The 45484-nt window shown below is 60.8% G+C and carries 47 protein-coding genes (1 of these 47 only partly in view); 27 read left to right on the top strand and 20 right to left on the bottom strand.

Annotated features, from left to right (window positions below; translation table 11 throughout):
- Positions 1-28 precede the first annotated feature (28 nt).
- From ACKLNA_RS24780 to ACKLNA_RS24765, 4 genes are read right to left on the bottom strand one after another with little or no spacing between them, the layout of a single operon-like run.
- The gene (locus tag ACKLNA_RS24780) at positions 29-547 is read right to left on the bottom strand and encodes a DUF3299 domain-containing protein (protein ID WP_085712361.1); all 519 of its coding nucleotides are present in this window, start codon (positions 545-547) and stop codon (positions 29-31) included.
- 11 nt (positions 548-558) lie between these two features.
- The gene (locus tag ACKLNA_RS24775; protein ID WP_408987387.1) at positions 559-1824 is read right to left on the bottom strand and encodes an ABC transporter permease; all 1266 of its coding nucleotides are present in this window, start codon (positions 1822-1824) and stop codon (positions 559-561) included.
- Position 1825: 1 nt separating this feature from the next.
- Positions 1826-2536, bottom strand: coding sequence for an ABC transporter ATP-binding protein (locus ACKLNA_RS24770; protein WP_119428933.1), 711 nt, complete (start codon positions 2534-2536; stop codon positions 1826-1828).
- Positions 2537-2551: 15 nt separating this feature from the next.
- Positions 2552-3142, bottom strand: coding sequence for a DUF2796 domain-containing protein (locus ACKLNA_RS24765; protein WP_408987386.1), 591 nt, complete (start codon positions 3140-3142; stop codon positions 2552-2554).
- 134 nt (positions 3143-3276) lie between these two features.
- Here ACKLNA_RS24765 and ACKLNA_RS24760 point away from each other — a divergent pair, with 134 nt between their 5' ends.
- On the top strand, positions 3277-3633 hold the full coding sequence (locus ACKLNA_RS24760; RefSeq protein ID WP_408987385.1) for a hypothetical protein: 357 nt from the start codon (positions 3277-3279) through the stop codon (positions 3631-3633).
- A 4-nt stretch (positions 3634-3637) separates the two neighbouring features.
- Here ACKLNA_RS24760 and trxA read toward each other — a convergent pair whose 3' ends face one another.
- From trxA to ACKLNA_RS24745, 3 genes are read right to left on the bottom strand one after another with little or no spacing between them, the layout of a single operon-like run.
- Positions 3638-4510 (bottom strand): thioredoxin, encoded by an 873-nt coding sequence (gene trxA, locus ACKLNA_RS24755; protein ID WP_102620873.1) that lies wholly within the window; start codon positions 4508-4510, stop codon positions 3638-3640.
- Positions 4511-4549: 39 nt separating this feature from the next.
- Positions 4550-5206: a class I SAM-dependent methyltransferase gene (locus ACKLNA_RS24750; RefSeq protein ID WP_408987384.1), complete on the bottom strand. Its 657-nt coding sequence runs from the start codon at positions 5204-5206 to the stop codon at positions 4550-4552.
- Positions 5203-5667, bottom strand: coding sequence for a hypothetical protein (locus tag ACKLNA_RS24745; protein WP_305835673.1), 465 nt, complete (start codon positions 5665-5667; stop codon positions 5203-5205). The genes ACKLNA_RS24750 and ACKLNA_RS24745 overlap by 4 nt, the downstream gene beginning before the upstream one ends.
- Before the next feature lie 128 nt (positions 5668-5795).
- On the opposite strand from ACKLNA_RS24745, the gene nrdR reads away from it, so the two are divergent.
- The 12 genes from nrdR (at position 5796) to ACKLNA_RS24685 (ending at position 14491) form a co-directional block, all read left to right on the top strand.
- A complete protein-coding gene (gene nrdR / locus ACKLNA_RS24740; protein ID WP_003228656.1) occupies positions 5796-6260 on the top strand; it encodes a transcriptional regulator NrdR in 465 nt (154 codons plus the stop codon).
- Entirely contained in the window at positions 6257-7390 is a 1134-nt protein-coding gene (ribD, locus tag ACKLNA_RS24735; RefSeq protein WP_408987383.1) for a bifunctional diaminohydroxyphosphoribosylaminopyrimidine deaminase/5-amino-6-(5-phosphoribosylamino)uracil reductase RibD, read from the top strand. The genes nrdR and ribD overlap by 4 nt, the downstream gene beginning before the upstream one ends.
- 47 nt (positions 7391-7437) lie before the next feature.
- Positions 7438-8115 (top strand): riboflavin synthase, encoded by a 678-nt coding sequence (locus ACKLNA_RS24730; protein WP_114885799.1) that lies wholly within the window; start codon positions 7438-7440, stop codon positions 8113-8115.
- 16 nt (positions 8116-8131) lie between these two features.
- Positions 8132-9223 carry a bifunctional 3,4-dihydroxy-2-butanone-4-phosphate synthase/GTP cyclohydrolase II gene (gene ribBA / locus ACKLNA_RS24725; protein WP_065259547.1) on the top strand — a complete coding sequence of 364 codons (1092 nt, stop codon included), beginning with the start codon at positions 8132-8134 and terminating at the stop codon, positions 9221-9223.
- A gap of 91 nt (positions 9224-9314) precedes the next feature.
- Entirely contained in the window at positions 9315-9791 is a 477-nt protein-coding gene (ribE, locus tag ACKLNA_RS24720) for a 6,7-dimethyl-8-ribityllumazine synthase (RefSeq protein WP_003228649.1), read from the top strand.
- The gene (gene nusB, locus ACKLNA_RS24715) at positions 9788-10288 is read left to right on the top strand and encodes a transcription antitermination factor NusB (RefSeq protein WP_085712321.1); all 501 of its coding nucleotides are present in this window, start codon (positions 9788-9790) and stop codon (positions 10286-10288) included. The genes ribE and nusB overlap by 4 nt, the downstream gene beginning before the upstream one ends.
- Positions 10289-10305: 17 nt before the next feature.
- Positions 10306-11271, top strand: coding sequence for a thiamine-phosphate kinase (gene thiL, locus ACKLNA_RS24710; RefSeq protein WP_408987382.1), 966 nt, complete (start codon positions 10306-10308; stop codon positions 11269-11271).
- The gene (locus ACKLNA_RS24705) at positions 11268-11771 is read left to right on the top strand and encodes a phosphatidylglycerophosphatase A (RefSeq protein WP_169432100.1); all 504 of its coding nucleotides are present in this window, start codon (positions 11268-11270) and stop codon (positions 11769-11771) included. Before thiL ends, ACKLNA_RS24705 begins: the two co-directional genes overlap by 4 nt.
- Before the next feature lie 28 nt (positions 11772-11799).
- A complete protein-coding gene (locus ACKLNA_RS24700) occupies positions 11800-12534 on the top strand; it encodes an ABC transporter substrate-binding protein (protein ID WP_085712319.1) in 735 nt (244 codons plus the stop codon).
- A gap of 123 nt (positions 12535-12657) precedes the next feature.
- Positions 12658-13275: a GTP cyclohydrolase II gene (gene ribA, locus ACKLNA_RS24695; RefSeq protein ID WP_408987381.1), complete on the top strand. Its 618-nt coding sequence runs from the start codon at positions 12658-12660 to the stop codon at positions 13273-13275.
- Entirely contained in the window at positions 13272-13691 is a 420-nt protein-coding gene (locus ACKLNA_RS24690) for an MFS transporter (RefSeq protein WP_114885795.1), read from the top strand. Before ribA ends, ACKLNA_RS24690 begins: the two co-directional genes overlap by 4 nt.
- On the top strand, positions 13691-14491 hold the full coding sequence (locus ACKLNA_RS24685; protein ID WP_408987380.1) for a cobalamin-binding protein: 801 nt from the start codon (positions 13691-13693) through the stop codon (positions 14489-14491). The genes ACKLNA_RS24690 and ACKLNA_RS24685 overlap by 1 nt, the downstream gene beginning before the upstream one ends.
- A 3-nt stretch (positions 14492-14494) precedes the next feature.
- On the opposite strand, the gene ACKLNA_RS24680 is transcribed toward ACKLNA_RS24685, so the two are convergent.
- From ACKLNA_RS24680 to ACKLNA_RS24660, 5 genes are all read right to left on the bottom strand, one after another.
- The gene (locus ACKLNA_RS24680; RefSeq protein ID WP_408987379.1) at positions 14495-16378 is read right to left on the bottom strand and encodes a TonB-dependent receptor domain-containing protein; all 1884 of its coding nucleotides are present in this window, start codon (positions 16376-16378) and stop codon (positions 14495-14497) included.
- A gap of 164 nt (positions 16379-16542) precedes the next feature.
- The gene (gene dxs, locus ACKLNA_RS24675) at positions 16543-18441 is read right to left on the bottom strand and encodes a 1-deoxy-D-xylulose-5-phosphate synthase (protein ID WP_408987378.1); all 1899 of its coding nucleotides are present in this window, start codon (positions 18439-18441) and stop codon (positions 16543-16545) included.
- 91 nt (positions 18442-18532) lie between these two features.
- A complete protein-coding gene (gene ispA / locus ACKLNA_RS24670; RefSeq protein ID WP_408987377.1) occupies positions 18533-19420 on the bottom strand; it encodes a (2E,6E)-farnesyl diphosphate synthase in 888 nt (295 codons plus the stop codon).
- Complete coding sequence (locus ACKLNA_RS24665) at positions 19417-19659, bottom strand: exodeoxyribonuclease VII small subunit (RefSeq protein ID WP_007894317.1); 243 nt, start codon at positions 19657-19659, stop codon at positions 19417-19419. Before ACKLNA_RS24665 ends, ispA begins: the two co-directional genes overlap by 4 nt.
- An 88-nt stretch (positions 19660-19747) precedes the next feature.
- Positions 19748-20893, bottom strand: coding sequence for a Fic family protein (locus tag ACKLNA_RS24660; RefSeq protein WP_408987376.1), 1146 nt, complete (start codon positions 20891-20893; stop codon positions 19748-19750).
- 277 nt (positions 20894-21170) lie between these two features.
- Here ACKLNA_RS24660 and ACKLNA_RS24655 point away from each other — a divergent pair, with 277 nt between their 5' ends.
- The 14 genes from ACKLNA_RS24655 (at position 21171) to rffA (ending at position 38525) form a co-directional block, all read left to right on the top strand.
- Entirely contained in the window at positions 21171-21962 is a 792-nt protein-coding gene (locus tag ACKLNA_RS24655; protein WP_408987375.1) for a YfaP family protein, read from the top strand.
- Between the two features lie 51 nt (positions 21963-22013).
- Positions 22014-23726, top strand: a complete 1713-nt coding sequence (locus ACKLNA_RS24650) for a DUF2138 domain-containing protein (protein WP_408987374.1) — start codon at positions 22014-22016, stop codon at positions 23724-23726.
- Positions 23696-24361, top strand: a complete 666-nt coding sequence (locus ACKLNA_RS24645) for a DUF1175 domain-containing protein (protein ID WP_408987373.1) — start codon at positions 23696-23698, stop codon at positions 24359-24361. Before ACKLNA_RS24650 ends, ACKLNA_RS24645 begins: the two co-directional genes overlap by 31 nt.
- Positions 24358-28923: an alpha-2-macroglobulin family protein gene (locus tag ACKLNA_RS24640; protein WP_408987372.1), complete on the top strand. Its 4566-nt coding sequence runs from the start codon at positions 24358-24360 to the stop codon at positions 28921-28923. Before ACKLNA_RS24645 ends, ACKLNA_RS24640 begins: the two co-directional genes overlap by 4 nt.
- Position 28924: 1 nt before the next feature.
- Positions 28925-30544, top strand: a complete 1620-nt coding sequence (locus tag ACKLNA_RS24635; RefSeq protein WP_408987371.1) for a DUF2300 domain-containing protein — start codon at positions 28925-28927, stop codon at positions 30542-30544.
- Positions 30545-30547: 3 nt separating this feature from the next.
- Entirely contained in the window at positions 30548-31360 is an 813-nt protein-coding gene (locus tag ACKLNA_RS24630) for a YfaP family protein (RefSeq protein ID WP_408987370.1), read from the top strand.
- A gap of 60 nt (positions 31361-31420) precedes the next feature.
- On the top strand, positions 31421-33118 hold the full coding sequence (locus ACKLNA_RS24625; protein WP_408987369.1) for a hypothetical protein: 1698 nt from the start codon (positions 31421-31423) through the stop codon (positions 33116-33118).
- Positions 33115-33807 carry a WbqC family protein gene (locus ACKLNA_RS24620; RefSeq protein ID WP_408987368.1) on the top strand — a complete coding sequence of 231 codons (693 nt, stop codon included), beginning with the start codon at positions 33115-33117 and terminating at the stop codon, positions 33805-33807. The genes ACKLNA_RS24625 and ACKLNA_RS24620 overlap by 4 nt, the downstream gene beginning before the upstream one ends.
- On the top strand, positions 33804-34733 hold the full coding sequence (locus ACKLNA_RS24615; protein WP_408987367.1) for a glycosyltransferase family 2 protein: 930 nt from the start codon (positions 33804-33806) through the stop codon (positions 34731-34733). Before ACKLNA_RS24620 ends, ACKLNA_RS24615 begins: the two co-directional genes overlap by 4 nt.
- Positions 34714-35343, top strand: a complete 630-nt coding sequence (locus ACKLNA_RS24610) for a class I SAM-dependent methyltransferase (RefSeq protein WP_408987366.1) — start codon at positions 34714-34716, stop codon at positions 35341-35343. The genes ACKLNA_RS24615 and ACKLNA_RS24610 overlap by 20 nt, the downstream gene beginning before the upstream one ends.
- A gap of 1 nt (position 35344) precedes the next feature.
- A complete protein-coding gene (locus ACKLNA_RS24605; protein WP_408987365.1) occupies positions 35345-36010 on the top strand; it encodes an acetyltransferase in 666 nt (221 codons plus the stop codon).
- Positions 36007-36924, top strand: coding sequence for a hypothetical protein (locus tag ACKLNA_RS24600; protein WP_408987364.1), 918 nt, complete (start codon positions 36007-36009; stop codon positions 36922-36924). The genes ACKLNA_RS24605 and ACKLNA_RS24600 overlap by 4 nt, the downstream gene beginning before the upstream one ends.
- Positions 36921-37295, top strand: a complete 375-nt coding sequence (locus tag ACKLNA_RS24595; protein ID WP_408987363.1) for an EamA family transporter — start codon at positions 36921-36923, stop codon at positions 37293-37295. Before ACKLNA_RS24600 ends, ACKLNA_RS24595 begins: the two co-directional genes overlap by 4 nt.
- A gap of 78 nt (positions 37296-37373) precedes the next feature.
- A complete protein-coding gene (gene rffA / locus ACKLNA_RS24590) occupies positions 37374-38525 on the top strand; it encodes a dTDP-4-amino-4,6-dideoxygalactose transaminase (protein ID WP_408987362.1) in 1152 nt (383 codons plus the stop codon).
- Positions 38526-38921: 396 nt separating this feature from the next.
- Here the strand turns inward: rffA and ACKLNA_RS24585 are convergent, their stop codons facing one another.
- From ACKLNA_RS24585 to eat, 8 genes are all read right to left on the bottom strand, one after another.
- Positions 38922-39659, bottom strand: a complete 738-nt coding sequence (locus ACKLNA_RS24585) for a helix-turn-helix transcriptional regulator (protein WP_408987361.1) — start codon at positions 39657-39659, stop codon at positions 38922-38924.
- A gap of 221 nt (positions 39660-39880) precedes the next feature.
- A complete protein-coding gene (gene ppa / locus ACKLNA_RS24580) occupies positions 39881-40408 on the bottom strand; it encodes an inorganic diphosphatase (protein ID WP_007933577.1) in 528 nt (175 codons plus the stop codon).
- A 112-nt stretch (positions 40409-40520) separates the two neighbouring features.
- A complete protein-coding gene (locus ACKLNA_RS24575; RefSeq protein ID WP_408987360.1) occupies positions 40521-41333 on the bottom strand; it encodes a zinc-dependent peptidase in 813 nt (270 codons plus the stop codon).
- Positions 41334-41337: 4 nt separating this feature from the next.
- Positions 41338-41988, bottom strand: coding sequence for a DedA family protein (locus ACKLNA_RS24570; RefSeq protein ID WP_134828231.1), 651 nt, complete (start codon positions 41986-41988; stop codon positions 41338-41340).
- A 239-nt stretch (positions 41989-42227) separates the two neighbouring features.
- The gene (locus tag ACKLNA_RS24565; RefSeq protein ID WP_085712303.1) at positions 42228-42689 is read right to left on the bottom strand and encodes an N-acetyltransferase; all 462 of its coding nucleotides are present in this window, start codon (positions 42687-42689) and stop codon (positions 42228-42230) included.
- 115 nt (positions 42690-42804) lie between these two features.
- The gene (gene eutC, locus ACKLNA_RS24560; RefSeq protein WP_408987359.1) at positions 42805-43638 is read right to left on the bottom strand and encodes an ethanolamine ammonia-lyase subunit EutC; all 834 of its coding nucleotides are present in this window, start codon (positions 43636-43638) and stop codon (positions 42805-42807) included.
- Positions 43635-45029 (bottom strand): ethanolamine ammonia-lyase subunit EutB, encoded by a 1395-nt coding sequence (locus ACKLNA_RS24555; RefSeq protein ID WP_408987358.1) that lies wholly within the window; start codon positions 45027-45029, stop codon positions 43635-43637. Before ACKLNA_RS24555 ends, eutC begins: the two co-directional genes overlap by 4 nt.
- 71 nt (positions 45030-45100) lie before the next feature.
- Positions 45101-45484: the final stretch of an ethanolamine permease gene (eat, locus tag ACKLNA_RS24550; protein ID WP_119428909.1), read on the bottom strand. Its footprint extends 987 nt past the window's final position; only the last 384 of its 1371 coding nucleotides appear in the window; its start codon lies beyond the right edge, outside the window; the stop codon is at positions 45101-45103.

The raw sequence follows: 45484 nt of genomic DNA, 5'->3' as shown, positions 1-45484 counted from the left end.
TGGGCCAAACAGTACAGAATTACCGGACTTACTCCGGCAGCTCGTACACATAAATCTTGTCCGCATCCATCTGATAGCCCGCATCCGCCAGTTCGCTGGTGGACGGTTTGACCTGCAACGGCCCCTCGACCCAGTACGGCTGATACAGCTCGTCGAGCTTCACGCCGACTTCGCTTTTCACATGCACGATCTGGTTCGACGGCGGTGGCGGCACGTGGATGCAGGCGCCGAAATACGGCACCAGCAGGAAGTCTGTGGTACGTCCTTCCTCGCTCACTTCCAGTGGCACGATATAGCCCGGCAGGCGGATGTTCTGGCCGTCGAGGCTTTGCACCACCGGTGCGTTGGGCATGTCCTGTTTCGCCGCTGGCGCGGACTCGGCGGACAGCGCATCACTCATCTTCGACAGGTCATGCAGCGGCGTCATGTTCGGTACTTCGGGCGCCGCGTCCGGCGGGATCATCTCCGACCAGGTCAAGTCTTTCGGTGCCGCCGCCCACACAGGCAGGGCGACCAGCATCAGCAGCGCAAGGACAGCGCGGGGCATGGTGAACATCCTCATAAACGGATCGACAGGCCATCGGCCAATGATTGGCGATACGCGCGCCAGGCCGGCACACTGCCCATCAGCAGCGCGGCAGCCAGAATGCCACCGAGCAGCGTCCATTCATACTCGCTTGGCCATGCCAGCGGCAGATACAAGCCGTAATTGGCCTGCACATAACCCTGTGCTGCGGCGATGCCGATGTACAGCAGCGCCAGCCCGGCGATCACCCCGGTCAGCGCCAGGGCGAAGGCTTCCAGCACCAGCAAGCTCGCGATGTGCCACGGCCGCGCGCCCACCGAGCGCAGAATCGCCATTTCGCGACGACGTTCGTTGAGACTGGTGAGAATCGCCGTGAGCATGCCGATCAACCCGGTCAGTACCACGAACAGCGAGACCACGAACAACGCTTTTTCAGCGGTGCTCATCAGGCTCCACAGTTCCTGCAAGGCCACGCCCGGCAGGATCGCCAGCATCGGTTCGCCACGGAATTCATTGATTTCCCGTTGCTGCGCGAAGGTGGAAATCTTGCTGTTGAGGCCGAGCATGAACGCGGTGATCGCCTGCGGCGTCAGGTCCATGTTGCGCGCCTGATCGGCGCTGATCCGCCCGTTGCCACGGGCCGGCACACCGTTGTGCCAGTCAATGTGGATCGCCTCCATGCCGCCGAGGCTGATGTGCAACGTGCGGTCCACGGGTGTGCCGGTGCGCTTGAGAATGCCGACCACGGTGAACGGTTTGTCGTCATGCTTGACCAGACTGATCGCCGCCACGCCATGGGCGAGTACCAGTTTGTCGCCGAGTTTGTAATGCAGCGCCTCGGCCACTTCGGCCCCGAGCACCACTTCAAACGGATCGGTAGCGAAGGCGCGGCCGTCGGCCAGTTCCAGGTGCTGCTGGCGACCGTACTGGTAATGCTCGAAATAGGCTTCGGTGGTGCCCATCACCCGGTAGCCGCGATGGGAATCACCGAGGGACATCGGGATCGCCCACTTCACTTTCGGATTGCTGGCGAAGTGTTCGAAGCTGTCCCAGCGGATGTTGTTGGTGGCGTTGCCGATGCGGAACACCGAATACAGCAGCAGGTTCACCGAACCGGAACGGGCGCCGACGATCAGGTCGGTGCCGCTGATGGTGCTGGCGAAACTGGCCTTGGCTTCGGTGCGCACCCGCTCCACCGCCAGCAGCAGGCAGACGGAGAGGGCAATGGCGAACGCGGTGAGCAGGGCGGTGAAGCGGCGGTTGGCGAGGCTGGCCATGGCCAGACGGAACAGATACATCTCAGACCTCGGCAGACGTGGCGGCGCGATTGAGTTCGGCCAGGGACAGGTGACGGTCGAACAGCGGCGCCAGGCTCTGGTCGTGGCTGACGAACAACAGGCTCGAACCGGCTTCACGGCATTCGGCGAATAACAGGCGAATGAAGCTTTCCCGGGCGTCGTAATCCAGTGCCGAGGTCGGTTCGTCGGCGATCACCAGTTCCGGTTGCCCGATCAATGCACGCGCAGCGGCGACCCGTTGCTGCTGACCGATCGACAGCGAATCGGCGCGGCGTCCGAGAATGCCTTCGTCCTTCAGACCCAGGTGGGCGAGCAGGGTGGCGGCGGCCTGATCGACGCTGCCATGACGTTGCTTCGCACGGTCTGCCCGCAGCTTCGAAAAGTGGCAGGGCAGCTCGACGTTCTCACGCACCGAGAGAAATGGCAGCAGGTTGAACTGCTGGAAAATGTAGCCGGTGTGATCGACGCGAAAACGGTCGCGAGCGCCGGCACCCAGCTCGGTCAGTTCCTGGCCGAGCAGGCGAATGCTGCCGCGACCGGGCTTCTGCACCCCGCCGAGCAGGCCGAGCAGGGTGGTCTTGCCGCTGCCGCTGGGGCCCTTGAGGAACAGGGTTTCACCCGGTTCCAGACGAAACGCCGGGATGTCCAGCAGCGGTGGATGACCGGGCCAGTTGAAGCCCAGGTCGGACAGTTCGATGAGTGCTTGGGTCATGGTGCCGGTTCGTGATCAGAATTTCAGGGCGGCGGATTTGGCCGTCACTTCCGTGCCTTGCTGGCCGCTCGGTCCGATCAGTTGTACCTGAATTTTCTGGGTGGCCGGGAAGGTATTGAAAATATTGGCCAGATCCAGCGTATTCAACGCACCCGGTGCTGCGCAGGTGAACTGGTAGTGGGCGTGGATTTCGCTGTGGTCGTGGTGATGCGCTTCGCCGCCCTTGGCGTCTTCGTCGTGGTCATCGTCGGCATCCGGCTTGTCACCGAACAGCGGGCTTTCCAGTTTCTGACCGGCGACTTTGCAACCGGCAGCGGCCGGCAGGCTGAACAGCGCCAATGGCTTTTCCAGCTGTGCACGGGCGGCGGCGACCTTGGCCTTGTCGGCATCGCTGGTGGCGACGTGTTCAAAACCCACGAGGTTCATCGCCGGGCTTTCCAGCTCCAGCTCCAGGGTCTGGCCGTCGAGCGCCGCGTTCAGGCGACCGACGCCATGCTCGTGGGCACCGAGGCTGCCATGTTCGTGATCATGATCGTGCTCATCGGCGGCCTGGGCGATGGCCAGCGGCAACAGGGCAAACGGCAAAGCGAGCAGCAGACGACGCATGGCGAACTCCGGGAAGTAAAGTGAAGAGTTTGTTATGTAATCTTATAACGAAAGTGCGCAGAGTTTGCCCGCCCGCTTGGCGTTACACAAGTCCCATGGGAGCATGCAGGTCAGAAATGTGCGGGAGCGAAGTTATGTTGCGGATACGCGGAACCGTCGGTGAGTTGCCGGTGGATTTGACCCTAGAACTGGATGAAAGCGACTGGGCGCGGCTCGGTGCGCAGTTTGGCGTGCAGGTGCCGGCGGCCCAGCCGCAAGCCGCTGCAGCGCCTGTGACGAAACCGGTGAATCAGGATGACGCGGTGTGGCAGGTCGCCAGGGATTTGCTGCGCAAGGCCGGGCAACTCAGCGGGCCGGAGCTGCTGGATCAGCTCGAAGGACTGACCGGCAGCGCGGCGGCGGGCAAGCGCTTGCTGGTGCGCCTGCGGCATTCGTCTGATGTGAAAGTGGCGAGCGGCGGGGACACGCCGCTCTACAGCTGGATCGAGTAAGCGCTTAGTACAGCGCGGCAAACACCTTGCGCCGGTAAGCGGTCACCAGCGGGTGATCGTTGCCCAGCAGTTCGAACACTTGCAGCAAGGTCTTGTGCGGCAGGCCTTCGCCGTAGCTGCGGTTGCGGATGAACAGCTTGAGCAGTGCGTCCAGCGCCGCTTCGTATTGCTGGCGGGCCAGTTGCTGGATCGCCAGTTGATACACCGCTTCATCGTCCTGCGGGTTCTGCGCCAGACGGCTTTTCAGGTCGGCGGCATCCGGCAGGTCACGGGCCAGACCGAGGAACTTGATCTGCGCCTTGGCACCGGCCAGTGCAGCCTTGTGCTCGTCGCTCTTGACCGCGTCGAGCACGGTTTGCGCTTCGCCCAGCTCACCGCGTTCGGTCAGGCAGCGAGCGTAGAGAATCAGCGCCTTGGCGTTGGTGTTGTCTTCGTTGAGCATCACCACCAGTGCCGCTTCGGCATCGGCGTAACGGCCTTCGTCGAACAGCGCCTGGGCTTGCTCGAACGGATCAGCCGCTGCCGGCGGTGGCATTTTTACGTGAGGTTCAAGCAGGGCACGCACGGCGGATTCCGGCTGGGCCCCGGCAAAACCGTCCACCGGTTGACCGTCCTTGAACAGCACCACGGTCGGCAGGCTGCGGATACCGAAGCGGGCGACGATGTCCTGCTCGACGTCGCAATCGACCTTGGCCAGCAGCAACTCGCCCTGATAACTCTCGGCGATGCCTTGCAGCATTGGCATCAGCGCCTTGCACGGCGCACACCATTCGGCCCAGAAATCCACCAGCACCGGTTTTTGAAAAGAAGCCTCGATCACCGACTGGTCGAAGTCGGCCGTCGTGGCGTCGAAGATGTACGGCGTTTGCTGACTCATGGGGTATCTCGTAAAAGCGTGAATGGGGCAACTATACGGTCAGGCGCGGGCCGCGTGGTAGAGGCTGACATGGCGAAACTCTTCGGGCTCGGCCAGATCCGGCAGGGTCATGGCTTCGAGCATTTCGATGCGCCGGTACAGCGGGTGACGGAAATCCCTGACCCGCGAATCCGCCACCAAGGCTTCGCGGCCGCGACTGAGAAAGGCGTCGAGCAGCGGCAGGTTTTCCCGGTCGTACAGAACGTCGGCTACCAGGATCAGATCGAAGCGATCCGCCTCGGCGAAGAAATCCGTGGAATAGCTCATTTGCACATCATTGAGTTCGGCATTCGCCTGGCACGCGGCAATCGCCAGCGGATCGAGGTCGCAGGCCACCACTTCCAGCGCGCCGGCCTTCACGGCGGCAATCCCGGCGATCCCGGAACCGGCGCCGAAATCCAGTACGCGCTTGCCACGCACCCACTCGGGGAATTCCGCCAGATAACGCGCCACCGCCAGGCCGCTGGCCCAGCAGAAACTCCAGTACGGCGGCTCGTGCAGGATCCGCCGGGTTTCTTCGGGGCTGAATTCCCGGGCCATGTTGTCGCCGTCGATCAGCCACAGTTTCAGGTCAGTGTCCGGCAGCGGGCAGGCCACCAGTCGGGCATCACCGAGCAGTTCGCCCAGCGCCTGTTGCAGGTCCAGCGGTGCATTCATGGCGCTTTTACAAACTGCAGCTGGCCCAGGGCCTGAGTGGTCGGCTGGCTGATGGTCTGCGACGGCAGGTGCAGGATCAGCTGACCGGATTGGGTGGCGCGGCCACGCAGTTCGACCCGTGCGCCGACCGGGAAGGCGTCAGGATTGAAGCGCAGGCGAAACGGCAGAATCTGGTTGTTGCCGATCAGGCTGGAGCTGGCGAGCAATTGTTGCGGGCGACCTTTCTCGTCGATCACCAGCAGCGCCAGTTCGACTTCGGCGCCCGCCGGCACGCCTTGCAGGGTGCCGCTCAGTTCCCGTTGATACGCGGGCAGCGGGCCGAGGTCGGCTGCTTCTTTGGCCTTTTTCTGCGCCTGTTGCGGCGCCGGGCCCGGCGTTGGCGGCTGCGGCTTGGGCTTATCGCTGCCACAGGCCACCAGCAGGGCGAAAACACTGAGCAAAACGAGCGGTCGTAGCGACATTGGTGGCTCCGTCAAAATGAAATCCATGGATCAAACGATCATGGCAGTCTGTATACCGCAAAGCCTATGGCTTGTCTTGCCACCGGGATGCGCTACCATGGCCCTCCCTTTTTTTGTTGCCAGCCACCATGCACTGTCCCTTCTGCGGTGCCAACGACACCAAGGTCATCGACTCGCGTCTGGTCGCCGAGGGCGAACAGGTGCGCCGCCGGCGTGAATGCCTGGCCTGCGGCGAACGTTTCACGACGTTCGAGACGGCCGAACTGGTGTTGCCGCGCCTGATCAAAACCGACGGCAGTCGCCAGCCGTTCGACGAAGAAAAACTCCGCGCCGGCATGCAGCGCGCCCTGGAGAAACGTCCGGTGAGCGTCGAGCGTCTCGAGTCCTCGCTGGTGCACATCAAACACAAGCTGCGCGCCACCGGCGAACGCGAGGTCAAATCCCTCGTGGTCGGCGAGCTGGTGATGGCCGAGCTGCAAAAGCTCGATGAAGTCGCCTACATCCGTTTCGCTTCCGTGTACCGCCGCTTCCAGGACCTCAACGAGTTCCGCGAAGAGATCGACCGTCTCGCCCGTGAACCGGTGAAAGAATGACCACCGCCGCCGAGCAGGCCATCCTCGACGCCCGTTTCATGGCCCGGGCCCTGGAGCTGGCGCGCAAGGGGCATTACACGACGCACCCCAATCCACGGGTCGGCTGCGTGATTGTGCGCGACGGGCAGATTGTCGGCGAAGGCTGGCATGAGCGCGCCGGCGAACCCCACGCCGAAGTCCACGCCCTGCGCGCTGCCGGTGAGCTGGCCCGGGGCGCGACCGCTTACGTCACCCTCGAACCTTGCAGCCATCATGGCCGTACACCGCCCTGTGCCGATGCGCTGGTGAATGCCGGTGTTGGCCGGGTGGTCGCGGCGATGCGCGATCCCAATCCACAAGTCGCCGGGCGCGGTTTGCAGCGTCTGGCCGATGCCGGCATCGCCACAGAAAGCGGCGTACTGGAAAGCGAAGCGCGCAAGCTCAATCAAGGTTTTCTGAAGCGCATGGAACACGGCTTGCCGTTCGTGCGGGTCAAGTTGGCCATGAGCCTCGACGGGCGCACGGCGATGGAAAGCGGCGAGAGCCAGTGGATCACCGGCCCTGCCGCACGTTCGGCGGTGCAGCGTCTGCGCGCCCAGGCCAGCGTGGTGCTGACCGGCGCCGACACAGTGCTGGCCGATGGCGCACGGCTGACCGTGCGCGGCGATGAACTGGGCCTGGATGCTGAACAAACCGCGCTGGCCCTGAGCCGTCCGCCGCTGCGGGTGCTGATTGACGGGCGTCTGCGAGTGCCGCTGGATGCACCGTTCTTCAAGGCCGGCCCGGCGCTGGTCGCCACCTGCGTGGCCATCGAAGAACAGTACGCGCACGGCCCGGAATGCCTGATCGTGCCGGGCGATGACGGTCAGGTCGATCTGCATCAATTGCTGATCGAGCTGGCCAACCGTGGCGTCAACGAAGTGCTGGTCGAGGCCGGCCCGCGACTGGCCGGCGCGTTTGCCCGGCTTGGTCTGGTCGACGAGTTCGTGATCTTCATCGCCGGCAAGTTGCTCGGCTCCACGGCGCGTCCGCTGCTGGACTGGCCGCTAGCCTATATGAAGGATGCGCCGGAGCTGAAAATCACTGAAATTCGCGCGGTTGGCGATGACTGGCGAGTCACTGCAATCCCTGTCTCATCGGCGAGCGTATAATTCCCGGCCATCGCGTTAGCGCTGGCTTCGTTCTCAAGGAGAACCCCATGTTTACCGGCATCATCGAATCCATCGGCAGTATCCGCGCACTGACCCCAAAGGGCGGTGATGTGCGGGTGCATGTCGAAACCGGCAAGCTCGACCTGAGCGATGTCAAACTCGGCGACAGCATCGCGGTCAACGGCGTGTGCCTGACCGCCGTTGAACTGCCGGGCGACGGCTTTGCCGCCGACGTCAGTCGCGAAACCCTCGACTGCACCGCCATGAATGACCTGAAAAGCGGCAGCCCGGTCAACCTGGAAAAAGCCCTGACCCCGACCACCCGTCTCGGCGGGCATCTGGTCAGCGGTCACGTCGACGGTGTCGGCGAAGTGGTCTCGCGCAGCGACAATGCCCGCGCCGTGGAATTTCGCATCCGCGCGCCGAAAGAGCTGGCCAAGTACATCGCCCACAAAGGTTCGATCACCGTCGACGGCACCAGCCTGACCGTGAACGCGGTCGATGGCGCCGAATTCCTGCTGACGATCATTCCGCACACCCTGAGCGAAACCATCATGGCGTCCTACAAGCCAGGTCGCCGGGTGAACCTGGAAGTCGACTTGCTGGCGCGTTATCTCGAGCGTCTGCTTATGGGCGACAGGGCCGCTGAGCCTGACTCTTCACAAAAGCCTGGCGGTGGCATCACCGAAAGCTTTCTGGCCGCCAACGGCTACCTCAAATCCTGACTGAAGGGGGTGCCTTGTGGCGCTCAATAGCATCGAAGAACTGGTTGAAGACATCCGCCAAGGCAAGATGGTCATCCTCATGGATGACGAAGACCGCGAGAACGAAGGCGACCTGATCATGGCCGCCGAATGCTGCAAGGCCGAGCACATCAACTTCATGGCCAAGCACGCCCGTGGCCTGATCTGCATGCCGATGAGCCGCGAGCGCTGCGAGACCCTGAAGCTGCCGCTGATGGCGCCGCGCAACGGTTCCGGTTTCGGCACCAAGTTCACCGTGTCGATCGAAGCGGCCGAAGGCGTGACCACCGGCATCTCCGCCGCTGACCGCGCGCGCACCGTGCAGGCGGCTGCGGCGAAAGACGCGAAAGCCGAAGACATCGTCAGCCCTGGCCACATCTTCCCGTTGATGGCCCAGGCCGGCGGCACCCTGGCTCGCGCCGGTCACACCGAAGCGGCTTGTGACCTGGCGCGCATGGCCGGTTTCGAGCCGAGCGGCGTGATCTGCGAAGTGATGAACGACGACGGCACCATGTCCCGTCGCGCCGAACTGGAAGCTTTCGCGGCTGAACACAACATCAAGATCGGCACCATCGCTGACCTGATTCACTACCGGATGATCCACGAACGTACCGTTCAGCGGATTGCCGAGCAGCCACTGGACAGCGAACTGGGCCAATTCAACCTGGTGACCTATCGTGATTCCGTGGAAGGCGACGTGCACATGGCACTGACCCTGGGCACCGTTTGCGCCGAAGAGCCGACACTGGTTCGCGTGCACAACATGGACCCGCTGCGCGACCTGCTGATGGTCAAACAGCCGGGCCGCTGGAGCCTGCGCGCCGCCATGGCTGCGGTTGCCGAGGCCGGCAGCGGTGTGGTGCTGTTGCTCGGTCACCCGCTCGACGGCGACGTGCTGCTGGCGCATATCCGCGAAACCGGTGATCAGGCAGCGGTGAAAAAACCGACCACCTACAGCATCGTCGGTGCCGGTTCGCAGATCCTGCGTGACCTCGGTGTACGCAAAATGCGTTTGATGAGCGCGCCAATGAAGTTCAATGCGATATCCGGTTTCGATCTGGAAGTTGTAGAATACGTGCCCTCCGAATAATGACCGGTTGTTTCCGGACCCGAATTCGCGGCAAATAAATCACTGAGGGACGCGAAACAGACGCGTCCCGGCTCTTTAAGAGATCTGACGAATGACCCTGAAGACCATCGAAGGTACCTTCATCGCCCCTAAAGGCCGCTACGCTCTGGTAGTGGGCCGTTTCAACAGCTTCGTGGTTGAAAGCCTGGTCAGCGGTGCAGTTGATGCCCTGGTTCGCCACGGCGTGAGCGAAAGCGACATCACCATCATCCGCGCACCTGGCGCCTTCGAAATCCCGCTGGTTGCGCAAAAAGTCGCCCAGAAAGGCGAGTTCGCAGCAATCATCGCCCTGGGCGCGGTCATTCGTGGCGGCACTCCGCACTTCGAATACGTGGCTGGCGAATGCACCAAGGGCCTGGCCCAGGTGTCCATGGAGTTCGGCGTACCGGTCGCTTTCGGCGTCCTGACCGTTGATTCCATCGAGCAAGCCATCGAACGTTCCGGCACCAAGGCCGGCAACAAAGGTGCTGAAGCTGCCCTGTCCGCTCTGGAAATGGTCAGCCTGCTGGCGCAGTTGGAGGCCAAGTGATTAGCGACGATAGCGATCGTTTCAACCCGCGCGATCCGAAACCTGCGGATGCCGGCAAGCCATCGAAGAGCGCCAAGCGCCGCGAAGCCCGTCAGCTCGCGACTCAGGCCCTGTATCAATGGCACATGGCCAAGGCTTCGCTGAACGAGATCGAAGCGCAGTTCCGGGTCGATAACGATTTCACCGATGTCGACGGCGCGTATTTCCGCGAAATCCTCCACGGGGTTCCGGCCAACCGCACCGAAATCGACACCGCGCTCAAGCCTTGCCTGGACCTGGCGATCGAAGAGCTGGATCCGGTTGAACTGGCGGTTCTGCGCCTGTCCACCTGGGAACTGCTCAAGCGCGTCGACGTGCCGTACCGCGTTGTGATCAACGAAGGTATCGAACTGGCCAAGGTCTTCGGTTCCACCGACGGCCACAAGTTCGTCAACGGTGTGCTCGACAAGCTGGCACCACGCCTGCGTGAAGCTGAAGTGAAGGCGTTCAAGCGCTAAAACGCGCTTGAGACCTCATGGGCGAGTTTGAGCTGATCCGCAATTTCTTCGCCGCCGCGCCTTGTGCGCAGGGCGGCGAGGGCGTTGCACTGGGGATCGGCGACGACTGCGCCTTGCTGGCGGTTCCTTCCGGGGAGCAGCTGGCGATTTCCACCGATACGCTGGTGGCCGGCGTGCATTTCGCCGATCCCTGCGATCCGTTTCTGCTCGGTCAGCGCTCGCTGGCCGTGGCGGTCAGCGACCTCGCTGCCATGGGCGCCACGCCCGTTGCCTTTACCCTTGCCCTGACCTTGCCGACGGTGACTGCCGACTGGCTGCAAGCCTATGCCCGTGGTTTGAACCGCATGGCGCAGAGCTGCGGCGTGGCGCTGGTCGGCGGTGACACGACACGGGGGCCATTGAGCCTCACCGTCACCGTGTTCGGTCGTGTTCCGGCCGGCCAGGCCTTGACCCGCAGCGGCGCGCAGCCCGGCGACTTGCTGTGTGTCGGCGGTGAACTGGGCAATGCCGCCGGGGCCTTGCCGCTGGTGCTGGGTCAGCGTGACGCCGAGCCGCACATCGCCCAGCCGCTGCTCGATCACTATTGGTCGCCGCAACCGCAACTGGCCCTCGGTCAGGCCCTGCGCGGCAAGGCCACTTCGGCGCTGGATATTTCCGATGGCCTGCTCGCCGATTGCGGTCATATCGCACTGGCTTCGAAGGTTCGCCTCGACGTCGAACGCGAGCGCGTGCCGCTGTCGGACGCGCTGGTGGCGTTTCTTGGTCAGCGCGGCGCCGAACGTGCGGCGTTGAGTGGTGGCGATGATTACGTGCTGGCCTTTACCTTGCCGTCCGTCGAATTGCCCGCGCTGCTGGCCGATGGCTGGCCGATCCATGTGATCGGGCGAGTGGCCGAGGGGCAGGGCGTGGTGCTGCTGGACCGCGAAGGGCATGACATCACCCCGCAAATCCGGGGTTATCAACATTTTCAGGAGTCACCGTGACAGATCACCCGAAACAGGTTCCCGGCGAATTCGTTCCGCCTTCGGTCTGGCGCAATCCGTGGCATTTCATTGCATTCGGCTTCGGTTCGGGCACCTTGCCGAAAGCACCGGGCACGTGGGGCTCGTTAGTTGCGCTACCCTTTATTCCGTTGTGGCAGATGTTGCCCGACTGGGGCTACTGGCTGATGCTCGGGATCACCATGCTGTTCGGCTTCTGGCTGTGCGGCAAGGTGGCCGACGATCTGCGGGTGCACGACCACGAGGGCATCGTCTGGGACGAGATGGTCGGGATGTGGATCACTCTGTGGCTGGTGCCGGAAGGCTGGTACTGGTTGCTCGCCGGGTTCCTGATGTTCCGCTTCTTCGACATCCTCAAGCCATGGCCGATCCGCTGGATCGACCGGCATGTGCATGGCGGCGTCGGCATCATGCTCGACGACGTGCTGGCGGGCGTGTTCGCCTGGCTGGCGATGCAGGGTCTGGTGTGGGTTTTCGCCTGATTTCAAGGCGTGGATGAGGGACACAGGGATGGCTCGACGCGGGTTGGCGATACTGTTTTTTATCCTGCTGGGTGCTGTTGCCCACGCACAGGATGCGCCGCCGTCGGTCATTCACCTGGCCAGTGAAGACTGGGAAGACTACACCGCCGCCGATGGCCACGGTCTGGGCTGGGATGTCCTGCGCAAGGTGTTCGAACCGGCCGGTGTGACCCTGGATATCCGCACCGTGCCGTACACCCGCTCGGTGGGGCTGGTGCAGTTGAAGGAAGTCGACGCGCTGGTCGGCTCCTATCGCGGTGAGGCCGAGCAGGTTCTGTATCCCAAATGGAACTTCGATTCCGACCACATCTACGCGCTGGGCCTGGCCAGCAATCCGGCACCGACCGAGGCCACCCTCGGCAAATACCGGCTGGCCTGGGTGCGGGGTTATCGATACGAGACCTACTTGCCGAACATCAAGCGCTACAACCAGATCGAACGCCGCACCGGGATTCTGTCGATGCTCAAGCAGGGGCGGGCGGATTACTACATCGACGCACTGACGGAAATCGAAGCGGTGGTGAGAAATGCTGCCGACCCTTCGCAATACCGTTATTCGCATCTGGCTGAGTTGCCGCTGTACCTCGGCTTCGCCGACACCCCTCAGGCCCGTGCACTGATGTCGATCTACGACCAGCGCATGGATCAACTGGTGAAAAGCGGCGAATTGAAGCCCATTTTCGAACGCTGGAAACAGCCGTATCCGTTCGACCGGGGGCAATGACGGCAGGCCTGACATCAAACTTTTTGATCGTTATGGCCGATAATTCAGCCTAAGCGTCTGCCGGAACCTGCTGTTACAATGCCGCCCAGCGAATCTCGGACTTTTTAGATCAGGAGCACACCGGTGCCTGTCGTTTTTGTCGCCGCTTCCAAGCTGCCAACGCCTTTTGCGCAATTCACCATGCACGGTTTTCTCGATGAAACCACCGGCCGCGAGCACGTCGTGCTGAGCCTGGGTGAGATTGCCGACGGTGCCCCGGTACTCGGCCGGTTGCACTCCGAATGCCTGACCGGCGATGCCTTGTTCAGCCAGCGTTGCGACTGCGGCTCGCAACTGGAAGCTGCGCTGAAGGCGATCGCCCGTGAAGGCCGTGGCGTGTTGCTGTACTTGCGTCAGGAAGGTCGTGGCATTGGCCTGCTGAACAAGATCCGCGCCTACGAATTGCAGGACGGCGGTGCCGATACCGTTGAAGCCAACGAGCGTCTGGGCTTTGCCGCCGACCAGCGTGACTACGCCATGTGCCTGCCGATGCTCGAGCATCTGGGCGTGAAATCCCTGCGCCTGATGACCAACAATCCGCGCAAGGTCAAAGCCCTGACCGACATGAACATCGTCGTCGCCGAGCGCGTGCCGCTGCACACCGGCCACAACCCGCACAACAAACTCTACCTGGCGACCAAGGCCAGCAAGCTCGACCACATGATGAGCAATGAACATCAGGGCGAGGTAGACCGGGCGTGACCCGCGGTCAGGTGCGCCGCCGCCTGTCGGTCGCCTGGTGGAAATACCTGGCGCTGGCACTGGTGCCGCTGTTCGTGCTCAACGCCGTATTCGGCGAGAGCGAAGCGATCATGCCGGTGCTGGCGATGCCGTTGTTCATTGCCGGCGTGGCCTCGATGTTTGTCAGCCTGAAGTTCTTCGGCCGCTACAAACATGCGCTGATCGCCACGCAAAAAGCCCTCGATACCCCGGACGAACCCGCTGCGTGGATTGCCCTCGCGGCGCGTCGTCGCACAGCGTTTCTTGCGGCGGGATTGCCGGCGTGGATCGGCGCACTGGCGGTGTTCGTCGGCCTGGAGGCCGTGCCGCTGATGCTGCTGGCGCTGTCCACGGCGGTGCTGTTCTACCTCTACCGTATCCCGCGTCAACTCGGTTGATGCGTCGTCTCTGGCTGGCGGTTCTGCTGCTGGCCGTCAGCAGCGAAACCCTGGCCGCCCTGCGGGTGGTCAGTCTCGCGCCATCCTTGTCTGAAATTGTCGTTGAACTGGATTCGGCCGACCTGCTGGTGGGCGTGCTGGATGCCGGTGACCGACCGTCCGCAATCAAGGATGTGCCTTCGGTGGGCCGTTATGGCCAGCTCGACATGGAGCGGCTGCTCAGTCTCAAACCTGACTTGTTGCTGCTGTGGCCCGGCAGTATCGGCCCGGCCCAGCGCGATCAGCTCAAGCGCCTGAACATCCCGACCTTCGTTGCCGAACCCCACAGTTTCGAGCAGTTGACCACGCAGATCGAAGCCATCGCTGCACAACTCGGTCGACCTGAGCGCGGGGTTGCGCGGGCAGCCGAGCTGCGACTGAAACTCGATGAGCTGCGCCAGCGCTATCGACGGGAAACGCCGCTACGGGTGTTCTATCAAGTCTGGGACAAGCCGCTGTATACCATCGGCGGCGGACAGATCATCAGCGATGCGCTTGAAGTGTGCGGCGCACGCAATGTGTTCGCCGACCTGACGCTGCCGGCGCCGCAGGTGAGCATCGAAGCCGTTTTACAGCGTGATCCCGAGGTGATTCTGGCCGGCGATCAGCCGCAACTGGATGCGTGGAATGCCTGGCCGCAGGTGGCGGCGGTGAGGCACAGGCAGTTGCTGCTGGTCACCGATAAAGGTCTGGAGCGTCCAAGCGGGCAGATGATCGAGGCGACGGCCAAGCTCTGCCAGTTGATTGCGCCAGACCGCTGACCGCTAGAGCTGCGGCGTCCAGGTCACCCCGAACATGAATGCCCGGCCTTCCTCACGATAGCCATACTGACTGCCGTCATGGCTGTACAGCGCCCGGCTGTAACCCTTGTCCAGCAGGTTATCCACCTTGAAATCCAGCTTGATCTCACGGTCCAGCGCCCAGCTGCTGCGCAGTCCCAGCAACGCATAACCACCCAGCGGCTGCTGATTTTTCAGGTCGTCATAACTGCTGCTGACGGCCTGCCAGCTGGCGCCGAGGCCGAGGCGCTCGAATTGCCGATCCAGATCCCAGCTCAAGGTGCGACGGGCACGGCGCGCCAGGGTATGGCCGGTGTCGCGGTCGCGGGGATCGATGATTGCCACGCCGAGGTTGCTTTGCCAGCCCAGCAGTTCCTGTTTCAGCGCTGCTTCGAAGCCGTTGATCCGCGCCGAGGCGACGTTTTCCGGGCGTGAGTTGCTGCCGAAGATGATCGCGTCTTCCAGATCGGTCCGATACAGCGACGCTTCGAGGCGGCTGCTGTCGCTCAACTGGCTGCGCCATTGCAGCTCGTAGCTTTTCGAAGTTTCCGGTTTCAGGTTCGGGTTGCTGAAGTCCGGGTAATACAGGTCATTGAAAGTTGGCGCGCGGAAGCCTTCGCTGTAGCTGAGCAATAGATCGTTGTCCGGGTTGACCGGCAACGTCAGCGTGCCGCTCCAGCTGTTCTGGCCGCCGAACTGCTGGTTGTCGTCACGGCGCAGGCCCAGTTCGGTGGAGAAACTGTCGGCCTGGAAGCGATGCTGGACGAATGCGGCGCGGTTCCAGCGGCTGTCTTCGTCGAACGCGGTACTGCTGTTGACCCGGTCTTCGTACCAGTCGCCGCCTAGGATCAGGCTGTTGCGTGCATCGAGGGTCAGGTCGTTCTGCCAGGTCACGGAGTCGCGGTAGGTGTTGAACACCGAGCGTTCGTCACTGAGCTTGTCGAGGGACTTGTCGCGGTTTTCGCTATGGCCGAGTTCCAGGCGCGATTTCCAGCGTTCGTTGATCCGCGCATCGATGTAGCTGCTGAAGCTGCTGACAGCAAAATCGCTGTAGGGCTGCTGCTGGACGGAGTCGAAGGTGACCGGGTCAAAGCGCCCGAACGGGTTGTCGAACTCACTTTTGCCACGGTTATCCAGCAGGTTGGCGCCAACTTCGATGTCATCGGTCAACGCATGGCTGAGGCTCAGGCTGAGGGATTTATTGCGGTAGGCATCGTGATCGCTGTCGCTGGGATACGACTCGTGGGTGCGGTCGATCCCGGCGGTTTCATCGAGGCTGGCGCCGAGGTTGAAGCGGGTTTTCTCATCGCCACCGGACAGGCCGACACTGCGCTCCCAGGTCTGGTTGCTGCCGAAACCGACATGCATTCGCGGCTGCAAGCCTTGCTCAGCGCCGCGCCGGGTGAAGATCTGAATCACCCCGCCAATCGCATCGCTGCCGTAGATCACCGAGCGCGAACCGCGCAGCACTTCGACGCGTTCGATCTGCTCGATGTTGAGGTGCTGCAGGTTGCTGTCGCCGGAGGTGGAGTTGCCGATGCGCTGGCCGTCGACCAGCACCAGGCTCTGCGCCGATTGCGTGCCGCGAATGTAGATCCCCGGCAGGCTGCCGCGCCCGCCGGTTTGCGCCACTTGCACGCCGGGTACCCGTTGCAGCAGGTCAGTGACGCTGCGCGGTTGCAGGCGCTCGATGTCGTCGCGGGTGAATACGGTGTTGGCGGCACTGCTGTCGTTGCGGGCTTCCACCTGGCGGTTGGCGCTGATCAGCACGTCCGGCAGCTTCAGAGCCTGATCGCGTTCGAAGGTGTCGGCGAGGGCGTTGGTGGTTGGCAGCAGGAGGAGGGGCAGGGCGAGTCGCGAGAGGTTCATCGGAGTCCGTTGGTACATAAAGCGAATTGAATTTTGAAAGCTGCACAAACCACTGTGGGAGCGAGCTTGCTCGCGAATGCGGTGTGTCAGTCAAGAATGAGTCGACTGACTGTCCGTCTTCGCGAGCAAGCTCGCTCCCACAGGGTTGTTCACAGATCTGGCGATTAGCGGTTAAGCAGCTCCAGGCGCTCACGCACCGCCGCTTCGATCCCGGCTTCGTCCAGCCCGCACTCGGCCAGCATCTGCGCCGGTTTGGCGTGCTCGACGTAAATGTCCGGCAAGCCCAGGTGCAGCACCGACTTGAGAGTGTTCTCGCGGGCGAGGAATTCGCTGACCGCGCCACCGGCGCCCCCCATGATCGCGTTCTCTTCGATGGTCACCAGCAGGTCGTGGCTGTTGGCGATCTCGCGTACCAGCGCTTCGTCCATCGGTTTGACGAAACGCATGTCGACCACGGTGGCGTTCAGGGTTTCGGCGACGTTCAGCGCTTCGGCCAGCTGCACGCCGAACACCAGCAGGGCAACCTTGCTGCCCTGACGACGAACCACACCCTTGCCGATCTCGATCGGTTCGAGGTTCTTCTCGATGGTCGCGTTCGGGCCGGTACCACGCGGGTAACGCACCGCCGCCGGGCCGTTGTACAGGTGGCCGGTGGTGAGCATCTTGCGCAGTTCGTTTTCATCGCTCGGGGTCATGATCACCATGCCCGGGATGCAACGCAGGTAAGACAGATCGAAACTGCCGGCGTGGGTCGGGCCGTCTTCGCCCACCAGACCGGCACGGTCGATGGCGAACAGCACGTCAAGGTTCTGCACCGCGACGTCATGCACCAGCTGGTCGTAACCGCGTTGCAGGAACGTCGAGTAGATCGCCACCACCGGTTTCGCGCCTTCGCAGGCCATGCCGGCCGCGAGGGTCACGGCGTGTTGCTCGGCAATCGCCACGTCGAAGTAGCGCAGCGGGAAACGTTCGCTGAACGCCACCAGGTCCGAGCCTTCCTTCATCGCCGGGGTGATGCCCACCAGACGCGGGTCGGCGGCGGCCATGTCGCACAGCCATTCACCGAACACACCGGAGTACTTCGGCCCGCCGGCCTTTTTCGGCGCAGCGGCCGGGGCGTCCAGCGGCTCGAGTTTGGTGATGGCGTGGTAACCGATCGGGTCGACTTCCGCCGGGGCGAAGCCTTTGCCTTTCTTGGTGACGATGTGCAGGAACTGCGGGCCTTTCAGATCGCGCATGTTGCGCAGGGTGGCGATCAGGGTCGGCAGGTCGTGGCCGTCGATCGGGCCGATGTAGTTCCAGCCCAGTTCTTCGAACAGGGTGCCGGGAACCAGCATGCCTTTGGCGTATTCTTCGGTGCGACGGGCGATTTCCCAGGCGCCGGGCAGGCGCGACAGCACTTTCTTGCTGCCTTCACGCATGCTTGCATAGGTGCGGCTGGAAAGGATTTTCGCCAGATAGTTCGACAGGCCGCCGACGTTGCGCGAGATCGACATGTCGTTGTCGTTTAGGATCACCAGCATGTTGGCGTTCACTTCCGGCGCATGGTTCAGCGCCTCGAAGGCCATGCCGGCGGTCAAAGCGCCGTCGCCGATCACCGCAATCGCCTTGCGATCACTGTTCTGCAGGCGGGCGGCGATGGCCATGCCCAGTGCGGCACTGATCGAGGTGCTGGAGTGGCCGACGCCAAAGGTGTCGTACTCGCTCTCGGAGCGGCGCGGGAAGGCGGCGATGCCGTCCTTCTGGCGCAGGGTTTCCATGCGCTCGCGACGACCGGTGAGGATCTTGTGCGGATAGGCCTGATGACCAACGTCCCACACCAGCCGGTCGTCCGGGGTGTCGAAGACGTAATGCAACGCGATGGTCAGCTCGATGACGCCCAGGCCGGCACCGAAATGCCCACCGGTCTGGCCGACCGTGTAGAGCAATTCCAGGCGCAACTCATCAGCCAGGGTTTCCAGCTCGGCTTCGCCTAACCGGCGCAGGCCGTCCGGCGTGTTCGCGCGGTCGAGCAGGGGCGTGGTCGGGCGCTTGCGGGGAATCTCATGGAACGTCGTGGGCATCAGGCGAATCGTTATAGGTATAAAAGATGCGGCAGTTTACCTGATGCATCGTCCCCTGCCCACGCGTTGGTCTTTTTTGGCTGATTAGCCTTTAGTTGCGCCGGTCGACGATATACCGGGCCAGATCACGCAACGGCTCGGCAGCCGCGTCAAACGGTCGCAGCGCATGCAGGGCCTGATCGCGCAGTTCCAGGGCGTAAGCCTTGGCCACGTCGAGGCCAAGCAGGGCCGGGTAGGTCGGCTTGTCGCGGGCAATGTCCGCACCCTGGCGTTTGCCGAGGGTTTCGGTATCGCTTTCGACGTCGAGGATGTCGTCCTGCACCTGGAACGCCAGGCCGATGGCCTGTGCATAACTTTGCAGGGCCTTGAGTTCATCCTTCTCGGCGCGGCCGCTGGCCAGGGCGCCGAGCTTGACGCTGACCTCGATCAGCGCGCCGGTCTTGTGCCGGTGCATCTGTTCGAGGGCTTTCTGATCAAGCTTCAGACCGACCGAACCGAGGTCGATGGCCTGGCCGCCGACCATGCCGGCCGGGCCTGCCGCGTGCGCCAGTGCTGTGACTTGTTGCAGGCGGATATCCGCGCTCAGGTCGCTCAGGCGCGGGTCGAGCAGAGCGCTGAACGCCAGGCTCTGCAAACCGTCGCCGGCGAGGATCGCGCAGGCTTCATCGAATTTCTTGTGGGTGGTCGGCTGGCCGCGACGCAGATCGTCGTCGTCCATCGCCGGCAGATCGTCGTGCACCAGCGAATACGCGTGGATCAGCTCAACCGCACACGCCGCGCCGTTGGCCTGCTCGGCCTTGCCGCCGAGGGCTTCGCACGCGGCGTAGGCCAGCAGCGGGCGCACGCGTTTGCCGCCGTTCATCACGCTGTAGCGCATCGCTTCATACAGCCGCGCCAGTTCTGGCAGCGGGGCGTTGAACAGGGTTTCCAGTGCCGCATTGACCCGCGCCTGGCTGGTCGCCGAATACGCCGCGATCATTCTGGCTGGTCCGCGTCGAAGGGTTCCTCGGCCAACTCGCCATCGCGCTCCAGCAACACCTGGACCTTCTGCTCGGCCTGGGCCAGCGCCGCCTGGCAGTCACGGGTCAGGCCGATGCCCTGCTCGAAAGCAGTCAGCGAGTCTTCCAGCGACAATTCACCGTTCTCCAGACGCTCGACCAGTGTTTGCAGGTCGGCGAGGGACTGTTCGAAATCCAGTGCAGCTTTTTTGCGGGCCATGGCGGCTAATTCCGGTTGACGTTAAACCGGCGCGACACTAGCAGATAGGGGGTTTATGGGCAAATGAGCGGGCCGACGGACAAGGGTGTCAGTCGGTCGACTCGTCCGGATATTGAATCTGATACCGAGTGCTGCGTCCGCCGCCCGGAAGACGTTGCAGGCAGCCCTTTTCCAGCAGTTCCGCCAGATGTCGGGTGGCCGTGGCTTTGGAGACCTTGGCCACACTCTGGTATTGCGCCGCACTGATGCCGTGCTCGAAACCGCGTTCACCACCATCGAGCAGACGATTGAGCACTTTGATCTGCTCCGCCGACAGCCCGGATTCACGGTGTGCCTGCCAGAAGCGTGATTTTCCCAACACACTTTCAATCCGCGCGATGGCCTGTTGCAGACTGCGCAGCAAGGTTTGCAGGAACCATGTGAGCCAGTCGGTGATGTCCAGCGTGGCTTTCTGACTGGATTCGAGAATCCGGTAGTAGCCCGCACGATCATCGAGGATGCTGGCGGACATCGCATAAAAACGAATCGCCTGCGCTTCGCCCTGAGCCAGTGCGAGATCGGTGAGGGTGCGAGTCAGGCGCCCATTACCGTCGTCGAATGGATGCAAGGTGACGAACCAGAAATGTGCGATGCCGGCTCGCAGCAAAGGATCGAGGCCTGCCTGTTGCCGACTGGCGTCGAACCACTTGAGAAAACTGTCGAGTTGCCGCTCAAGACCTTGTCGCGGTGGCGCCTCGAAATGCACGGTCGGACGCTCGATTCGCCCTGAAACCACCTGCATCGGCTCATCGCCGCGTAATGCGCCGACATTGATTGCACGCGAAAGGAAACCACTCTCCTGTTCTGGAAACAGCCATGAATGCCATTCCAGCAATCGTTCCAGCGTCAGCGGCTCGGCAAAACGTTGAGTGGCATCGAGCATCAGCTGCGCCAGCCCCTCGCTGCGCTTGCTGACGTTGTCGCCATCCGGTGATTCCAGCCCCAGGCGCCGTGCCAGTGAAGAACGCACGGATTCAACATTCAACTGTTCCCCCTCGATGGCCGAGGAGGTCACGATGTTTTGCAGCAACGCGTCCAGCTCAGTCTGAGCGCTCAGTGAATTGCCCACTGATCCCGCCATGCCCATCAATTGTCCCTGCGCTTGAATGCATTCGCGCAACAGCGCAGTGAGACGCTCTGCCTGCCAGTTGAAGTCGGGCCAGTCGGGCCGCTGCCAGATCCAGTGAGTTGCCATGCAATGCCATTCCTGAGTGCGTGAGCCGAATAGAAACGCTATTCGGCTCATTTCGTGAGCCGAATATGACGCCTATTCGGCTCATCGTCCACTGGACGCCGTGATTCCCACCGCAAATCCAGATGTATCCGATTGTTAAAAAACTGCCGAATCGCTAACCTTCGCGCCTTCTACGACCCGACAGTCACGGGTCTTTCAGACGAAACGCAGTTTTCACCGCTGTGAAGTACCGAGGATCGGGTGCAAGGTTTCGTTCAGGCATGGCAGGAGGCATTACATGCGTTCATTTCTTTTGCTGCTGATCGGCCTGGCCTGCGCGCCGGCGCTGTCGGCCGCGCCGACTGCCGAGATGTCGGAACCGGTGGGCGGCTGGCGCTACAACGGCTTGCTCGACCGCAGCGAAAACCCGCAAGTCGCCTATCCCACGCCGCCCATCGATCGCGGCATCCAGCGCAACCGCACGATGATCCAGGGCCAGCTCAAAGCCATTGGCAATCAGCGCGGGCCGCACACCCTGGCGGTCAATGGCAATCCGCTGAATCTGTACACCGACGACGATGGGCGTTTCGCCCGGCCCTATGCCTTCGGTGCCGGCTCCAACAGCGTCGAAGTGCGCAGTGCCGAAGGGCAGTCGCTCAAGCGCGTGCAGTTCTACGAAGCGAACAACCTGCGCACACCGGCGCGGATTCGCGTGGTGCTCGGTTGGGACGACCCTAAAGCGGAACTCGACCTGCACATCATTACCCCGGACGGCCAGCATGCGTTTTTCGCCCACACGGCGTTGACCAACGGCGGTAGCCTCGATCCGGACGGCGTCGACGGCCCCGGCCCGGAAATGTTCACCATGACCGCACCGCTGCATGGCACCTATCTGGTTTACGTCAACTATTGGGGCAACTTCGGCGACGGCGGCTATAACTTCGAGGAGGCCAGCAACCAGAACGAGGTCATCACCTCGCAGATCACGCTGGTGCTCAACGAAAACACCGTCGACGAAAAACGCGAAACGTTCATCGTGCCCCTGCGGGCCATCGGTGATCTGCTGCTGGTCAAGACTTTCAACTATTAAGCATCCCGCACCACGGATGAACTGCCGAGCTTTGGGAACATGAGCGAGAAGATGAGCGAAAACACTGAGACCCCGGCGACCGCCGCACCCACCGCCCAACCTTCCCGGCGCTGGCCGTTGCTGGTGGCCGGGCTGTGCCTGGTGGCCGGCGTGGCGGGCGGGCTCGGCTGGTTGATGCACAAGCCCAAAGTGCCGGCGGCGGCACTGGCCAGCGACAAGCTCGGCCTGAGCCGCCCGGACGCGCTGCTGGAAACCCGCTCCCTGAGCCAATTGCCCAAGGACCTGCTGACGGTGCCGTTCCTCAAGGCCACGCTCACCGAGGATTTCGTCTTCTATTACGAAACCCACGCCGACCGTCTCGGGCTGATCGGCAGTCTGCGGCGGATCATCTACGAGCATGACCTGAAACTGCAGGACAGCCTGATCGAGCAACTCTTCGATCAACCGGCAGACGTGGCGCTGTGGCGCGGCGCCGATGGTCGCCTGAAGGATTTCCTGCTGGTGATGGATCGCGGCGGGCTGGCCAAGCTGCTGGAGCCGCTGGCGAAAGTGGCGCTGGATGATTCGCAGCTGAGCGTCTTCAGCACCCTGAAAGTTGGCGGTGAGGACGTGCCGCTGTATCAACTGATCTACAACGCCAGCAAATCCCTGCTGTTCGCCTCCCGTGGCGACAAACTGGTGGTGCTGTCGAATCCGGCCAAGTTCTACGACCCGGAAAGTGGCGCTTCCGAAGAGTCCGGCCATGTTTCGCCGCAGGCTTTGGCGGCGCTGCTCAATGGCGAAAAACTGTTCCCCGAAGCGTTCGGGCTGCCGGTCAAGACGCCTGAAACCAGGCAACGTCTGTCGGTCAATTCCAGCGTCCTGGCCATGGGTTACCAGCGCTTCATCCCGAACTTCGCCGGCCTGCGTTTCGACATGGACGACAAGGGCTGGCACAGCTTTCTGGCCATGGATGAGCTGGACAACCAGCCGGACTTCGATTTCAAACCGGTCTGGCAGGCCATGCCGCTGGGCGCCAGTGCCTGCGTGACCTTGCCGGTGGCCGCCGAGCCGCAGAAACCGTTGCTGGTAAAACTCGGCGCCGAGGAAGCGGTGGCGCAGAAACTCACCGAGCATGTGGCCGGCGCGGCAGGCCTGTGCTGGTACGCCGATTCGCGGCTGTACACGCCGTTGCTGGTGGCCAGTCTGAAGGACGAGGACAGCGGCAAACTCGACGGCGATATCGGCACGTTGTTCGATTCGATGGTCGGCGCCTACGAAAGCAAGGTCGACGACCACGCGTTCCCGGTGGTCGAGAAGCAGGAAGGCCAGAGCCACCTCTGGCAGCGTCAGGTCAGCTCCAACTTCGGCCCTTATGCGGCCAAGGATGCCGAGAACCCGGACGCGATCACCGGCCGTGCCTTCATGAAAGTCAGCCTCGCGCGTCACGGTTCGACGCTGTTGTTTTCCCTCGACGACAAACTGGTCGACAAGGCCCTCGGCACCCTGGACAAACGCTTCCCGCCGATGGCCGATGTGTTGCCGAAAGACGTGCTGATGCCGATCTACTTCGGCCCGGACTCCATGGCGCAACTGATGCAACAGGAAACCCTCGACAGCCTGCCGCAGGACATGGAGCCGGTGTTCTACAACGCCGCGCAAACCTACCTGATCCCGAAACTGCGCACCCTCGGCGGCATGGGCAAATACGCCCTGACCTTGCCGGAAGGCAGTGAGCCCGACGGCCACTGGCAATGGCTGCCGCTGGAGTGGGAAGCGCTGTGACGGCATTGATCCGCAGCCTCGGCCTGCTCGCGCTGTTACTGAGCGCGGGCGCCCGAGCGGTCGAAGCGCCGGCCCTCGATCCTGCGCAGTCCCAGGTTTTTCGCGCCTGGTTCGTGCGCATCGCTCAGGAGCAGTTGAGCAAAGGCCCGAGCCCGCGCTGGTATCAGCAGGACTGCGCCGGGCTGGTGCGGTTTGCCGCCAACGAAGCGCTGAAAGTCCATGACGACAAATGGCTGCGCAGCAATGGCGTGTCCAACCGCTACCTGCCGCCGGAGCTGACGCTGAGCGACGAGCAACGCAAGTTCGCCCAGCAATGGCAGCAGGGCGGCGGCAAGGTCGGGCCCTACGTCAACGCGATCAAACTGATTCAGTTCAACAGCCATCTGATCGGCCGCGACGTGTCCCAGGCACGGCCCGGCGATCTGATGTTTTTCGATCAGGGCGACGACCAGCACCTGATGATCTGGATGGGCCGCTACATCGCCTATCACACCGGCACGACTACCCCAACCGACAACGGCATGCGTTCGGCAAGCCTGCAGCAACTCATGACATGGAAGGACACCCGATGGATACCCGACGCAGCCAACCCCAACTTCATCGGCGTCTATCGACTGAACTTTCTCTCCCAATGACCGGTGCCCGCATGTTGCGTTTACTGCCTTTTTTGTTGCTCTTGACCCTGCCGTTTTCGGCGGTGAATGCCGAAGACTCCGTCGAGCCAAGCGGCTACACGCCTGTCTCCGGTGAAAGCTTTTTCCTGCTGGCCGACAGCAGTTTCGCCAGCGATGAGCAGGCGGTGGTGCGCCTTGAAGCGCCGGGCCGCGACTACCGTCGTTTCCGCATGGAACCGTACGGCGGCGCCGATATCCGCGTGTACAAGATCGACAAGCCGCTGGACTTCCTCAAGCGCCAGAAGAATCTGCACCGCGTAGTCAGCGACGGCCAGTTCAAGGGCGAAGGCCTGTCGAACACCCTCGCGTACCTGTGGGACAACTGGTACCGCAAATCCCGTCGGGTGATGCAGCGTGCGTTCTCCTACGAGTCGCGCCAGCAAGTCACCGAGGAAGTGCCGGAACTGAAGATGGGCAATGCCATCGCCGCGCCGACACCGTACGACGCACAGCCGCAGTTCGCCCTGATTCCGGGTCTGCCGGTGGTCAGCCAGTTCCGTTATCCGCTGTGGCAGGCCAAGCCGATCCAGCCGCCGGCCGGGGTCAATCTGGCCGGTTCGTCCAGCGAGTTCGTCAGCGTCGCGCCGGGTAACGTGTACATCCCGCTGGGCAATCTGAAACCGGGCCTGTACCTGGTCGAAGCGCTGATCGGCAAGTACCGCGCGACCACCATGGTTTTCGTTTCCAACACCGTGGCGGTGAGCAAGATTGCCGGTGATGAATTGCTGGTGTGGGCCGCGCGCAAACACGAAGGCAGCTCGGTGCCGAAGGTCAATGTGCTGTGGACCGACGGCCTCGGCGTGATGAGCAGCGGTGCTACCGACACTGATGGTCTGCTGCGCCTGAAGCACGTCAGCCCGGAGCGTTCGTTCGTCATCGGCGAAGACGAAGAGGGCGGCGTATTCGTCTCGGAAAACTTCTATTACGACAGCGAAATCTACGACACCAAACTCTACGCCTTCACCGACCGGCCGCTGTATCGCCCTGGCGATTGGGTGTCGCTGAAAATCGTCGGTCGTGAATTCAAGAACGCGCGGGATTCGGTATTGCCGGGCGCGGCGGACGTCAATGTCAGCGTGCTCGATGCGACCGGTACCGAGTTGCAACGCCTCGACCTGAAGCTCGATTCGAAGGCCGGCACCCAGGGCCGTTTCCAGCTGCCGGACAACGCGGTGGCCGGTGGTTATGAGCTGCGTTTCAACTACAAGGATCAGGCCTACAGCAGCGCGTTCCGGGTGGCGGAGTACATCAAGCCGCACTTCGAAATCTCGCTGAACCTGGCCAAGCAGGATTACCGCACCGGCGAAGCGGTGAAGGGCAGCCTGGCCCTGCTGTACCCGGACGGCAAACCGGTGGCCAACGCCAAACTGACTCTGAGCCTGCGCGCCCAGCAACTGTCCATGGTCGACAACGAGCTGCAATACCTCGGGCAATTCCCGGTGGAACTGACCAGCACCGAACTGACCACCGACAGCAAAGGCAACGCGTCCCTCGACCTGCCGGCCGCCGACAAGCCGAGCCGCTACATGCTCACCGTGTTTGCCAGCGATGGCGCGGCGTATCGGGTCAAGACCACCAAGGAAATCCTTATCGATCGTGGCGCCGCCAGCTTCCGCCTGAGCGCGCCGCAGCGTTTCAGCGCAGTGGGTGACAAGGTCGCGTTCAGCTACGCCAACGAAGGCGGCAGCGAACAGGCGCAGGCCGTGGTGCCGAGCGGCTACAGCTGGGTGCGTCTGGAAGACCAGACCACCGGCGAAGGCAAACTGGCGGCGAAAGACAAAGGCTTCAGCGTGACGTTCGATCGTCCGGGGACCTACAACCTGTCGCTGAAGGATCAGTTCGGCCGGGTGCTCGGCGGCACCGGCCATTCGGTCACTGGCGACGGGGTCAAGGCTGTGCCGGGCACCGTGGAAATCGTCCTCGACAAACCGGAGTACAAGGCCGGCGACGAAGCATTGGCGCTGATCACCTTCCCGGAGCCTGTCAGCGATGCACTGCTGTCGCTGGAGCGCGACAAGGTCGAAGCCACCGCGCTGCTGGCCAAGGGCGGCGACTGGCTGAAACTGGAAAAGCTCAGCGAAACCCAATACCGCGCACGCATCCCGGTGAAGGACAACTTCGCGCCGAACCTGACGTTCTCCGTGCTCTACACCAAGGGCGGTCAGTACAGCTTCCAGAACGCCGGGATCAAGGTCGTCGCGCCGCAGATCGACGTGGCAATCAAGACCGACAAAGAGACGTATCAGCCGGGCGATACCGTGACAGTCGACCTGACCACGCAGTTCGCCGGCAAGGCTGTACCGGCGCACCTGACGGTCAGCGTGGTCGATGAAATGGTCTACGCGCTGCAACCGGAAGTCGCGCCGACCATCAACCAGTTCTTCTACCACCCGCGCCGCAACAACGTGCGCACCAGCGCCAGCCTGTCGTTCATCAGCTATGACGTGGCATTGCCGGGCAGCCCCGGTGCACCGGGCAAGGCCAACCGCAGCGAACGAGGGGTGAAAGTGCTGGAGCGGCCGCGCCGCGAAGACGTCGACACCGCTGCGTGGCAGCCAGAGTTGCTGACTGACGCCGACGGCAAGACCCGTTTCACCTTCAAGATGCCGGACTCGCTGACCCGCTGGCGCATCACCGCGCGGGCGATTGCCGATGACGGTCAGGTCGGGCAGAAGAAGCAGTTCGTCCGCTCGGAAAAACCGCTGTACCTGAAGTGGAGCGGCCCAAGCAAATTCCGCAAGGGCGATCAGCCGCAACTTGGCGTGTTCGCCTTCAGCCAGGCCGAGAAACCGGTCAAGGCTGAACTGGTGACGCACTACGCCGGCGCCGAACAGCGCCTGCCGGTGACCCTCAACAACGGCATCAACTACCTGCCGCTGCCGGCCTTCGCATTGGCTTCCGGCGAATGGACCGCCGAGCTGGTGCAGGACGGCAAGACCGCCGACGCCCTCTCGGTGCGCCTGACCGCCACCGGCGAAGGCTGGCAAGTGACGCAGACTCAGAGCCTCGACGTAGCCAGCGGTGACACGCCGTTGAGCCTGCCGGCAGACGCCACCGACATTCGCCTGCGTCTGGATGACAGCCCGCAAGCACTGTTCCGTTCGGCCCTCGACGATCTGCTCAGTTATCCGTACGGCGGCGTCGAGCAGACCGCCAGCCGCTTGCTGCCGCTGAGCATCGCTTATCCGTCGCTGGCGTCGAGCCCGCAGATCCGCGACCGCTTGCGCCTGATCATGCAGAACAGCCGTCTGCGGCTGGTGCAAATGGCCGGGCCGTCGGCGAGCTTCACCTGGTGGGGTTTCGACGGCGAGCCGGATGCGTTCCTCACCGCTTACGCCTATTACGCCGACTGGAACGCCAGCCAGGTGCTGGAGCTGACCCTGCCGCCGGAGCACTGGCAGCGGGTGCTGGAGGTCTACGCCAAGCAGGCGCCGAACACACCATTGCTGCAACGGGCGCTGATCCTGTCGTTCGCCAAACAGATGCATCTGCCGGTCAACACGCTGCTCAGCGGCTTGATGGACGATCTGGCCAAGGCCGGGGAAGGCAATGCCGCGAACCTGATGGACGACGGTGAAGACAGTCTGGTGATGAGCGATCCGGATTCGGCGCTCGGTCTGGCGGCGGCGCGGGTCTTGACCGCATCGCTGGCGACCCAGTCGAAAGTCGCTCTGCCGGATGCGTTCAATCGTCAGCTGGGCGCTGCGCAACAGCGTTTGGCCGTCAGCTCTCAACCGTTTGTCGAAGCGCTGAACCTGTCGCTGCAACCGTTCGATCAGGCCCGTGCGACAGCGTTGCTGCAACGCCTGTTGCCACAGCAATCGACCCTCGAACGCGCGCTGGCGCTAACCTGGCTGCAACGCAGCATCGCCCAGGCATCGCCGACCATCGCGCTGGCACCGGGTGAAGGCTGGAAGAAAAACTACGGCGCGACCGGCGAGATGTTCTGGACGTGGCAGGGTGCGGCCCCGGTGCCGAGCGTGTTGTCGGTGTCGGGCACTCAGGAGCGTCCGTTGCGTGCCGCGCTGAGCTTCCAGACTCAACAACCGGCAGTCGATCCGATGGCGGTGACCCTCACTCGTCGCCTGTCGCGTCTGGTGCCGGGTGACGAAGCCTTTACCTTCAAACTGGAGCCGGTCGGCACCAAACCGCTGTCCAGCGACAGCCTGTACCTGGACGAAGTGATCCTCACCAGCAAGGCACCGAAACCGCTGCGCTACGGCATGCTCGAAGTGCCGCTACCGCCGGGCGCGGATGTCGAGCGCACCACGTGGGGCATCAAGTTGCAGGGCAAGGACGGCACCGAGCCGACTGCGCTGGAAAAAGCACGTTTCGAACCGGGTCAGCTGGCCTACGCGGTGCCTGTAGATGCATTGAGCGGTGAATTGCGTCTGCGGCATCTGGTGCGCTTCTCGCAGAAGGGCCAGTTCAACCTGCCGCCGGTGCGTTTCACTCAGGTCTACGCGCCGCAGCATCAGGCCCAGGAAGCGAAAGCCGCCCTCGGTCAGGTCACGGTCAACTGACATGCCCCGGCCGCTGCTGTGGCTGATGTTGTGTGTTATTCCTGCGCTGGCGACGGCGCAGGATGAACCGCTGCGCGTGGCCTACAAGGGTGAACTGCTGTCACTGAACACCACGCAACTGACCGCTCGCGAGCCGTTGCCGTCGTCGCTGGATACACCTTTGGGCAGTCTATGGAAGGTGTTCGTTTACGCGTGGCTGGTTGATACCGGTGCGCGGGAACCGGCTTATGAATGCCGCGGACAGTCGAAGGAAGAAGTCTATTGCTGCACGGCGGGCGGGAAGATCGAGCGTGATCAGGCGCTGGTGAAATCCTGCGGGCTGTATTTCGAGCCGGCGCGGCTGGGCATAACCGCTGGCGACTGGAAATCCTATTGGCAGGCGCGACAGGCGCCGTCGTGGTTGCTGGACCTGCCATCGGTACAGCCGGCTACCCGGGTGTCCGTGGCTGACTTGCTGAAGGTTTTATCCTGGTTGCCGGCTCAGGATCAGATGCGCCGGGTGCTGCTCGACGTGGTGCTGAACGCGGCGGACGGCAATGTCGTCGGTGAGCTCGGCGGACGCTTGCGGGTGAAAACCTGGAGCTGGCTCGGCGATCAGGATCCGCAATCACGCCAGGGCGGTTTCGCTGGCTGGACGGTGGACGGCTCGCCGATCTGGGCCGGCGGCCGGGGCACCAGTCAGATGGTTCTGCGGCACTACGGTTCGGCGTTGGCGACGGTGTTGCCCGCGTCATGGCCGGCGGACGCGGGGCGATGTGTCGAGGTCGGTCTGTTTTCGCGTTATCCGGTTTCGCGGGTTCTGTCGGGTGAGCGCGTTGCTGGCTCCGGCCCGTTGCAGGGCGATTACCGCGTCGAATTCGCCAACGGCAATGCGCTGGATATTCATAGCGACGGCGAACTGTTTCTGCTCAACGACAAGCTTGTGGCGCGGCTGGATCGTGAAGAGTACGTCGCTCGAGTTCTTGAGCGTGAAGCCAAACCGGAACCTGCCGAAGCGGCTAAGGCATTGGCCGTGGCGATCCGCACCTATCTGCTGCAAAACGCCACGCGTAATGGCGAATGTCTGAGCATCGATGACAGCAGCACCCGCCAAAGGGTCGCACCACGTCCAGCCTCTGTCGAGTCGCGCAACATCGCGGCGTGGACAGCCGATCTGGTGCTGGCCGGCAGCACTGTCACCTATCACTCCGATCAACCCGGCCCGGACAAACTGGCCTGGCAACAAGCCGTCGAACAAGCCAACGCCGGCCAGCGCTACGACGCGATTTTGCTTCACGCCTATCCGCGCGCCAGCCTCAGTCGCTGGGACAACCCGGTGGCGTCCTGCGAAGCGCTGCCTGCCGCGCAGGACTGGCTGCAGAAGCAGCGGCGTGGCTGGCGTCCGAGGCTGGAAAGCGAAACCGGCTACAACGAAGTCAGCACATTCGCCGTCTGCAAACTCGCCTTCGGCCGGCCCTTCGTCGACCGCGAACGCCAGCGCATCTACGTGCGCGGCGTGCTGTCGTTGCAGGATCGCCTCGACCTGACTCACGAATACCTGCACCTGGCCTTTGAAGCACACCCAAACGGCCAGGATGAAACCTATATCGAAGGGCTCGCCCGTCACCTTTTGCTGGAATAGACCATGACACTCCGTTATCCACAGGTCTTGCTGTTGCTCTGCGCCCTCAATGCATGGCCGATGGCGATGTCCGCCGACAGCGTCAAACTCGACACCCCGGTCGGCGGCTGGCGCAGCGGCGCGCCCGAGGGCGAAGGCGAAAGCTTCCGCCAGACCGTCAACTACCCGGCTTCCTCGGTGAACACCCCGGTCGGCCAGGCCAACACCGCCCGCATCAGTGGCGAAATCAAAGCCACACCGAAAAGCAAAGAGCCCGGCCGCCTGATCGTCAACGGCGTCAGCATGCCGCTGAAAATCGACGACAGCGGCCGCTTCGACCGCCCGTTCTCCTTCCCCAAAGGCAGCAACAGCGTCGAAGTCCGCAGCCCCGACGGCCAGCAACGCCACCGCACTCAATTCCTCAACGCCAACGGCGGCGCCACCCCGGCCAAACTGCGCGTTCTGCTGTCCTGGGACAGCGACGGCACCGACCTCGACCTGCATCTGATCACGCCTGACGGCGCGCACATCTGGTACGGCGACCGCGTCGCCCCCAACGGCGCCGCCCTGGATGTCGACGTGACCACCGGTTACGGCCCGGAAATCTTCGCCATGCCGGCGCCGATCAAGGGGCAGTATCTGGTGTATGTGAATTATTTTGGCGGTGGTTATCGCGGGGATGACGAGGGCGGGGAAGAAGCGGTACAGCCGCTGACCACCGCGCAAGTGACGGTGATTACCGAAGAGGGGACGCCGAGCGAGAAGATGGAGACTTTCATCGTGCCGATGCGGGCGGTGGGGGAGTTGACGTTGGTGAAGTCGTTTAGTTATCCGTGAGCGGCATAGCACTAGCCGAAAATCGGGATCACTGATACCGAATGCTGGAAAAATCGCTGTGTGAATCTGACCGTTGCGGAGGCAGCAGTAGCGCCGCTTCTCGCGTGTGACGAGCAGGTTATCTGCCAGAGCAAAAGGGTGACGTTTGTCCCTGCGCGGATTAATATGGCGATTTTTATGAAAGAAGCGATCATGAGCCGCTTGGCGCAAGAAAATTTATATATACCCATTAAAGAACTGATCGTTTCTTTTTTTGTAATTGCTTTATTTTTTATATGGCAAGGAAACAAAGGATTTAATCTTTGGGATGAAGGCTTTCTTTGGTATGGCGTTCAGCGAGTCATGCTGGGTGAAGTACCAATACTTGATTTCATGGCCTACGATCCGGGGCGGTATTATTGGTCTGCGGCGATTATGAGCGTTGTCGGTGACAACGACATCTTGAGTCTGCGGGCAAGTGTTGCGGTCTTTCAGGTTCTGGGCCTGTTTGTCGGACTTTGGTTGATCTCCCGATCCAGAAAAGAGGCAGGAAAGGCGGGTATCGTCTTCTGGTTGATCTCGGCATTGACTCTAATGCTCTGGATGTTTCCGCGGCACAAGATTTTTGATATTTCCCTGTCGATATTACTGGTTGGCGTACTGACCTTTCTGATTAGCCGCCCTGCTCCAAAACGCTATTTCATCGCCGGTATTCTGGTCGGTCTGGTTGCGGTCTTCGGACGCAATCATGGCGTTTATGGTGTTGCCGGTAGTGTAGGGGTGATTGCCTGGCTCTCTATCAGGAACCACTCTGGTCCCGGTTTTTTCAAGGGAGGATTTTTGTGGGCGGCCGGTGTTGTCGTCGGATTTCTTCCTGTGATTTTCATGGCGTTGCTGATTCCAGGATTTGCCACGGCATTTTGGGAAAGCATTCGTTTCCTTTTCGAGCAGCAGGCGACAAATTTGCCGTTGCCAGTCCCCTGGCCATGGACAGTTGAATTTGCCACCGCTACGGTTGGTGAGGCTGTCCGCGGCGTATTGGTGGGCCTTTTCTTCGTCGCAACGCTCGTCTTTGGCGGGATCTCGGTTGTATGGGTCATCCATTGCAAACTCAAGGAAAAGCCTGTACCGCCGGCGCTGGTTGCGTCGGCCTTTCTTTCGCTTCCCTACGCGCACTATGCCTTTTCGCGTGCGGACTTGGGACATCTCGCGCAAGGCGTCTTTCCGATGCTTGTGGGATGTCTGGTTGTGCTTTCCAGCGCTCAATCGAAAGCAAGATGGCCGCTGGCCGTTGCCTTGTGTGCCGCCAGTTTCTGGGTGATGTATTTGTTTCAGCCCGGCTGGCAAAGTCTGGCAAACAAAAACTGGGTGAGTGTCGAAGTTTCCGGCAGAAATCTTCAGGTCGACCCTGACACAGCAAGCGACATAGCCATGCTCCGCCAACTGGACAATCAGTATTCGTCCGATGCAAAGCCATTTGTCGTAGTGCCGTTCTGGCCTGGTGCCTATGCACTGTTGGAACGCAAATCCCCGATGTGGGAGATTTATCCTTTGTTCTCCCGCTCTGCAGGTTTCGAAGAAAAGGAAATCAAGCGGATAGAGGAGTCCAGACCAGGCTTTGCACTTGTTTTTGATATGGCCCTGGATGGAAGAGATGAACTGCGCTTCAGAAAAACTCACCCTTTGACTTATCAATATATCGTTGACAAGTTTGAGCGGGTTCCGGATTCAAGTAATCCGGCCTATGAAATCTATAAACCAAAAGTCGCGGGTCAATGAAAAAAATCGCCATTCTTCAGTCGAACTATATTCCATGGAAGGGCTATTTCGACATGATCGCCGCCGTGGATGAGTTCATCCTTTACGACGACATGCAATATACCCGACGCGACTGGCGAAACCGCAACCAGATCAAAACGCCTCAGGGTATTCAGTGGCTGACCGTTCCCGTTTCGGTCAAGGGCAAATACCATCAGACCATTCGGGAAACCGAAATCGACGGCACAGACTGGGCAGCGGCACATTGGCGAGCCTTGCAGCAGAACTACCGCCGCGCCCCGCATTTCACTGAAATTGCTCAATGGCTGGAGCCGATTTACCTGCAGGAGAGCTATACGCATCTTTCGCAGCTCAACCGTCGCCTGATCGAAGCCATCTGCCGCTATCTGTCGATCACGACTACGATCAGCAACTCGTGGGACTACACCATGCAGGATGGAAAGACCGAACGCCTGGTGGATCTTTGTGTAAAAGCGGGCGGCAGTGAATACATCTCGGGTCCGGCGGCCAGAGACTACATCGACGAGGGGCTTTTTTCCGCCGCCGGGATCAAACTCAGCTGGTTCGATTATGCCGGTTACCCCGAATACCCTCAGATGTGGGGTGAATTCGCGCATGGCGTCACTATTCTCGATCTGCTTTTCAATTGTGGCAGGGATGCTCCCCGCTACATGAGGTACGTTGCATGAATCTTTCCATCGTGGCGACTCTCTATCAGTCTGCTGCCTACGTTGCCGAGTTTCACGAGCGAGTCAGTGCTGCCGCCAGGTCTCTGGTGGGCGACGATTACGAAATCATCCTCGTGAACGACGGCTCTCCCGATAACAGTCTTGAACTGGCAGTGCGGTTGACCGAGCAGGATCCGCATGTCGTTGTGGTTGACTTGTCACGCAACTTTGGCCATCACAAGGCAATGATGACCGGACTGGCGCAAGCCAAAGGTCAACGCGTATTCCTGATTGACAGCGATCTTGAAGAAGAGCCCGAGTGGCTTGTGGATTTCACCGGGCAGATGGAGCGCGAACACTGCGATGTGGTGTATGGCGTTCAGGAGAGCAGAAAAGGCAACTGGTTCGAGCGCTGGAGCGGCCAGTGGTTCTATCGTTTCTTCAAAGGTCTCACCGGGCTCGCACTGCCGGAAAACGTCGTCACGACGCGATTGATGACGCGGCGTTATGTGGATGCCCTGTTGCAACACCAGGAGCGTGAAGTCTTCATGGCAGGCCTTTGGCATACCACTGGCTTTGCTCAGCATCCCTGTGTGATCAAGAAACACAGCACCAGTGAAACCACCTATACCCTGCGCCGGAAAATGTCGCTGCTGGTCAATTCCGTGACCTCGTTCAGTAACGCGCCCCTGGTGAGTATTTTCTATGTCGGCGTGTCCATTTCCCTGTTTGCAATGGTTTATATCGCCTACCTGGTGACGCACTGGTTGTTCCTGGCCAAACCCATGAGCGGCTGGACTTCGGTGATGGCGTCGATCTGGTTGCTCGGCGGTATGATCATTTCGTTCATCGGCATAGTGGGTATCTACTTGTCGAAGATCTTCTCGGAAACGAAACAGCGGCCCTATACCATCGTGAGGCAGATTTATGCACAGCGGCAAGACTGACCTGCTCAAAGAGGTCGCGACGTACTACTCGGAAAAACTGGCCGAGCACGGCGTAACGCCTCGTGGGGTCGACTGGAATGGCGAAGAGAGTCAATTTGTCCGATTCGAGCAGTTATGCAAAATCGTCGATCCGGCACTATTGACGTTTTCGTTGACCGACCTGGGCTGTGGATACGGTGCACTTTACGATTTTCTTGTGGCGAAACATCCCACGTTTTCATATCTGGGAGTGGACGTATCGGCGGAGATGGCGGCTGCCGCCGGGTCCCGCATCCAATCCGCCACTGCCCGATTGCTCACCGCATCGAAACCAGATGTGGTAAATGACTACAGTGTCGCCAGTGGCATCTTCAATGTTCGCCTGAAGCGAACCGATGTCGAATGGTATGACTATCTTCAGGAAACACTGGATGTTCTGGACAAGTCAAGCCGGCTTGGTTTTTCTTTCAATTGTCTGACGTCTTATTCCGATGAAGACAAGAAGCGCGACTATCTGTACTACGCGGATCCTTGCCGGATATTTGATTTTTGCAAACGTCGCTATTCAAGTCAGGTCGCTTTACTTCACGACTATGGGTTGTATGAGTTTACTATTCTGGTGAGAAAGTAATATGAAAAGGCAGATTGTAATATTTGGCTCAGGTGATATCGCCCAGCTTGCGCATTACTATTTCAGCTCTGACTCTGAATATGAGGTGGTGGCCTTTACCGTCGATGCTGAATACATCAAAGAGTCCGAATTTTGCGGTTTGCCAGTTATTGCTTTTGAAGACGTGGTTGCCAGGTTTGCTCCGGAACAATATGATTTTTTTGTAGCCCTCAGTTATTCAAAGCTGAACGCGGTGCGCAAAGAGAAATTTCTTGCTGTAAAAGCGCTGGGTTACAGACTGGTCAGTTATATCAGTTCTCATGCGACAGTTCTCAATCAGGGCGCAATAGGTGAGAACTGTTTTATTCTGGAAGATAATACCGTCCAGCCTTTCGTGTCGATCGGCGATAACGTGACTTTATGGAGCGGTAACCATATCGGCCATCATTCTGTTATCGAGAATCATACTTTCATCGCCTCTCATGTTGTCATTTCCGGCGGCGTTAAAATTGGCGAGCAATGTTTCATTGGTGTGAACGCAACCTTGCGTGACCATATAAAAGTGGCAGAAAGGTGCGTAATCGGTGCCGGCACGTTGCTGCTGGCGGATGCGGACGCCGAGGGCGTATACATCGGCTCTGCGACCGAGCGTTCAAAAGTTCCAAGCACGAGGTTGAGGGGGCTATGAAACACGCCTGGCGCAAACTCGGGTTGATCTTTTCTCCTGCTGCAGAGCACGAGTGGTTGCACTCGCATGCAGCTGTTCCGATCGCGGAGCACATGGAGGGGGATATTTTCAGGATTTATTTCAGTTCGAGAAACCAGCGAAACGAGAGTTTCACGAGCTCCTTGTTAATCGATATAACCGACCCGCAGACCATTCTCGAACTGTCGGAAACGGCAACACTGTCCCCAGGAGGACTCGGCTGTTTCGATGACAGTGGCGCGATGGCGACCTGGCTTGCCCATCATCAAGGCAGGAAGTTTCTTTATTACATTGGTTGGAACCTTGGTGTCACCGTTCCCTTCAGAAACTCCGTCGGTTTGGCTGTCAGCCTGGACGGCCTGGCATTTAACCGGTATGCACCGGGGCCGATACTGGATCGTACGATGGCGGAACCTCACTTTGTCGCCAGTTGCTGCGTTATTCCCGGCGATGACGTGTGGCGAATGTGGTATCTGTCATGTACAGGGTGGATGTTGCGAGGGGGCGCGCCAGAACATCGCTATCACATCAAGTACGCCGAGTCGCTCGATGGAATTACCTGGAACAGGGAGGGCGTCGTTGCGATCGACTATCTGGATGATACGGAGTATGCCATTTCCAGGCCTTCGGTCATTCTTGATGGTGACTGCTGGAAGATGTGGTACTCGTATCGAGGCGACTCGTATCGTATCGGGTATGCAGAGTCCACTGACGGACGGAAATGGACGCGTCTGGATAATGATTGCGGCATTGATGTTTCTGACTCTGGGTGGGACTCCGAAATGATTGAGTATCCGTTCGTATTCGATCATAAGGGATCTCGTTATATGCTTTATAACGGTAATGGATATGGGCGAACCGGGTTTGGTTTAGCGATATTGGAGCAACATTCGTGAGTCGTCTCTTCGATTATCTCTACATTTTTGCAACGATCGGCTTCACCGTGTACGGGCAGTTGATACTCAAATGGCGTATCGCACAGTTCGGCCCGCTGCCAGTCGATACATTCAGCAAGATCAAGTTTCTTTTAGGGCTGCTTCTGGATCCTGCAATTTTTTCGGGGTTCGCCGCGGCTTTTCTGGCTTCGCTGGCGTGGATGGCGGCCATGACCAAGTTTGAATTGAGTCACGCTTATCCATTCATGAGCATCAACTTCGTAGTGGTTTTGCTTTTGAGTGCCTGGTTTTTAAGTGAACCCATGACGTTGCAAAAAGCACTGGGAGTCGGATTGATCGTGATGGGGACAGTGGTCGCCGCCCGGGGTTAGTTACCGATCCCCTGATGTTTTTGGCTCAGGTTGTTTTCAGTATTGAGTTCCGCGTTGAAGTCGCATTTCGGAGAGTAAATGAAGAAAGTAAACTCAAGAATTCCTTTCAACTGGCCACATATGACGGGAAAGGAGCTTTACTACATAGCCGAGGCGCACTTCAACGGCAGCCTGGCGGGTGATGGACCCTTTACAAAGCGTTGCCACCGCTGGCTCGAAGAGCGTTCTGGCTGTGATACGGCATTGCTGACTCACTCCTGCACAGCCGCGCTCGAGATGGCTGCCCTTCTGCTGGATATTCAACCGGGTGACGAAGTCATCATGCCGTCGTACACGTTCGTGTCCACGGCGAACGCTTTTGTTCTGCGCGGTGGGGTTCCCGTTTTTGTCGATATACGCGAAGACACGTTGAATCTTGATGAAAAACTTATCGAGTCAGCGATAACGCCGCGTACACGGGCAATCGTGCCGGTCCATTATGCAGGTGTCGCATGCGAGATGGATGAGATCATGTCGATTGCACGCCGCCATGGCCTGATGGTCGTCGAGGATGCTGCGCAAGGCGTCATGGCCAGTTACAAGGGGAGGGCGCTGGGCAGCATTGGTGACCTGGGTGCCTACAGTTTCCATGAAACCAAGAACGTGATTTCCGGAGAGGGCGGTGCCTTGCTGGTCAATCAGCCCGATCTGGCCCTGCAGGCCGAGATCATTCGCGAGAAGGGCACGGACCGGAGTCGGTTCTTCCGCGGCGAGGTGGATAAGTACACGTGGCAGGAAGTCGGCTCTTCATTCTTGCCGGGAGAACTCATCGCGGCCTTTCTCTGGGCGCAACTTGAAGAGGCTGACCGGATCACCCGGGAGCGCCTGGCCAGTTGGAAGCGTTATCACGAGTTACTCGCGCCGCTGGAGGCCAAGGGCGTGCTGAGACGTCCGATCGTGCCAACGGAGTGTGAGCACAATGCGCACATGTATTACGTGCTGTTGTCACCGGAAATTGATCGTCAGGACGTGCTGAACCAGTTCAAGAGCAATGAGATCTGGTCGGTTTTCCACTATGTTCCTCTGCACTCATCACCAGCCGGGCTGCGATATGGGCGTGCTCATGGAAGCCTTGAGGTCACCAATCGACAGTCAGAGAGACTCGTACGACTACCCCTTTGGGTGGGATTGTCGGAGGACCAGCAGGATCGCGTTGTGGCGATACTTAACGACCTTGCAAGTGGGCTCTGATCGTCGAAGCGTCCGGTGGTTTTCCATTCAGCTGGATTGAATGTCTGGTCCTGAAACAGGTGTAAACCTGTTCAGGGGCAGACAGTCAGGCATTAAAAAGCCGGCTTGTGGCCGGCTTCTCGGGGACTGGCTTGGTTTATTTTTGGTAAACCGCGCCAGCCTTCAAAACGTACACCCGGATCTTGCGTCCGGCTGTGGGACTTGGTCAGACAGTGGTCTGCCGCGTCAGGCGTCATCTGGGCCGCTTGGCGGGTCGATGCGCGAATGTGGGGCGCAGGATACTGAGTTTTGCTTCTGATTCCCAGCTTGAAGTGCGGTTTAGAGCGATCAAACTGGAGAAAATCCGGGATTTGTAGCGACTTTCCGGGCCTCATCGCCAGCAGGATGGCTCCCGCTTCAGAGAAACGGCACCACTGGCCGCCGCTTGCCCAGTGTCGACCACCAGAACACCCACCCCAGCACATGAATCCTTTGCTCCTCGATCTGAGCGGCGCGGAAGATTTCGTCCGGGTATTCGGCACTGTTGTGGCTGCGCAGGCGCAGGGCGTTGCCGGGCATGCGGTGCAGGTATTTGATGCGCAGCATGCCGTCGTGTTCGATGGCGTAGATTTCCCCGTCCACCACCTGGGTGAGGCCGCGGTCGATGGCGAGGGTGGAGCCGTCTTCGATCTTCTCGGCCATGCTGTTGCCGATCATGTGGGTGCAGATGGCGTCGGTGTGGCGGATTTCCAGGGCTTCGAGGTGGCTGCGGGGCAGGCGGATGGTTTGCTCCGGGTCCTTGATGACATGGGTCTTGTCGGAGCCTGGGGCAGTCGGGGCTTCCTTGTAGAGCGGCAGTTCGATGTCGGTGGATTCGAGTACCGTGTACACGCCCTGAATCGCCTGGGCATCCAGTGTGTCGCCGGCAGTGTACAGGTGCGGTGCTTCTTTCGGGCCTTCGCCGGTCTTCAGCCACTGGCTGTTTACGGACAGCAGGCGCGCGACTTCTTCCATGCGGTACGCGGGTACGCCCCGGGTGTACCAGTTATGAACGTTTTGGGCTTCCGTGCCCCAGAACTTTGCGAATCCCGTGGTGGTGATGTTCGCAGCTTCCAGGAGTGCCTTGAATCTTGGACCGCTAGTGTTCTTTCTCATAAACACGAGTCTACGGCCGGCCCAGAGCGGTTTGAATAAACCATGCGTTCAAAATCGAGGCAAATTTTGCGACGGGATGTAAGACGTGCTTGTGGGAAATTACACACACTAAAACTTTTCTGTAGGGCGCAATAAACAAGTCGTTTAAGGTCCCGCCAGCCAGGCACAAAAAACCCCGGATCAACCGGGGTTTTCTTCACGCGTGTCGCAGGTTGCGAGGCTTAGCCTTTGTAGGCAGCAACCGACTTGGTGATCGCGGCGCGGGCAGCGTCAGCGCCGTCCCAGCCTTCGATTTTCACCCATTTGCCTTTTTCGAGATCTTTGTAGTTCGCGAAGAAGTGCTCGATCTGCTGGATCAGCAGGGCTGGCAGGTCGGTGTATTCCTTCACGTCCACGTACAGCTGGGACAGCTTGTCGTGTGGGACTGCGATGACTTTGGCATCGCCGCCGCCGTCGTCGGTCATGTTCAGGATGCCGACCGGACGCGCGCGGATCACCGAACCTGGAGCAACCGGGTAAGGGGTAACGACCAGCACGTCCAGGGGATCACCGTCGTCAGCCAGGGTGTTCGGGATGTAACCGTAGTTGGCCGGGTAGAACATCGGGGTGGCCATGAAACGGTCAACGAACAGGCAATCGCTGTCTTTGTCGATTTCGTATTTGATCGGCGCGTGGTTGGCCGGGATCTCGATCGCGACGTAGATGTCGTTCGGCAGGTCTTTGCCAGCCGGAATCTTGCTGTAGCTCATTGGGCGTTGCCCCCGTTAGTAGACCAAAACACTTGGCCGGATTGACCAAAAAGTGGCGGCGATTATAGGCATATTCCACCCGCGATGCCATGCACCGAAGGTCGTCCAGGCCTTACTCGTGTGCCTGATAGACCGGGTCGGTGGCCTGAAGTTGCTTCAGTCGGGCCAGCGGATCCTGTCGGTAGAAAAGCTGCAGCTGCGCATACACCTGTGGATAAGCCTCGTGCAGCAGATCCGGGGCGCTGAAAAAGTATTCGCTGGTGACGGCAAAGAACTCCGCCGGGTTCTCGGCGGCATACGGGTCGATGGCGGTTTCGACGTCCGGATGGCGGTCGAGCTGGCGGTTGAGGTCGTCATAAGCCTTTTGCATGACCTCGGCCCAGTCGCTGACCCGCATGTCGGCGTGCAGCGGCGGCAGGCCGTTGGCGTTGCCGTTGAGCATGTCGAGTTTGTGCGCCAGCTCGTGGATCACCAGGTTGTAGCCTTCCCAGCCACCACTGGCCATCACCCCGGGCCAGGCGAGGATGACCGGCCCTTGTTGCCAGGCCTCACCACTGTGTTCGCCGTCCCACTCATGTTCAACGCCACTGGCATCGCGGTGGCGTTGGGGGCTGAGGAAGTCGTCGGGGTACAGAATGATTTCGTGGAAGCCCTGATACCAGTTCAAATCGCCAAGGTGCAGCAGCGGCAATTGCGCCTGGGCTGCGAGCAGCAGGCGTTGTTCCTGATGCAGTTCTACGCCGGGCAGGGCCGTCAGGTGTTTGTCTTCGAGGAACAGGACGCTGGCTTCGCGCAACCACTGATCTTCCGTGGTGCTGATGCCGTCAAGGAAGCTCAAGTGGTGACGCACCCGCTGCCACATGTCATCGGCAATCGGGTGCTTCGCCAGAGTGCGCCGGCGTCGCCAGGCGCTCAACGACCACATCGAATTAGTGCGATTGGGCTTTGGCGCCGCCGAGGCGGCTGCGCAGCATGCCGATGATCATCGGCACCAGCGACAGCAGGATGATGCCCACTACCAGCAGCGACAGGTTCTTCTTGATGAACGGTACGTTGCCGAAGAAGTAGCCCAGGGTCACCAGGCCGCCGACCCACAGGATGGTGCCGAACACGCTGAAACCGAAGAAACGTGGGTAAGGCATTTTGGCGACGCCGGCGACAAACGGCGCAAACGTACGGATGATCGGCAGGAAACGCGCCAGGGTCACGGTCTTGCCGCCGTGCTTGTCGTAGAAGTCGTGGGTCTGTTGCAGATAATCGCGACGGAAAATCTTCGAGTTCGGATTGCTGAACAGTTTTTCTCCTGCCGTTCGTCCGATCACGTAGTTGGTACTGTCGCCGAGAATCGCCGCCAGCATCAGCAGACCCGCCAGCAGCACCGGGTCCATACCGCCGCCTGCGGCCACTGCGCCGGCGATGAACAGCAACGAATCGCCCGGCAGGAACGGCGTGACCACCAGGCCGGTTTCACAAAAGATGACCAGAAACAGGATGGCGTAGATCCAGGTCCCATAGTTGTTCACCAGCATGTCGAGGTAGACGTCGAGATGCAGAATGATGTCGATCGGGTTGAAATCCATGTGGGCACCTGTGGTGATGGCCCGACTCGGCAGGCCTGTGCGGATGATTCGGTGTAAGCCTACAAGCGGGTGTAGTTTTTCTTACAAGCCGGAAAGCACAGGATTATACGATCTGATAGGTGAAAAGCGCGTTGGTTTTGTAGCGGGGCATTTCGAGGAGGGGAGCGAGGTGCAGGCCTTTGTGGCGAGGGCGTTTGTACCTTCGCCACAAAGGCCTGCATCCGCATTGTTAGAAAAAATCAGAGTTCGTCGCTGATCGGCAAAATGTAGTTCTTGAACTCGGTGTCTTCCTTGAATCCGATGGATTCATAGGTTTTCTGCGCCACTTCGTTGTCGCTGCTGGTGGATACACGCATGCGCACGGCCTGGGTTTCCTTGGCCATGCGCTTGGCGGTGCGGATCAGGTTGTCGGCGACCAACTGACGCCGGGCATCTTCGGCGACATAGATGTCGTTGAGGATCCACACGCGCTTGAGCGACAGCGAGGAAAAGCTCGGATAGAGCTGGCAGAAACCCATGAGCTTCTTGTCGTCATCATCGGCCAGGGCCAGATAAATGACCGATTCCTTGCGCCGCAGGCGCTTTTCGAGGAAGGCCCGGGACGAGTCCGGATAAGGCAGTGCGCCGTAGAACTCACGATATTTGACGAACAGCGGGGCCAGCAGGTCCAGGTGTTCGAGGGTCGCTTGAATAATCCGCATGATAGGTCTCGTCTTCAAGTGGCTGTCTTCAACTGCTCTGACGGCGATGGGAAACCCGGGCGGCCGTGCATCGATCCTGCCTGAAACCGGCGCAGTAAGGCAATGCGGAAACGGTTCAGGCCGGGGGCGGATCGAGTAGGAAATTACTCTTCATGTCTGCACCGGCTTCCGATTCCAGCGTCTGAACCTGCGCCTCGTCCTTCAGATTGACCCCCGACAGCTGCCGCCGACAGGCTTCGCGCATCAGATACAGCAGGCGGTGGGCCGCCATGCCGTAGCTCAAGCCTTCAAGCCGCACATTGGAGATGCAATTGCGGTAGGCATCGGTGAGGCCGACCTTTGGATTGTAGGTGAAATATAAACCGAGGCTGTCCGGCGAACTGAGTCCGGGGCGCTCTCCGATCAGCATCACGACCATTTTTGCCCCCAGCAACTGGCCGATTTCATCGCCAACCGCCACCCGACCTTGCTCAACCAGCACCACCGGTGCGATTGACCATTCGTCGGCGGTCATCTGTTCTTCCAGTCGGGAGATGAACGGCAAGGTGTGGCGGTGCACCGCCAGTGCCGAGAGGCCATCGGCCACGACCATGACCAGATCCACCCCGCCCGGATGTGCCAGCGCGTATTCGCGCAGGGCTTGCGCCGATTGATCGCTCAACTTGCGCCCCAGATCCGGGCGTTGCAGGTAACTGTTGCGATCCGTCGCCGCGCTGTGCAGCAGCAGGCTGTCGCGTTGGCGTTCGGCCAGTTGGGCGCTGAGCCCGGCGTGATCGAAGGGCAGATGCACGGCATCCCGGGCCTGCGCGTGGGCGTACTGGAAATCCAGTTGTGCACGGGTCGGCAGGCTGGTGCCGGTACGGCCGAGGGCGATCCGCGCCGGGGTCAGGCGACGCAGCTCAAGCCAGGGGTTCTGTGGATCGACGGGCGGTTTTTCCATCTGACTCATCCCAGTTGCGCCAACGCCTGGCGAAACGCCGGCGGCAGGTTGTTGCCGAAGCGGATCTTGCCGTCCGCCTGGGTGAAGATGCCCATCTTCGCCAGCCACTGCTCGAATTCCGGCGCCGGTTTCAGGCCCAGAGTCTGGCGCGCGTAGAGCGCGTCGTGGAACGAGGTGGTCTGGTAGTTGAGCATGATGTCGTCGGAGCCGGGGATGCCCATGATGAAGTTGATCCCGGCCACGCCCAGCAGGGTCAGCAGGGTATCCATGTCGTCCTGGTCGGCTTCGGCGTGGTTGGTGTAGCAGATGTCGCAGCCCATCGGCACGCCAAGCAACTTGCCGCAGAAGTGGTCTTCGAGGCCGGCGCGGATGATCTGCTTGCCGTTGTAGAGGTATTCCGGGCCGATGAAGCCTACGACGGTGTTCACCAGAAACGGTTTGAAATGGCGTGCCACGGCGTAGGCCCGGGTTTCGCAGGTCTGTTGATCGACGCCGTGGTGGGCGTTGGCCGACAACGCGCTGCCCTGACCGGTTTCGAAATACATCAGGTTCTGCCCGAGCGTGCCGCGATTGAGGCTCAGGCCTGCTTCATAACCTTCCTGCAACACGTTCAGATTGATGCCGAAACTGGCATTGGCCGCTTCGGTGCCGGCAATCGACTGGAACACCAGATCCAGCGGCACTCCACGGTTGATCGCCTCTATAGAAGTGGTGACATGGGTCAGCACACAGGCCTGGGTCGGAATGTCGTAGCGCTGGATGATCGCATCGAGCATTTCCAGCATTGCGCAGATCGAGGCGATGCTGTCGGTGGCCGGGTTGATGCCGATCATCGCGTCGCCATTGCCGTACAGCAGACCGTCGAGAATGCTCGCGGCGATGCCGGACGGCTCGTCGGTCGGGTGATTGGGTTGCAGCCTTGTGGATAACCTTCCACGCAGGCCGAGGGTGCCGCGAAATTTCGTCACGACGCGGATCTTCTGCGCCACCAGCACCAGATCCTGCACGCGCATGATCTTCGACACGGCGGCGACCATTTCCGGCGTGAGGCCAGGGGCCAGGGCGCGCAGGCTGGACTCGTCGGCCGCTTCGCTCAGAAGCCAGTCGCGAAAACCGCCAACGGTGAGATGGCTGACGACCGCAAAGGCCTGTTTGTCATGGCTGTCGATGATCAGTCGGGTGACTTCATCGGCTTCGTAGGGAATCAGCGCTTCCTGCAGGAAATGGCTTAGCGGGATGTCAGCCAGTGCCATTTGCGCGGCGACCCGCTCGCCATCGTTGAGCGCGGCGACGCCGGCCAGAAAATCCCCGGAACGCGCCGGGCTGGCCTTGGCCATCACGTCCTTGAGGCTGTCGAAGCGGTAGGTCTGGGCGCCGACGGTATGGGCAAATGCGGCCATGGGGCGCGGTCCTCCTGAATGAATGCTTTTAGTGCAGGCACCGAGCCTGAGGCCCGGTGCCGGTGCAACTTCTAGATACCTTCGAGCATAGCGTCTGCCGGTGCTTCGGAGCGTTGCTTGGCGGTCAGCTGGAAATACAGGTAACCGGCGGCCATGAACCCGAGGAACACGCCACCGATCAGGGTGTTGAACCAGGCCATCGCCACCAGGCACACCACCGCCAGAAACAGCGCGATCCCCGGCACGATCGGGTAGCCCGGAGCGCGGAAGGTGCGCTCAAGATTCGGCTCGGTTTTACGCAGCTTGAACAGGCTGAGCATGCTGATGATGTACATCACGATGGCGCCGAACACCGACATGGTGATCATGGCGGCAGTGAGGCTCATGCCTTGCAGATTGACCAGGCCGTCGCTGTAGATTGCGGCGATGCCGATCACGCCGCCGGCAAGGATCGC

Origin of the sequence: Pseudomonas sp. UV AK001, assembly GCF_046097675.1 — a bacterium.
GTDB classification, from domain to species: domain Bacteria; phylum Pseudomonadota; class Gammaproteobacteria; order Pseudomonadales; family Pseudomonadaceae; genus Aquipseudomonas; species Aquipseudomonas kribbensis.
The sequence above is the reverse complement of the archived record's forward strand: the minus strand, read 5'-3'. Positions and strand labels throughout refer to the sequence as shown.

Excerpts from the sequence above, each read along its gene's own strand:
- ACKLNA_RS24780 (WP_085712361.1), bottom strand. The coding sequence starts at position 547 with ATGCCCCGCGCTGTCCTTGCGCTGCTGATGCTGGTCGCCCTGCCTGTG.
- ACKLNA_RS24775 (WP_408987387.1), bottom strand. The coding sequence starts at position 1,824 with ATGTATCTGTTCCGTCTGGCCATGGCCAGCCTCGCCAACCGCCGCTTC.
- ACKLNA_RS24770 (WP_119428933.1), bottom strand. The coding sequence starts at position 2,536 with ATGACCCAAGCACTCATCGAACTGTCCGACCTGGGCTTCAACTGGCCC.
- ACKLNA_RS24765 (WP_408987386.1), bottom strand. The coding sequence starts at position 3,142 with ATGCGTCGTCTGCTGCTCGCTTTGCCGTTTGCCCTGTTGCCGCTGGCC.
- ACKLNA_RS24760 (WP_408987385.1), top strand. The coding sequence starts at position 3,277 with ATGTTGCGGATACGCGGAACCGTCGGTGAGTTGCCGGTGGATTTGACC.
- trxA (WP_102620873.1), bottom strand. The coding sequence starts at position 4,510 with ATGAGTCAGCAAACGCCGTACATCTTCGACGCCACGACGGCCGACTTC.
- ACKLNA_RS24750 (WP_408987384.1), bottom strand. The coding sequence starts at position 5,206 with ATGAATGCACCGCTGGACCTGCAACAGGCGCTGGGCGAACTGCTCGGT.
- ACKLNA_RS24745 (WP_305835673.1), bottom strand. The coding sequence starts at position 5,667 with ATGTCGCTACGACCGCTCGTTTTGCTCAGTGTTTTCGCCCTGCTGGTG.
- nrdR (WP_003228656.1), top strand. The coding sequence starts at position 5,796 with ATGCACTGTCCCTTCTGCGGTGCCAACGACACCAAGGTCATCGACTCG.
- ribD (WP_408987383.1), top strand. The coding sequence starts at position 6,257 with ATGACCACCGCCGCCGAGCAGGCCATCCTCGACGCCCGTTTCATGGCC.
- ACKLNA_RS24730 (WP_114885799.1), top strand. The coding sequence starts at position 7,438 with ATGTTTACCGGCATCATCGAATCCATCGGCAGTATCCGCGCACTGACC.
- ribE (WP_003228649.1), top strand. The coding sequence starts at position 9,315 with ATGACCCTGAAGACCATCGAAGGTACCTTCATCGCCCCTAAAGGCCGC.
- thiL (WP_408987382.1), top strand. The coding sequence starts at position 10,306 with ATGGGCGAGTTTGAGCTGATCCGCAATTTCTTCGCCGCCGCGCCTTGT.
- ACKLNA_RS24700 (WP_085712319.1), top strand. The coding sequence starts at position 11,800 with ATGGCTCGACGCGGGTTGGCGATACTGTTTTTTATCCTGCTGGGTGCT.
- ACKLNA_RS24685 (WP_408987380.1), top strand. The coding sequence starts at position 13,691 with ATGCGTCGTCTCTGGCTGGCGGTTCTGCTGCTGGCCGTCAGCAGCGAA.
- ACKLNA_RS24680 (WP_408987379.1), bottom strand. The coding sequence starts at position 16,378 with ATGAACCTCTCGCGACTCGCCCTGCCCCTCCTCCTGCTGCCAACCACC.
- dxs (WP_408987378.1), bottom strand. The coding sequence starts at position 18,441 with ATGCCCACGACGTTCCATGAGATTCCCCGCAAGCGCCCGACCACGCCC.
- ispA (WP_408987377.1), bottom strand. The coding sequence starts at position 19,420 with ATGATCGCGGCGTATTCGGCGACCAGCCAGGCGCGGGTCAATGCGGCA.
- ACKLNA_RS24665 (WP_007894317.1), bottom strand. The coding sequence starts at position 19,659 with ATGGCCCGCAAAAAAGCTGCACTGGATTTCGAACAGTCCCTCGCCGAC.
- ACKLNA_RS24660 (WP_408987376.1), bottom strand. The coding sequence starts at position 20,893 with ATGGCAACTCACTGGATCTGGCAGCGGCCCGACTGGCCCGACTTCAAC.
- ACKLNA_RS24655 (WP_408987375.1), top strand. The coding sequence starts at position 21,171 with ATGCGTTCATTTCTTTTGCTGCTGATCGGCCTGGCCTGCGCGCCGGCG.
- ACKLNA_RS24650 (WP_408987374.1), top strand. The coding sequence starts at position 22,014 with ATGAGCGAAAACACTGAGACCCCGGCGACCGCCGCACCCACCGCCCAA.
- ACKLNA_RS24645 (WP_408987373.1), top strand. The coding sequence starts at position 23,696 with ATGGCTGCCGCTGGAGTGGGAAGCGCTGTGACGGCATTGATCCGCAGC.
- ACKLNA_RS24640 (WP_408987372.1), top strand. The coding sequence starts at position 24,358 with ATGACCGGTGCCCGCATGTTGCGTTTACTGCCTTTTTTGTTGCTCTTG.
- ACKLNA_RS24635 (WP_408987371.1), top strand. The coding sequence starts at position 28,925 with ATGCCCCGGCCGCTGCTGTGGCTGATGTTGTGTGTTATTCCTGCGCTG.
- ACKLNA_RS24630 (WP_408987370.1), top strand. The coding sequence starts at position 30,548 with ATGACACTCCGTTATCCACAGGTCTTGCTGTTGCTCTGCGCCCTCAAT.
- ACKLNA_RS24620 (WP_408987368.1), top strand. The coding sequence starts at position 33,115 with ATGAAAAAAATCGCCATTCTTCAGTCGAACTATATTCCATGGAAGGGC.
- ACKLNA_RS24615 (WP_408987367.1), top strand. The coding sequence starts at position 33,804 with ATGAATCTTTCCATCGTGGCGACTCTCTATCAGTCTGCTGCCTACGTT.
- ACKLNA_RS24610 (WP_408987366.1), top strand. The coding sequence starts at position 34,714 with ATGCACAGCGGCAAGACTGACCTGCTCAAAGAGGTCGCGACGTACTAC.
- ACKLNA_RS24605 (WP_408987365.1), top strand. The coding sequence starts at position 35,345 with ATGAAAAGGCAGATTGTAATATTTGGCTCAGGTGATATCGCCCAGCTT.
- ACKLNA_RS24600 (WP_408987364.1), top strand. The coding sequence starts at position 36,007 with ATGAAACACGCCTGGCGCAAACTCGGGTTGATCTTTTCTCCTGCTGCA.
- rffA (WP_408987362.1), top strand. The coding sequence starts at position 37,374 with ATGAAGAAAGTAAACTCAAGAATTCCTTTCAACTGGCCACATATGACG.
- ACKLNA_RS24585 (WP_408987361.1), bottom strand. The coding sequence starts at position 39,659 with ATGAGAAAGAACACTAGCGGTCCAAGATTCAAGGCACTCCTGGAAGCT.
- ppa (WP_007933577.1), bottom strand. The coding sequence starts at position 40,408 with ATGAGCTACAGCAAGATTCCGGCTGGCAAAGACCTGCCGAACGACATC.
- ACKLNA_RS24575 (WP_408987360.1), bottom strand. The coding sequence starts at position 41,333 with ATGTGGTCGTTGAGCGCCTGGCGACGCCGGCGCACTCTGGCGAAGCAC.
- ACKLNA_RS24570 (WP_134828231.1), bottom strand. The coding sequence starts at position 41,988 with ATGGATTTCAACCCGATCGACATCATTCTGCATCTCGACGTCTACCTC.
- ACKLNA_RS24565 (WP_085712303.1), bottom strand. The coding sequence starts at position 42,689 with ATGCGGATTATTCAAGCGACCCTCGAACACCTGGACCTGCTGGCCCCG.
- eutC (WP_408987359.1), bottom strand. The coding sequence starts at position 43,638 with ATGAGTCAGATGGAAAAACCGCCCGTCGATCCACAGAACCCCTGGCTT.
- ACKLNA_RS24555 (WP_408987358.1), bottom strand. The coding sequence starts at position 45,029 with ATGGCCGCATTTGCCCATACCGTCGGCGCCCAGACCTACCGCTTCGAC.